Raw genomic sequence first — 57,671 nt, 5'->3', positions numbered from 1 at the left:
CCAGCAGCGCTGGTTTTTCCGCCAGGGTCAGCAGGACTGGACGCCCTACTCGGTGAAGGGACCGATCACCGGCAACCACGCCGACACACTCACACAGGCCGCCGAACAAGGCCTGGGCCTGGTGATGTTTCCGTCGTGGCTGATTGGTGAAGCGGTGCGCAACGGCACGCTGGTGCCGGTGCTCGGGGAATATCAGGTGTCCAACAGCCTTGAGCCGCAACAGATCGCCGTGCTCTGGCCCGGGAGCCGGCGGTTGTCGGTGAAGGTGCGCACGGTGATTGATTTCTATGTCGAATGCTTCGGGACCGTGCCGTATTGGGACAGACCCTAGGGACGATGCAAAATGCTTACTGTAGGAGCCAGGCTTGCCGGCGAAGGCGTCCTCAAATACGCCTTCGCCGGCAAGCCTGGCTCCTACAGTAGGTTCGGGGGTGTCAGATGCGGAACTGGCCGACCAGAGTGCCGAGGCGCTGGCCAAGATCAGCCAGGCTGCGGGACGTCTGGGCGCCGAGTTGGGTTTCGCCGGCCACGTTGTCCACGGCCACCGCGATCTGATGCACGCTGCGGTTGATCTCTTCGGCCACGGCGGTCTGCTCCTCGGCGGCGCTGGCGATCTGCGCGTTCATCGAGTTGATGGTGCCGATCAACTGGGCCATGGTGTCCAGCGAAGCACCCGCTTCATTGGCCTGCGCGGACGTACCGTCGCCGGCCTCGCTGGAACGGCGCATCGCTTCCACCGCCGACTGGGTGCCAGCCTGCAAGCGGTCGATCATGCCCTGGATTTCCTGGGTGCTGATTTGCGTGCGGCTGGCCAGCGCACGGACTTCGTCGGCCACTACCGCAAAACCACGACCGGCCTCACCGGCACGGGCCGCTTCAATGGCAGCGTTGAGCGCCAACAGGTTGGTCTGCTCGGCAATCGAGCGGATCACCCCGAGCACGCTGACAATCGATGACACGTCCTTTTGCAGGCTGTCGAGGGACACGCCACTGCTGCGAATGTCGTCGACCAATGCATGAATCTTGACGATGCTGCCGGCCACCACACGCTTGGCTGCCTGGCCTTCCTCGTCGGTCTGCTGCGCCGCCACTGCCGCGTTTTGTGCACTTTTCGCCACTTCCTGCGCGGCCGCCGACATTTCGTTGATCGCCGTGGCCACCTGATCGGTCTCGTGACGCTGACGCTCCATCGCCTGATCCGAACGCTGGGCCTGATCGGAGACCTGGTTCACCAGCCCGGTCAATTGCGAGGTCATTTCGGTGATCTGACGCACCAGGCCGTGGATCTTGTCGACAAAGCGGTTGAACGAGCCGGCGAGTTGGCCGAGTTCATCCTGGCTGGTAATAGTCAGGCGCCGGGTCAGGTCGCCCTCGCCCGCTGCGATGTCGTCGAGGTTTGCTTTCATCAGGTTCAGCGGACGCAGAATGGTGTTGGCCAGCAGCATGCCGGCAGCAGCAATCAGCAACAGCACGACAGCGGCGATGCCGATGATGCTCAACAACACGCCTTCCATGCGCTCCTGAACCTTGGCTTCGACCACGGCCACTTGCGCCTCGATACCGTCAAGGTTGACCGAGGTGCCGACGGCCATGTCCCACTTCGGCAGGTATTCGGTGTAGCCGAGTTTCGGCACCAGCACCTTGGTATTGCCAGGCAATGGCGAGCTGTATTGCAGGTAGTGAGTGCCGTCCTTGGCGACTTTCACCAGGTCGCGGTTGACGTAGACGCCGTTCGGATCGCGGTTGTCCTTGAAGCTCTGGCCCACGCCGTCGGGGCTGTTGGCCTTGAACAGGCGCACGGTGTTGGAGTCGTAGCCGAAGAAGTAACCTTCCTTGCCGTAGCTGATGCTCGACAGCGACTTGATCACTTGCGCTCGCGCCGCGTCATCGCCAGGGGCGGCGGCCTCGTAGAGCGGTTTGATCGCCGTCATGGCCACGGCCACATAACTTTGCAGGGTGGCCTTGGCGTCGCTGAGCAGGCGCTGGCGCGTCTCCTCGACTTCCTTGTGGGCCTGTTCCTGCAGAACGAACAACGTGGTCAGGCTGATGACCAGCGCAAAGAGCAACACCGGGAGGACGGCAAGGGACAGGACTTTAGCCTTCAGGCTCATGCGCATGACGGTTCGCTCTTTTGATTTTATTGGCGTGGTTAAAGGCTTTAACGGCACGCCAACGCAAAACTGTAGGAGTCCGGCTTGCCGGCGATGGCGTCGTTGAAATGGCCATCGCCGGCAAGCCGGCTCCTACAGGTCCGAGGTGTCGCCTGATTTAGCGTTGATCACGCAATCTGTAGGAGCCGGCTTGCTGACGATGCTATTTCACAGGCGCCGCCACAGGGCAGGTTAGAATCAGAGGACCATCGCGGCCACCCAGCCGAACGCCAGCAGCGGCAGGTTGTAATGCAGGAAGGTCGGGACCACGGTGTCCCAGATGTGGTGATGCTGACCGTCGATGTTCAGGCCGGAGGTCGGGCCGAGCGTCGAGTCGGAAGCAGGCGAACCGGCATCGCCCAGCGCGCCGGCGGTGCCGACGATGCAGACGATGGCAATCGGGCTGAACCCCAGTTGCACGCACAGCGGCACGAAAATCGCTGCCAGAATCGGCACGGTGGAAAACGACGAACCGATGCCCATGGTCACCAGCAGACCGACCAGCAACATCAGCAACGCACCGATGCCTTTGCTGTGGCCGATCCACGACGCCGACGCTTCAACCAGCGTCTGCACCTGACCGGTGGCTTTCATCACTTCAGCAAACCCCGAGGCGGCGATCATGATGAAACCGATCATCGCCATCATCTTCATGCCTTCGGTGAACAGGTCATCGGTGTCGCGCCACTTCACGATGCCCGACACCGAGAAGATCAAAAAGCCCGCCAGTGCACCGATAATCATCGAGTCCAGCAACAACTGAATAATGAACGCCGCCGCAATGGCCACACCCGCAACCATCAGGCTCAACGGGTTGTACTGCACCGCGACCTGCTCGACCTGTTCGATCTTTTCCAGGTCGTAGACGCGCTTCTTGCGGTAGCTGATAAAGGCTGCCGCAAGCCCCACCACCATGCCCAGCGCCGGAATACCCATGGCATGGGTGACGTTGATGCCGCTGATGTCCACGCCGCTACGGGCCACGTTGGCCAGCAGGATTTCATTGAGGAAGATGTTGCCGAAGCCCACTGGCAGGAACATGTACGGGGTGATCAGGCCGAAGGTCATGACGCAGGCGATCAACCGCCGATCCAGTTGCAGCTTGGTCAGCACATACAACAGCGGCGGCACCAGCAACGGAATGAAAGCGATATGTATCGGCAGAATATTCTGTGAGGCGATGGCCACCACCCACAGCAGGCCGATCAGCAGCCACTTCACCGAGCCGCCACCGTTGGCGTGCTGGCGGTCAACCATGGCCAGGGCTTTGTCCGCCAACGCATGGGCCAGGCCGGACTTGGCAATCGCCACCGCGAAGGCGCCGAGCAAGGCATAAGACAAGGCCACCGTCGCCCCGCCGCCGAGGCCGCTGTTGAAGGCTTTCAAGGTGGCGTCGATGCCCAGGCCACCGGTCAAACCACCCACCAGCGCACCGATAATCAGCGCGATCACCACGTGCACGCGGGACAGGCTGAGAATCAGCATGATGCCGACCGCGGCAATTACAGCATTAATCATCGTTACCTCAAGGCAAGCGAAATGAGCCCGGCCGGCAGTCTGCGAAGAGCCGCCAGCGGGATAAGGAATGGGTTTTATTAGAGGGCGCGCACTGTGCCGGACCATCACCGCCTTGTCAAAGCCAGCGACCCCTGATGCCGGAACGACACTGCCCCCTGTAGGAGCTGGCTTGCCAGCGATGGCGGCCCTAAACCCAGCACATCATCCGAGGGGTTCACTCTGTAGGAGCCGGCTTGCTGGCGATGGCGGTGGTTCAGTCCACCCGTTATTGACTGGACTTACGCCATCGCCAGCAAGCTGGCTCCTACAGGATTCGTGAGAGTGATTCCTTTTCGTCGGACGGCATAAAGAACGCGGATTTTCGGCCGTTACAGTGCAAAGTCTCAGATATTTATCGAATAAGGACGTCTCCATGTCACTCAGACAACTTTCCATTCAATGGAAAATCACCCTGCTGGCCGGGCTTTGCCTCGCTGGTATCGTGACCTTGCTGGTAGGTCTTTCGCTGTATCGCATGGAGCACAGTTCCGAGCTGGTGAAAGCCTCGAGCATGGAGATGCTCACTGAAGCCGCCCAGGCCCGGATCGAGTCCCAGGGCGAAAACCAGGCGCTGAACATTCGCCAGCAGTTCATGGATGCCTATCAATATGGCCACGGCTTTTCCCGTCAGGTGTTGTTCCTGCGCGATCAGGCCGAAAAGCGCTTTCTCGATGCCTTCGACCTGCGTGAAGACCTGACCCGTCAGGTCAAGTCTGCGTTGCAAGCCAACCCGGAATTACTCGGCCTGTCGCTGGTGTTCGAAGCCAATGCGCTGGACGGCAAGGACGAACTGTTCGCGGGCCAGGCCGAGTTGGGCAGTAACGAAAAAGGCCGTTTCGCGCTCTATTGGTCGCAACCGACGCCCGGCAAGGTGACGTCGATGGCGCTGCCCGAAACTGACATGGCCGACACCAGCACCGGCCCCAGCGGTGAACCCGCCAACGCCTGGTTCACCTGCCCGCGCACCTCGCTCAAGCCCTGCGTGATCGAACCCTACTTCTATGTGATCGACGGCCAGAACGTGCTGATGACCAGCATCGTGTTCCCGCTGATGGTCAATGGCAAAGTCATCGCCTCGCTGTCGGTGGACATCAACCTCAACAGCCTGCAAGCAGTCAGCCAGGGCGCGAGCAAAAAGCTCTATGACGGCCAGACCAACGTCAGCATCATCAGCCCGGCCGGTTTGCTCGCAGGCTATAGCCCGGACGCCAGCAAACTCGCCCAGCGCCTGGACGCTGTGGATAAAACCAACGGCGCCGAGCTGATCCGCCTGCTCGCCGCCAGCAGCAAAACCGCAAGCCTGCACAGCAACCAGCAGTTGAAAGTGCTGTCGCCGTTCCAGCCGATCCCCGGTGGCAAGTCGTGGGGCGTGTTGCTCGATGTGCCGGAAAAAGTCCTGGTCGGCCCCGCCGAAGCCCTGAAAAAACAACTCGATGAAAGCAATACCGCCGGCACCTTGGTCGAACTCGGCCTCGGCGTGCTGGCCGCGTTGATCGGCCTGTTGCTGGTATGGCTGATGGCGCGCAGCGTGACCAAACCGATCCTCGGCGTGGCGCACATGCTCGAAGACATCGCCAGCGGCGAAGGCGACCTGACCCGGCGTCTGGCCTATGACAAAAAGGATGAACTGGGCCAGTTGGCCGGCTGGTTCAACCGTTTCCTCGACAAGTTGCAGCCGATCATCGCCGAGGTGAAACGCTCGGTACAGGACGCGCGCAGCACGGCGGACCAGTCCTCTGCCATCGCCACGCAGACCAGCGCCGGCATGGAACAGCAATACCGCCAGGTCGATCAGGTGGCGACCGCTTCCCACGAAATGAGCGCCACCGCTCAGGACGTTGCCCGCAGCGCGGCACAAGCGGCACAGGCTGCCAAGGATGCGGATCAGGCCACCCGCCGTGGATTGACGGTGATCGACCAGACCACCACCAGCATCGACAACCTCGCCGCCGACATGAGCGCAGCGATGGTGCAGGTCGAAGGTTTGGCGGCCAACAGCGAGAAAATCGGCTCGGTACTGGAAGTGATCCGCGCCATCGCCGAGCAGACCAACCTGCTGGCCCTGAACGCCGCGATCGAAGCGGCCCGTGCCGGAGAGGCCGGACGCGGTTTTGCCGTGGTCGCCGACGAAGTGCGCAACCTGGCGCGGCGTACGCAGGAGTCGGTTGAAGAAACCCGTCTGGTGATCGAGCAGTTGCAGAACGGCACGCAGGATGTGGTGGGGTCGATGAACAACAGCCATCGCCAGGCTCAGGGCAGTGTCGAGCAGGTCAGCCAGGCCGTCACGGCGTTGCGCCAGATCGGCGACGCAGTGACGGTGATCAGCGACATGAACCTGCAGATTGCCTCAGCGGCGGAAGAACAAAGCGCCGTGGCGGAAGAGATCAACAACAACGTGGCGACGATCCGGGACGTGACCGAGTCGCTGTCGGGGCAGGCCAATGAGTCGGCGCGGGTGAGCCAGTCGCTCAACAGCCTGGCGAATCAGCAGCAGAGCCTGATGGATCAATTCCGCGTCTGATTCAACCGATTCTCGTTGACGACATAGACCCTGTAGGAGCCGGCTTGCCGGCGATGGCGATTTTGAGGACGCCATCGCCGGCAAGCCGGCTCCTACAGGTCATCGGTGTTTTTGGGAGCGGTGTCAGCGTTTTGGGAGTTCGATGACAACCGTCAACCCGCCCCACTCGCTCTCCTCCAGCCGCAACACCCCGCCCCACGTGTCGACGATGTCGCGCACGATTCCCAGCCCCAACCCATGCCCTTGCGCCTGCTCATCCAGCCGCGTACCCCGGCTGAACACCTGAGCACGCTGGTCTTCGGGAATCCCCGGCCCATCATCTTCCACGCTTAACTCAAACCCTGCAGCCGTCTCGACCACGCTCAACCGCACCTCGGCATCCGCCCATTTGCAGGCGTTGTCCAGCAGGTTGCCCAGCAGTTCCAGCAAGTCTTCGCGATCCCACGGCAACTGCAACCCGGCCGGCGCGCGATAGCTCAGCTCAAGGTGTTCGCCGTGGATCATGTTCAACGTGGCGAGCAATCCCGGCAGTTCCGCATCGCAATCAAACAACGCCCCCGGCAGCGCATCGCCGGACAATCGTGCGCGGTTAAGCTCGCGATTGAGTCGTTGCTGAACCTGTGCCAATTGGTCTTTGAGGATCTTGCGCAACTCGGGATGGGCGTCGAGTTTCTCGCTGGACGCCAGGCTCAACAACACCGCCAACGGGGTTTTCAAGGCATGCCCAAGGTTGCCCAGCGCATTGCGCGAACGCTTGAGGCTGTCTTCGGTGTGGGCGAGCAAATGGTTGATCTGCGCCACCAGCGGTTCAAGTTCCACGGGCACCCGGTCATCCAGTTGCGAACGCTGGCCCTGCTGCAACTGAGCAATCTGCTCACGGGCCTTTTCCAGTGGACGCAAGGCGCGGCGCACGGTGATCCGTTGCAACAGCAAAATCAGCAGTAACCCCGCCAGACCCAGCCCCAGCCCCACTTGCTGCATGCGCTTGAAACTCTCGCGCACCGGTGTGTAATCCTGGGCGACGCTGATGGAGATCGATTGTCCCAAACGGCGATAGTCCGAGCGCAAGACCAGCAATTGCTGGCCTTCCGGCCCCAGTTGCAGGTTGCTGTGCAGGCCGGGATGGTCGAGGCGCGGCAATTCCTGATCCCACAACGAACGCGAGCGCCAATGGCTGTCGGCAAAATCGATGCGAAAGTAATGCCCGGAAAACGGCCGCTGATAAGCCGGTGACAGATGTCGTTCATCCAGCTGCAAGCCCTGCGGCCCGCGCACCAGCGCCACCAGCAAACTTTCGCTGTCGTTGCGCAGCCCCGCTTCGAGATAGCGCTGCAACCCCACTTCGAACAACCACAGGCTGGTTTGCGCCAGCACCAGGCCGACGATCACCATCACGCTGATCAGCCCCAGACTCAAGCGGCGCTGGATCGACCTCACTGCGCTTGCCCGCCGAACAGGTAACCCTGGCCGCGACGGGTTTCGATCACGCTGCGCCCGAGCTTGCGCCGCAGGTGGTTGACGTGAACTTCCAGCACGTTGGAATCGCGCTCGGTTTCACCGTCGTAGAGGTGTTCGGCGAGGTGGCTTTTGGAGAGGATCTGCTCGGGGTGCAGCATGAAATAGCGCAGCAGGCGAAACTCCGCAGCGGTGAGCTGGATGTCTGCGCCGTCGCGGGTCACGCATTGGCGACCTTCGTCCAGGTGCAATCCGGCTGACTGCAGCGTCGGTTGATTGACCTGACCATGGGAACGGCGCAACAACGCCTGAATGCGCAAATGCAGCTCTTCAGGGTGGAAAGGTTTGCTCAGGTAATCGTCGGCGCCGGCCTTGAGGCCTTCGATCCGTTCGGCCCAGGAACCGCGCGCGGTGAGGATCAATACCGGCGTGGCCAGCCCACCGGCGCGCCATTGCGCCAACACATCGAGCCCCGGCAAACCCGGCAGACCGAGGTCGAGGATGATCAGGTCATACGGTTCGCTGCTGCCCTGATACACCGCGTCGCGACCGTCGGCCAGCCAATCCACGGCGTAGCCCTGGCGGTTGAGGCCGGCCATCAGTTCGTCGGCCAGGGGCACATGGTCTTCCACCAGCAGCAATCGCATCGGTCAATCTTCCTTGTCTTTCAGTAACTCGCCAGTGGCGGCGTCGAGGTCCAGTTCACGGACCACGCCCTCGATGGTCAGCAGCTCGACTTCATAAATGTAGACGTCGTGTTTCTCTTCGAGCTCGGCTTCCAGCAGTTTTGAGCCTGGATAACGCTCCAGCGCCTGCTTCACCACTTGCTCGAGCGGCAGAATCACGCCCTGCTGGCGCAGGCGCAGGGCTTCGTCCTGATCAAGGTCGCGGGCCATGACGATCGAGCAAAACGCCAGAAGCACCAGCGCCATGCGTGACAATGAACACACCTTCATTACGTATCCTGATGATCCTTGAGAAGCTGCCCGCTGACCGCGTCTAATTCCAGGTCCCACTCAAGGCCTTGAGGGTCGCGCAGCTCCACCTGATAGATGTACTTGCCGTACTCTTCTTCCAGCTCGGTTTCGGTGACCGTCGAGCCTGGGTGTTTGGCCAATGCCGTGGCGTTGAGCTTCTCGAAAGACACAATGGTACCAGCGTCGCGCAGCCGCAGGGCTTCGTCGGGGCCCAGGTCGCGGGCGTGGGCGATGCTGACGGTCATGGCGACGATGGAGGCGGTGAACAGGGCAGTCAGGGTTTTCATGGGGTGTCTCCGTATTCTTTTATGTGTTGCGTACGGACGGCACCTTAGCGATTCGAACTTAATTGAAACTGAATTGCCATCATCAAGAATGGCATCACGCTATCGTCGGCATACGCCAAACCTGTAGGAGCCGGCTTGCCGGCGATGGCGTCCTTGAAATTGCCATCGCCAGCAAGCCGGCTCCTACAGGTTCTGTGTTTGCAATACGTACAGCTGTTTATAATCCGCCCGCTTGCCTGACATCGAGACCGGTATGACCGCCATCCACATCAAGTTCCCTTCCCTGACCCTCAAGGCCGGCCCGCGTGCCTTGGCGCGCATCCGTGAGCACGGCTTGAACGCCGCCGATGTCGGTACGCTGCCGGGTGCTGCCGGCGGGCCGAAGGCGTTGGGGATTCAAGGTCTGGACTTGGCGCTGTTTGGCGAGTGGCTGCCCGCCGCGCCGCGTGAACGGTCGCTGATCGGTGCCTCGGTCGGCTCCTGGCGCTTCGCCAGTGCCTGCCTGCCGGACGCCGCCGAAGGCATTCGCCGCCTCGGTCACCTGTACACCGAGCAGAACTTCGCCAAGGGCGTGACCATGGCGCAGATCAGCCAGAGCTCGCAACGCATGCTCAATGACCTGCTCGACGGTCGCGATGCGGCGATTCTGAGCAACGCGAATTACCGGCTGAACATCATGGTGGTCAAAAGTCATGGCCTGCTTGCGGACGATCATCGCGGTCGTCTCGGGCTGGGCCTGTCGTCAGTGATCGCCGACAACCTGCGCGGGCGCGCGCGGCTGTCGCGGCATTTCGAGCGGCTGATCATCCACGACCCGCGCCTGGCACCGCCGGTCAACCCGCTGAACGATTTCCCCTCGCGCTTCGTCGCGCTGAATGCCGGCAACCTGCGTCAGGCCCTGCTCGCCTCGGGCTCGATCCCGATGGTCATGGAAGGCGTGCGCGACCTGCCGGGCGCTGGCGCCGGGACGTTCCGCGACGGCGGCCTGCTCGACTATCACCTCGACCTGCCCTACAGCGGCAACGACATCGTGCTCTATCCGCACTTCACCGACCGGGTGATTCCCGGCTGGTTCGACAAAACCCTGCCGTGGCGCCGTGCCTGCCCAACGCGCTTGCAGGATGTCCTGTTGCTGGCGCCGTCCAAGGAATACCTGGCGCGCCTGCCCTACGGCAAACTGCCGGACCGTAACGACTTCAAGCGCTTCATGGGCGATGCGCCGAGCCGGCAGAAATACTGGCGTGCGACGATGGAAGAAAGCCGCAGGCTGGGCGATGAGTTTCTCGAACTGGCCGCCAACGGTCGCCTTGGCGAACGCTTGCTGACCCTTTAGTCAGGACAAACTGTTAAACTCGCCGCCTGCCCACATCGCTGCGGCGATCGCCACCTGACAGAGCTGAAACCACTGTGGAAATCTTCAAAGAATTTACCTTCGAATCCGCCCACCGCCTGCCCCACGTCCCGGAAGGCCACAAGTGCGGCCGCCTGCACGGTCACTCGTTCAAAGTGGCGATTCATTTGAGTGGCGATCTTGATCCGCATACCGGCTGGATTCGTGACTTCTCCGAGATCAAGGCGATCTTCAAGCCGTTGTATGAGCGGTTGGATCACAACTATCTGAATGACATTCCGGGGTTGGAGAATCCGACCAGTGAAGTGTTGGCGAAGTGGATCTGGGTTGAGTTGAAGCCGTTGTTGCCGGAGCTTAGTGCGATTCGGATTCATGAGACTTGTACTAGCGGTTGCATCTATCGCGGCGAATAAGTCGATAGATCAAAAAAACCACCGAGATCGGTGGTTTTTTACCTAATTTATTAGGATTTAGCATCCTATCCACTCTCACAACCTGTTTGCACTTACAGATATGTGGGTCTTCACGTGCCTGTTGAGATGGTCCTTCCGTGCAAACGTCTGACCACATTCTTTGCATGAATGCGGTCGGTCAATAGAGTGAATTTTCATATGCCTGGTCAAGGCCCCCTTTAAAGCAAATTTCTCGTTACATGTACTGCATTCAAAAGACTTAACTGTACTATGTGTATTTATATGCGTTGCCAAGGTGTCACCCCTATTAAAATCTTCCCCACAGATAGTGCATACGAAAATCTTATTGTCAGAGTGCATTTTCTCATGCCTTGCCAAAGAGTCTTTAGAACTAAATTTTTTACTGCACGCAGTACAGCTGAATTGGCTACCAGAGGAATGTGATTTCTCGTGTCTCGTTAGTGCATCCTTTCGAGAAAAAAATTTGTTACATGTGATACATCTAAAATTTTTTTCGTCATGCGATCGGATATGTCGAGTGAGCAGGGAATTCAGAGAAAAAGTCTTACCACAGGTGGGACAGGAAAAACTTCTATCTGAAACTGGCAAAACCGCCGAGGAAGACATGAGATCGTGAGAACTAGTGGGCTCAGCCAACATAGGTGATGATGTGACGCCCAAAAATGAGTGAGCACGCTGTGCCTCTTCACCTTCTACTGGCGCTCTATACAGACCAGCCAACGAATCCTGCGAGTCTAAATCCTCCGGATTAACGATGATTTCACGCAAGTCGCCTGCACCAGCCATCGCCAACGCTATGAGCATGTGTGGCGGCGTTTCTGAAGACTCTTGAAGGTCCTCATCAAACAATGATTCATGTCCGCTCCACATCCGCCCATCCCGATCCACTCTCCCCACCGGCGAATTCCCCACAAAACAATACAAATTCAACCCATCCACCGCCCCCGCCGGGTCCGGGTTGATCCATCGGCACAACCACGGCGCAAAGTAGCGATAACCGTAGTAATACAACCCGGTCGCATCCCGTTCCTTGCCCGAATAGCGAATGGTTTTGTATGCACCGCTCTGATCGCTGTGGTTTTCACAAGCCGTGCCGCCAAACGGGTAAAACTCTTCCCGGCTCTGCACCCTGGCGTGTTCATCCAATTCCAGCGTCCCGGACCCGAGATGGTCGGTCAGGTGGTAACGCAACGAGTGGTCGGGCGCATCGGCGCCGTGCAGCCACTTCACCCGATTGCGTCCGGCCTCCAGGTCGAGCACTTCATGCTGCTTGCCGCCCGGACGATGATGGATCTCCAGCCCCGGCAGGTAGCGAACTTCGGCAATCACGGTGCGGGCGGCGGCCAGTGCGGTGCGGACTTTGCGCAGGCGTTTGCCCCCGCCACCGTAGAGGTAGCATTCGGTGTCGTCGTCTTCGTCTTCGCGCACCACCGGTGACACGCTGGACAACTGGTTGCGCACATCCCAGGTCATGGCTTGGCCAGGCTGCAAATATTGCAGGTTGCCGTTGGCGTCGAAATGGCGGGCGAAATCCGGCGGAGTGTCGTCCTTGAGCAGGCTGCGGTTGCTGTTCGGGTCAATGGCCCAACGCCGGGTAAACGGCTGGACGCCAAGGTGACGCAGTTCGGTCAGGTTGCCACCCGCGTCGTAGTCGTATTCTTCGCGATAGTTAACCACCGCGTTGGGATTTGCCGAGGCGCGATACGCAGTGTCGGGATACATCGATGGGCGCTCGGCTTCCCAGCCGCTGGCGTGGGTTAACTGACCCAGCGTGTCGTAGCCGTAGGTGCATTGGCCGTCGATGCGCTGGTTGTTGTGGTAACGGACCGGTAGGGCGTGATTGTCGATCTGGAGGATGTTGCCCAGCGGGTCGACGCTGTATCGCAGGTCTTGCAGCGGCGCGGTGTTCGGCAACCCGGCGCACAAGCGCAGCAGACGCCCGTCATCAAGCGCGTACTGCGCCTCGGTGACCACGCCATTGCCAGCGGTTTCCCGTTCGACTTTTCCGCCAGGGTTATAGCGGATGTCGTGCACCAGGCATTGTCCGGGCGCAGCGCTGTTCGCCGGTTGCAACCAGCCTTCCTTGAGCTGCCCGGCCACGGTGTAGGTGAAGTGACGACGGTGTTTTTTGGCGTCGGTGAGGCTGAGCAAATCGCCCGACGGGGTATAGGCCCAATGGCTTGCAAGCCCGGGATCAGCTTCCAGCAAGCAATCGCGTGCGGCGCAGTCCAGCGGCCAATCCGGCGGATCGAGGGTGGCCAGAAAGTGGCTGATTTCACTTTGCGCCAACCCCCGCAGATCGTACGCCGGCATGTGCCGCGTGCCCGTCGGATCGTCGTGGCGAATCACTCGGCCGCACTGATTGGCAGCATCAAAACCGGCCCCGGCACTGCCGTATTCAAAGCGCTCCACAACCCGTTCCAGCTCTCTTATGGCAACAGGACGCAGCGACGAATCGTACTGCGTATCCTGCCGAGCCCCCCGACTGTCCCATCCGCTCAAGACCTCATCCGCTTGCCCGAGCAACAACACCCGCCAACCGGCATCGACACTGTCCGTCGCCAACACCTTGCCGGTCAGGGTGAAACGATGACTCAACGCCGGCGCGGACAACCGCGCATCCCGTTGCTCAATCCCCCTTCCCGCCGTATCGAACACCTGCCGCGTCACCCGCACCTGCGGCGTTTGCCCACTCTCCCCACGCCAGTACGTCAAGCTGCGCACAGCCAGGCCGCGCGGGTCGATAACCGCCAGTGTGGGCGTTCCGTGATGCAGGCTGAGGTTGTCCATGGGCTCTGGATATCATCCGCCGTCAACAACCGTCTACTGTCACAAATCACAGGTATTCGTCCCGCTGATCCGACAGATCAAAAAAACTGCCGGGACGAGCGGTTTTTTTATGCCTATGCTTTTTCGCTTGCACCCGCCAAGAGGACGTCCCCATGACTGACTGGCCGCTGGCTCAAACCTATCGCTTCAACGGGCATTCCGTCCGTTACGCCGTGCGTGGCGACGGCCCGCCGTTGGTGTTCGTGCATGGCACGCCGTTCTCTTCTTATGTGTGGCACCGGATTGCGCCGCACTTCATCACGTCGCACCGGGTGCATTACTTCGACCTGCTGGGTTATGGGCTGTCCGAGAAGGTCGAGGGCGATGTGTCGCTGGGGGTGCAGAACGAGCTGTTGACGCAACTGCTGGAGCATTGGGGTCTGGATTGCCCGGATGTGGTGGCCCACGATTTCGGTGGCGCGACGGTGCTGCGCGCACATCTGCTGAACGGCAAGAACTACCGCAGCCTGACGCTGATCGATCCAGTGGCGTTGACGCCATGGGGCTCGCCGTTCGTGCAGCAGGTGCGTCAGCATGAAGCGGCGTTCAGCGGCGTGCCCGATTACATTCAGCGGGCGATTGTGTCGGCCTATGTTCGAGGGGCGATCAAGCGCGACATCCCCGACAATGAACTCGCGCCTTACGTGCAGCCGTGGCTGGGCGATCCGGGGCAAGCGGCGTTTTACCGGCAGATCGCGCAGATGGATCAGCGCTATACCCGTGAGGTCGAGGGGCTGTACCCGACGATTCGTTGCCCGGTGCAGATTCTGTGGGGCGAGGATGATCAGTGGATTCCCATCGAGCGTGGCCGCGCGCTGCAGCAGATGATTGCGGGGGCGCAGTTTCACCCAATCCCCAATGCCGGGCATCTGGTTCAGGAAGATGCACCCGAAGCCATCGTTGCCGCGCTGCTGCGTTTTCTCCCCAAATCCCCCTGAAAACACCCGATTCCTTGTAGGAGCCAGCTTGCTGGCGATGGCGGAGTGTCAGTCGGCACATATGTTGCCTGTCATACCGTGATCGCCGGCAAGCCGGCTCCTACAAAGGACTGTGTTTCTTCAGTTGGTCCCGATCAATGGCGGGCGTTTTTCTTTCGCTGCCGTGGTCAAAGTGCACATCTGTCCGATGCTCGATTTCCGTTGCCGCGCTAATGTCTATAACTGACGCGCCAACGCACTACTACAAGATCTCCAAAAGGATTCGCCTGATGCACATCATCAACGCCCGCCTGCGCAACCAAGAAGGCCTGCATGAGTTGCACCTGGAAAACGGCCTGATCAGCAATATTGCCCGTCAGACCGAAGCGCCGACCCTGGGCCCCGATGATCTGGACGCCGGCGGCAACCTGGTGGTGCCGCCCTTCGTCGAACCGCACATCCACCTCGACGCCACGCTCACCGCCGGCGAACCGCGCTGGAACATGAGCGGCACGCTGTTCGAAGGCATCGAATGCTGGGGCGAGCGCAAGGTGACGATCACCGAGGAAGACACCAAGACCCGCGCCAGGAAAACCATCCAGGCCCTCGCCGCCCACGGCATCCAGCATGTGCGCACCCATGTCGATGTCACCGACCCGCAGCTGACGGCGCTGAGGGCGATGCTCGAAGTGCGCGAGGAAAGCCGGCACCTGATCGACATGCAAATCGTCGCCTTCCCCCAGGAAGGCATCGAGTCGTACCGCAACGGTCGTGAACTGATGGAAGAAGCGATCCGCATGGGCGCGGACGTGGTCGGCGGGATTCCGCATTTCGAATACACCCGCGATCAGGGCGTGAGTTCAGTGAAGTTCCTGATGGACCTCGCCGAACGCACCGGTTGCCTGGTGGACGTGCATTGCGATGAAACCGATGACCCGCACTCGCGGTTTCTTGAAGTGCTCGCCGAAGAAGCCCGCAGCCGCGACATGGGCTCGCGGGTCACGGCCAGCCACACCACGGCCATGGGCTCCTACGACAACGCGTACTGCGCCAAACTGTTTCGCCTGCTCGGGCATTCGGGGATCAGTTTTGTCTCTTGCCCCACCGAAAGCATTCACCTGCAAGGGCGCTACGACAACTTTCCAAAACGTCGTGGCGTCACCCGAGTGAATGAATTGCTCGAAGCGGGGATGAACGTGTGCTTCGGCCAGGATTCGATCGTCGACCCGTGGTATCCGCTGGGTAACGGCAACATTTTGCGGGTACTCGAAGCGGGTCTGCACATCTGTCACATGCTCGGGTATCGCAACCTGCAAAGTGCGCTGGACCTGGTCACCGACAACAGCGCCAGGGCGATGAACCTGGGGGATCGGTATGGACTTGAGCGCGGGCGGCCGGCGAATTTGCTGATTCTGTCGGCGGACAGCGATTACGAGGTGATCCGCAGTCAGGGCTTGCCGCTGTATTCGGTTCGTGATGGGAAGGTGTTGATGAAGCGGGAGATGCCGGTGGTGGAGTTTCCGGGCTGAGCGGACTTATGTAGTGACGGGGCTGACGCCTTCGCGGGCAAGCCTCGCTCCTACAGGTTTGCGCCGACCTTGTAGGAGCGAGGCTTGCCCGCGAAGGCAATCTCAAACTCAACCCATCAACCGCGCCGTACCAAACAAACTGACCCGACTCAATTCCCCATCTGTTTCCTCCAACAAAATCGGCGCCGTCCCACCAGGCATCACCACCTTCACCTCACCCGCCACCACCCAACCCACTCGCCACGCCGCACACGCCACCGCACTCGCACTGGTACCGGACGACGCCGTCGGCCCTTCCCCACGTTCAAAAACCCGAGCAGCAATTCGCCCCTCTGTCTCGCGCATCGCCCATTGCAAATTAACCCCCGCCGGGCACGGTCGCCCTGCCCCGGTCGGCATCGCGTAGGCAATGCGCGTCAACCCTTCGGACAATCGCGCTTCGCGCATCCGCTCATTGGCCGGCAATGCCTCGGCATCGTCCACAAGCGTTACGCAATGCGGATTGCCGACCCGCACGAACTGGCTGCGCGACCAGGCGGGATCCAGCGCCGACAGCGGTTGAACGTGGCTGAGCTCACGACCGTTGAATGCCACATCGGTCACCCCTTGAGCACTGACCGCCTCGGGTCCGAACGCCGGTTTGCCCAGATCCAGCCAGAAACCCTGCACACCCTCGACCTGCGCGCAGGTCACCGATGTTTCACCGGGCGAAGGCGTGTCGGCCTTGTCGTGATGAACCCTGAGCACACACGCCGCGCTTTCCGGAAACAGCCCTTGGTCGCTGAGCGCCTGGGAGAAAATCGTCAGCCCGTTGCCACTGCGCTCGGCCAGGGTGCCGTCGGTGTTGACGATCAACAGATCGAACGGCGGCGACGTTTGAAACGGGCCGACCAGCAGACCGTCGCAGCGATGGTCCTTGCTGCCGGGCGGTTGCGTGCCCGGCGCCCAGGCACAGAACGCCTCGATGGCCGACAATGCCCAAGTCGTGCGGGTTTGCGCCGCCAGACTGGCCTGTTCAGCTAAATCGATCCCTTCGCGGCGCACTGCATCCGGCGCCACTACCGCGTAGATATTGCCTCGAGCATCGTAGAACGGCGTCATGGCGCCTCCCGTGTAAACATCGCAGGCGTGCAACATATCGCGAAACCGCGACGGGCTGTGCAAGGATGTCACCCTGCCTGACCGCGAAACCGTCCGGACGCTGATCGAACCTCATGGGTGAGTCACTGTCCCTTGGGGACGCGACGTTTTTTGCCAAGGATCGATATGACCAACCTCAACACGCCCACCACTTTCGTGCCCGGACGCCTGGAACAGATGTCCACGCGCATTGCCTTTTTCATCGCCGGTTTCGGGATTGCCGCGTGGGCGCCGTTGGTGCCTTACGCCAAGGCCCGGGCCGGGCTGGATGAAGGCACCCTCGGTTTGCTGCTGTTGTGCCTCGGGGTGGGCTCGATTCTGGCGATGCCGATGGCGGGCCTGCTGGCCACGCGTTTTGGCTGCCGACGCGTGTTGACGGGCGGTACGTTGTTGATCTGTCTGGCGCTGCCGCTGTTGGCGACGGTGTCCTCGGTCCCGGCGCTGATTGCGGCCTTGTTCATGTTCGGCGCGGGCCTCGGCACGGTGGATTCGACGGTGAACCTGCAAGCGGTGATCGTCGAGCGCGCCAGCGGCAAGACCATGATGTCGGGCTTCCACGGGCTGTTCAGCCTCGGCGGGATTGTCGGGGCGGCGGGCGTCAGTGCCCTGCTCGGTTTCGGGGTTTCTCCGTTGGGGGCGATGCTGGTGGTGATCGTGCTGCTGCTGATCGCACTGTGCAAAGCCGCGCCGCACTTGTTGCCTTACGGCAGCGAAAGTTCCGGGCCGGCCTTTGCCATTCCCCACGGCATCGTGCTGTTTATCGGCGGTATGTGCTTCATCGTGTTCCTTGCCGAGGGCGCGGCGCTGGACTGGAGCGCGGTATTCCTGGCGCAGGAGCGCGGGATCGACACGGCCTATGCGGGATTGGGTTATGCAGCGTTCGCGCTGACCATGACGGCCGGGCGGTTGACCGGTGACAAGATCGTCCGACGCCTCGGCGCGACACGGGTGATCGTGTTCGGTGGGCTGACGGCCGCTGCCGGTCTGTTTCTGGCGACGTTCGCACCGAGCTGGGAGATGGCGCTGGTGGGTTATGCGCTGCTGGGCGCGGGTTGCTCGAATATCGTGCCGGTGCTGTACACCGCAGTGGGCAAGCAGACGGTCATGCCCGAAAGCATTGCCGTGCCGGCGATTACGACGCTGGGTTACGCGGGGATTCTGGCGGGGCCGGCGGTGATCGGGTTCATCGCCCACGGCAGCAGTTTGAGTTTTGCCTTTGGGCTGATGGCGGTGTTGCTGGTGGCGGTTGCCATTGGCGGGAAGGTGTTGAAGGCCTGAAAAGCATCGCCGGCAAGCCAGCTCCTACAAGGATCTTCAGTGCACACACTATCTATGTGCGAAACAACTGTAGGAGCGAGGCTTGCCCGCGAAAGCGGTGGGTCAGGCGCCATTTCTATCGACTGGACAGCCATCTTCGCGGGCAAGCCTCGCTCCTACAGGGATCTCCAGCGAACACAGATTCTGTGCACGCCGGCGATCTTGTAGGAGCCGGCTTGCCGGCGATGCAGGCGACTCGGTCTATCAGAACCCGACGCTGGCCTGCACGAAGAACGTGCGCGGTGCGCCGACGTACATGCCCGAGTTGTTGTCGCTGGAGCGGGTGAAGTACTGCTTGTCGAAGATGTTTTTCACCCCGGCGCCGACTTTAAGGTTCGATAGCTGCGCGCCGAAGTCATAACCGCCCCGCACGTTCCAGGTGACGTAACCGGGAATGTCGCCGTACTGACCGTCGGCAGTGCCTTCGGTGATGTAGTTGTTGGTGAAGCTGCCGTTGGAATTCACGGCAACGCCCGGCGAACGTTGTTTGGACTGGGCAAACGCATCGACGTTGTAGGTCCAGCGGTCGATGTCATATCGCAAGCCGGCAGTCGCGACCTGGCGCGAATAGAACGGCAGGTCACGGCCCTTGAAGCCTGGAATCTCCCCTTCATACACGGCACGCGTGTAGGTAAAACCGGCGTTGGCGGTCAGACCGTCGAGCCGTGGGTCCAGTGCCGCCATGTCGTAGTGCACCGACGTCTCGATGCCCTGATGCGTGGTCGCGCCGAGGTTGGTCCAGCCCGCATCGTTGCTGATGTACTGCAACTCTTTATCGAAGTCGATGTAGAACAGCGTCACTTCGCCGCCCCAGACGTCATCGTTGTAGCGCGTGCCGACCTCGTAGGTCTTGGCTTTTTCCGGCTCCAGACCGTTGGCGGTGCTGTCACCCGTACCGCCCTGGCCGAGCTGGAAATACTGCAGGCTGCCGAACGAAGTCTCGTAGTTGGCGAACAGTTTCCAGGCATCGGAAATGTGATACATCACGCTCAGGGCCGGCAGCGGCTCGTTGCTTTCGATGCTGCGATTCTTCTCTGTCACACGCTTGCCATCGGCATCGCGTCCGGGGCGCTCATGCCAGTCGGTGCTGATGTGCTCGAAACGGATGCCAGGTGTAATCGTCCAGTTGCCGACGTCGATCTTGTCGTCGAGGTAAACGGAGTTGGCTTCCGTGCCGCCGGTGCGGTCCTGGTACACATGGCCGTCCGAGGCCTTGGTCACGACGGGCTCGTTGCTCTTGTTCAGCTCCAGACGGGTCGCCTGTTCGTGCATGCCTTCCTTGAGGTAGCGATAACCGACGCTGACTTCCTGGGTGGTTGGGCCGACGTCGAACACATGGGACACCCGCGGTTCGATGCCGAAGGTGTAATAGGTACGCGGGAACGAGCCGATAGTCTTCTGGTCGCGGGCGGCGATGTTGCTGCCACGGAAGCTGTCGGAGTAGTAGGTCAGCACTTCTGCCTGAGTACGGTCATCAATCTGCCGCGCCCACTTGAACGAAACGTCCTTGCGGCGTCCGCTGAAGTTGTCGTTGTTGCGGTCGGACTGAAACGGATCGGCGTCGTATTGCTTCTGGGTCAGGCCGCCGGGCATGTCCGCGCTGGCATCGTAGTAATGCAGGTTGAGGCTGAAATCGTCGACATCGGTCGGCGCCCAATGGGTCTTGAGCAGCACGTCGTCGATGTCGTTGCCGTTGTTGCGCTCACGGTAACCGTTGCCGTTCACGCCCGAGTACAACAGCGCCACGCCAATGCCGTTGTCCGCCGTACCACCGGCAAACGCCGTGTCGATGTGCTTCCAGCCACCGTGCTTGGAGGTTTCCAGGGTGGTGCCGATTTCGGCGGAGGCCTTTTCCGGGATTGCGCGGGTCACGAAGTTGATCACACCGCCGACGTTCTGCGGCCCGTAGCGCACGGAACCGGCACCGCGCACCACGTCGATGCTGTCGAGGTTGCCCGAGGAAATCGGAGCCATGGACAGCTGCGGCTGGCCATACGGTGCGAATGCGGCCGGCACGCCGTCGATCAGCACCGTGGAGCGTGGCGACAGGCGCGAAGTCAGGCCGCGCACGCCGACGTTCAGGGAGATATCGCTGCCGCCAGTGCCATTGGCCTCCTGCACTTGCACACCGGGCACGCGCTTCAACACGTCGCCGACGTTCATCGCGCCTTGCTCGACCATGGCTTCGCGGCGAATCACCGTGCGGGCGCCGGGGTGGTTCTGCACCACGGCGGCATCGGCGTCACCGAGCCAGTCACCAACGACCTTGATGTCGGTCACGCCCAATTCCAGCGGGCCATTGGCGGCGGAAGTCGGCGCCGGAGCCGGAGCCGGAGCCGGCGTCAGGGTCACCGAACCTTCGTCGATCTGATACTCGAGACCGCTGCCCTGCAGCAATTGGCGCAAGGCCTGTTCCGGCGAAAGGTTGCCATCCACCGCCGGGGCCTGCTTGCCGGCGACCAGTTCAGGACTGAAAAAAACCTGCAACGAGGTTTGCTGGCCGAGCTCGCTCAGCGCCTGACCCAAGGGTTGCGCCGGGATGTGAATGGCATCGGCGGCAAAGGCCTGGGGCAGCGCAGCGTTGACCGCCAGGGCAAGGGCCAGCGGCAACCAAAGGGAGTTGTTGTTTTTAGCGGTGGTTTTTTTCACGTCGAACGTAGTCCTGTGGATCGCAAGAGTGTGCGCCTGTTAATGCAAACCAGTTGCAGTTGGACTAGAAGACGATGAACTCGAAAAAAACCTGAATCTATTTTGAAATTATTTCCTGACTGCCGTCATCGAGGGTGCGCACGGCCACCGGCAAGATGGTCGGCAAGGCCTTGAGCAGCGCGTCGGTGTTGTCGGATTTGAACACGCTGGTCAGGCGCAGATTGCCCACTGTGTCGTTGCCGACGGTGAGTGGTTTGTCCCGATAACGCGACACTTCCTCGGCCACTTCGGCCAGGCTGGCGTTGTTGAACACCAGTTTGCCGTTGCGCCAGGCCGTCAATTCCGCAGGGTTGACCGCATAGGCCGCGGCCACTTTGCCCTGGGCATCAATGCGCGTGCCGAGGCCAGCGGTAAGGCTGACGAACTCATTGTCCGCCGCGCCGCGCCCCTGAACCCTGACCGTGCCCTGCTCCACCACGACCCGGGTGTCACGGGTGCCGCGACGCACATCGAAGCGCGTGCCGGTGACCGTGACCTTGCCGCTGCCCGCCTCGACCACGAATGGCCGATCGCTGTCGTGCGCAACGCTGAACATCGCCTCGCCTTGCGTCAACTCGATGCCGCGCTGGCCTTTTTCAAAGCGCACCTGAAGACGACTGCGGCTGTTCAGGTCGATCACCGAACCGTCCGGCAGCGCCACCTGGCGACGCTCGCCCAATGCTGTCGAATACTCGGCGGTGTAAGGCGACGGTTGATTCAAACCGCTGAACAGGCCCAGGCCCAGCGCCACGGCCACCACACTGGCCGCCACCGCATAACGCACCAGCGGCCGACGTTTGCTGCGTGCCGGCGGGGTTTCGCACAAGGCTTGCAGTCGCGCACGCGGCACCAGGTCGGCGGCTGTCCACAGGCCCTGAAGCAACTGAAATTCGTCGCGGTGCTGAGGGTGCTCGTTCAGCCAGCGCTCGAAACGCTGGCGCTCTTCGACGTCAATGGCCGGCTCCTGCAAACGCACAAACCACTGCGCCGCCTCATCGCGAACCGTCGTTTGCCCGCACGCGCAATCACGAGTATCCATCATGGAAGTTCCTGTTTGGCTGGGGAAGAGAGTGCACGGCCGATCATGGTTGCAAACCGTCAAGGCGGTCGCGCAGATGCCGCAGGGTGCGGATCATATACTTTTCCACCATGTTCTTGGACAGTCCCAGGCGTTCGGCGATTTCAGCCTGGGTCAGCCCTTCGATCTTCTGCCACACAAAAACCTTGCGACAGTTGACCGGCAACTCGGTAAGCGCCCGTTCAATGGAATCAGCCAACTGGATCGCATGCATGAAATGCTCCGGGTCGCCGGACGACGACACACTGTGATCAATCGCCTCCGACTCCATGGCGCCCCGCCGATTCTCACGCCGATAACCATCCACCGCGATGTTGCGCGCAGTCTGGTGCAAGTACGCCCGGGGTTGCTGCACCGCCGCCGAATCGGACTCAAGCACCCGCACGAAAGTGTCGTGGGCTAGATCCTCGGCCTGCTGACGATTTCTCAGGCGACGGGTCCAGGTGCCAACCAACTCTTCGTAATGCTCGAAAAAGCCGTGTCTGCGGGGCAACTTGGGGGTCATTGCGGTGTGCTGTGATGACGGGGCGTGAATAGTAATGCTTCCTATTAACTGGAAGCAATGGATTCCAGACAAGCGCCTCGCCGCCATTCGTCAACGAGAAAAGTTGATTTAGGCACACAGCCAAAGGATTCTGGCAGGCATCCAAAAGAAGCTAGCCACAAGCTGTAGCAAAGTGCAGTCATGCCAGTCACCGGCGTTCGTCCAGGAATTCAGACATGTTCACCTCCTTTGCCTCACTGAAAAGAAAACCCCTCGCCCGCCTCGCGCTGGCCATCAGCCTGGGCACGCTTGGCCTGCCTTACTGGGCGGGCACCGCTCAGGCCCATGGCGGGCACGCCGAGATGGTGCCGCTGCAAGCGGGCCTTGAGGAGTTTGGTGCCTCGGTGAAATGGGACGACTACGCCGACCTGTTCGTGATTGCCAAGGACGGCGTTTATCTCAAGGTCAAACCGGGCAGCAAGGTTGCCATGCTCAACGGCAAACGGATGGAGCTGAGCGTGCCGGTGGTGTTCAAGGGCAAGACTGCCTTCATGTCCAAGGACTTCATCAATCAGGTGTTCCAGTCCGGCCTGGACAAGACCTTTGTCGTCGAGACGCGCCCTAACCCGCTCAACCCGCTGAGCGCGGATGAGATCAAGACCGCTGTCGAGATCATCAAGCAATCGGAGCACTACAAACCCGGTTTCCGTTTCACCGAAGTCTCGGTCAACGAGCCACCGAAGGATCAGGTGTGGAATTTCGTCTACAGCGGGCAAAACGTCGCCCAACCACGTCAGGCCAACATCGTGGTGCTCGACGGCAAGCATGTGGTTGAAGGCCTGGTCGATCTCGACAGCAAGACGCTCAAATCGTGGAAGCCGATTGAAGGCGCCCACGGCATGGTCTTGCTGGATGACTTCGCGACGGTGCAATCGGCGATTGAAGCGAGCCCCGAGTATGCGCAGGCGCTGACCAAACGCGGTATCAGCGATGTGAAGAAGGTGGTGGCCACGCCGTTGACGGTCGGTTACTTCGACGGCAAGGACGGCTTGGCGCAGGATAAGCGCCTGCTGAAAATCGTCAGCTATCTGAATACCGGTGACGGCAACTATTGGGCGCACCCGATCGAGGGGCTGGTGGCGATTGTCGATCTGGAGCAGAAAAAACTGATCAAGATCGAAGACGACGCGGTCATTCCGGTGCCGATGAAATCGACGCCGTACGACGGACGCGGGCGTAAGGGCACGTCGGTCAAGCCGCTGGAGATTACCGAGCCCGAAGGCAAAAACTACACCATCACCGGCAACAGCATTCACTGGCAGAACTGGGACTTCCACGTTCGCCTCGACTCGCGGGTCGGCCCGATCCTGTCCACCGTCACCTATGACGACAAGGGCAAGAAACGCAAAATCATGTACGAAGGCTCGCTGGGCGGCATGATCGTGCCTTATGGCGATCCGGATGGCGGCTGGTACTTCAAGGCTTATCTCGACTCGGGCGATTACGGCATGGGCACGCTGACCTCGCCGATTGCACGCGGTAAAGATGCTCCGGAAAACGCCGTGCTGCTGGACGCCACCATTGCCGACTACACCGGCGCCCCGACTTCAATTCCCCGCGCCATGGCGGTGTTCGAGCGCTACGCCGGCCCGGAATACAAACACCAGGAAATGGGCCAGCCCAATCTCAGTACCGAGCGTCGCGAACTGGTGGTGCGCTGGATCAGCACCGTTGGTAACTACGACTACATTTTCGACTGGGTCTTCCAGCAAAACGGCACCATTGGCATCGACGCCGGCGCCACCGGTATCGAAGCGGTCAAGGGCGTCAAATCGAAAACCATGCACGAAGCCACCGCCAAGGAAGACACGCGCTACGGCACCCTGCTGGACCACAACATCGTCGGCACCACGCACCAGCACATCTACAACTTCCGCCTGGACATGGACGTCGACGGTGAGAACAACTCGCTGGTGGAAGTGAACCCGGTGGTTGCCCCGAACGACCGTGGCGGGCCGCGCACCAGCACGATGCAGACCGAAACCAAAGTCGTCGGCACCGAGCAGCAAGCCGCGCAGAAATTCGACCCGTCGACTGTTCGCCTGCTGACCAATACCAGCAAGGAAAACAAAGTCGGCAACCCGGTTTCCTATCAGTTGATTCCGTATGCCGGCGGCACGCACCCGGTGGCCAAGGGTGCCAATTTCGGCAAGGACGAATGGCTCTATCACCGCCTGAGTTTCATGGACAAACAGCTGTGGGTGACGCGCTACAACCCGGAAGAAAAGTACCCGGAAGGCAAATACCCGAACCGCTCGGACAAGGATGCGGGGCTTGGGCAGTTCACCCACGACAACCAGTCCATTGAAAACAGCGATGACGTGGTCTGGCTGACCACCGGCACCACGCACATCGCCCGTGCCGAAGAATGGCCGATCATGCCGACCGAGTGGGTGCATGTGCTGTTGAAGCCGTGGAACTTCTTCGATGAGACGCCGACGTTGAACCTCAACGCAAAGTAGGAGCCCGGCTTGCCGGCGATGGCGATCTCACGGCCGCCATCGCTGGCAAGCCAGCTCCTACAGATCGCGGGGACGCTCCGGATTGTGGGCTGACATAAACCTGTAGGAGCCCGGCTTGCCGGCGATGGCAATCTCATAGCCGCCATCGCCGGCAAGCCGGGCTCCTACAAAAGCAATTCAGTCAGGCGTGTTTTTTGCGGTACTCGCCGGGCGAAATGCCGAAGCGCGATTTGAACGCGGTGGAGAAGTAGCTCGAATCAGAAAAGCCCCACGAATACCCCAGCACCGACAACTTCTGCTCGGTACGCGTTTGGCGCAGGGACTCCGCGCACAAATCCAGGCGCCGATTCTTGATGTACCGCGCCACCACCAATCCCTTCTTGGCAAACATCCGGTACAAACCACGCGTCGACATTCCGACCTCGCGCGCCAGCCATTCGGGGCAGAGGTCTTCCGAGCGGATGTGCTCATCGATGAAGCCCAGGGTCTTGCGAAAGAGGCGCTCATGCACGTCCGCGCATGCTTCGCTGTGGCTGATGGCCGGGCGCAGCAGGCTGACAATCGCCTCCAGCGTCGCTTCGCTTTCTGCCCGGCTCAGGCATTGCTGGTGCGTGGCGTCCAGAATCAAACGGTGCGAAAGCATCGCGATGGGGGATGTCGCGGCGATCCGGTGACCGCACTGGACCTGATTGAAGCGCAGGGTTTGCTCGACCAGTTGCGACGGCAGAATCAATGACAGCTGCCGGGAGTTTTCACTGTAGGTAAAGTCGCTGGGGCGCGAGGCGTCGATCAGCGTGATATCCCCGGCCGACAGCAACACCTTGCTGTCGCCCTGAGCCATGCCGGCGGTGCCATCGAGCTGAAACACCGCAAAGTATTTACCGTCCTCGCCCGCCGCCACTTCGTGAGGCGTTCGGTACAGCCGTGCCTGGCGGGCATCGACAAAACTGAGCTTCAGCGCGCCGTCCTGGTGCTCGCGGATCTGTCCGGCAAACTCATCGCCCAGGGGTTGCGCATTGAAGGCGCCACAGATCTGGTTGATCTGATGAATCCACTGATCGAAGCCATCACGGCGCTGTGCAATTGAAGAAATCATGTCGGGCCTCACGCAGGCTTGTTTTTATTATCTACGCCAATCCACGGGTTCTCCTGAACAGTGCCGCTCCCTCGGAAACAGACGGGTTATTTAAGCCCGCCAAAGCGCCGATAAAAGCTTTCACCCACGTCCGGCAACGGACCATCGGCAGTTTCCAGTGCAGTGTTCAACCACTCTTCGGCCTTGGCGTAGATCAGCCGGTAAATGTTGCGGCACAACTGGCGGGCGGCGCGTCCTTCCCAATCGCCGGGCAACAGCTCGTCCGGCAATTGCGGGTCACGCAGCAGCAGTTTGCGGTACTCGTGAATAAGCAGGACCCGTGCCAGGAAGCAGTCCGACGGTTGCAGGTTTTCCTGCTCGCGAAGCGCTTGCCAGAGCGGTCGGAACAGCTGGATGAACTCGCTGTAATGGGCCGCCAGTTCCTCGATGTTCCAGCTCTCGCGCACCTGCAAACGCAGGGCCTTGGAGGCGAGCACGTCTTGTGCGGTGGTTTCGAAGACGATGGTGTCTTCCTGGGCACCCAGGTCGAGCAAGGTCGCGTTGACGTCGGCCCGATCACTGCGCGGGCAGGCCAGCACGGCGGGCGAGATCGCACCAAAACCTTGCCACTCCAGTTCTTCGCGCACTTGTTTGCGCTTGTCCTGGGTCAGTTGCGTGAGCATCACCAGGCACCACGAACCGTCCCAGGCCGGAACGGTGGAGCTGTAGACCCGCTTGAAGGCTTTGTCGAAACGCCGACGGCCGGCGCCGGTCAGGCTGTAGTAGCTGCGACGCCCGACTTTTTCGGCGGTCAGCCAGCCTTCCTTGGTCAGGCGAAAAATTGAGGTGCGGATCAGCCGTTCGTTGATGCCGATGGGCTCGAGCAACTGAATCAGGCTGCCCAGCCACACCGTGCCGCCGTGGGGTTCGATGGCATCCCCGTACAGCGTGATGATCAAGGAGCTGGCGCGGATCGGCGTCTGTTCCTGGAAACGGGTAATCAGATGGTTCAAGGGTGTCAGGGACGACATGGGCGTACCGAGCTGAAAAAAGAAAAGGAATATACCGAATGTCCGCCGGTTAATTGCAAATCCTGTAGGAGCGAAGCTTGCTCGCGAAGGTGTGTCAGCTAAAGGGCTGTCGACTGACACACCTTCGCGAGCAAGCTTCGCTCCTACAGGGGAACAACTTTCACAGAGAACTGCCTTTTGGCCGCAGGCCGCTGTCGCTGATACGTGGACGGTCGGGCTCTGGTTCGGTCAGCGGCTCGCAGACTTGCATCTGCTCCAGGCAGCGCTTGGCGAGTTGCTGATACTCGCGAGTGCCCGCCTGCTTCCACGACACCTCTTCATCGCTGAGGCTGCGCTTGACGCTGGCCGGCGCGCCCATGATCAGCGACTGCTCGGGGCCTTCGAAACCGGCCTTGACGAAGGCCGCCGCCGAGACGAATGAGCGAGCACCGATGCGCGCATTGTCCATCACCACCGCATTCATGCCCACCAACGCGTCGGCGCCAATCCGGCAGCCGTGCAACACCGCGCCATGGCCAATATGGCCGTTGCGCTCGACCACGGTGTCGCTGTCCGGAAAACCGTGCATCACGCAGGTGTCCTGCAGATTGGCGCCCTCCTCCAGCACGATCCGGCCGAAATCACCGCGCAGACTCGCCAGCGGACCGACGTAGCAATGGGGACCGATGATCACGTCGCCGATCAGCACGGCGGACGGGTGAACGTAAGCGCTGGGGTCAACCACCGGAGTCAGGCCATCGAGGCTGTAGCAGGTCATGGGGCGTTTCCTTATAGAGCGTTCACAAAGCGATGCCGATGCAGACTCATTTTGTATCACATCACTTTTGCATTAACAAAGAACAAAAACCGTATCACTTATAAAGCCAATGGCCCACCGCGCCTATTCAGACGACAAAACCCCGGCTAAAACCAATAAAACAGGCGTATCCAGCGCTTGATCAAAGCCATTCAAACCAAAGACATAAAACCACAAACCCGACCATAGGACACATTAAATCTATTTTTGTATTGCATTTACGTATCACGTTATAGGTATACTCCGGCAAAACCGGCCTAAGCGCCGATCCAATAATGAGCCGGCATTACAGCCGAGCGTGCACCGTGAGGGCATCCGCCATGCCTCTAACCCTTGCTGTCGAACTCTTCGAACCGGGCGTCCGCCTGATTACCTTGCAGCGTCCGCAAGCGTTGAATGCCCTGACCACCCAATTGCTGGGTGAACTGGCGGACGAACTGATGGCCGCGCAAGCCGATGACGAGACCCGTGTCGTGGTCCTGACCGGCAGCCGCAAAGCCTTCGCGGCCGGCGCCGACATCAAGGAAATGGCCGAACGTAATCTGGTCGGCATCCTCGACGACCCGCGCCAGGCGTCGTGGCAAACCATCACCCGCTTCAACAAACCGCTGATCGCCGCCGTCAACGGCTTCGCCCTCGGCGGTGGCTGCGAACTGGCGATGCACGCCGACATCATCATCGCCGGTGAAGACGCACGTTTCGGCCAGCCGGAAATCAACCTCGGGATCATGCCCGGCGCCGGCGGCACTCAACGTTTGCTGCGCGCCGTTGGCAAATCCATGGCCATGCAGATGGTCCTGACCGGCGAGCCGATCGACGCCCGCCAGGCCCAGCGCGCCGGGCTGGTCAGCGAAGTAACCCAACCGGAATTCACCGTCGAACGTGCGCTGCAGATCGCTCGCAGCATTGCCACTAAAGCACCGCTGGCGGTGCGCCTGGCCAAGGAAGCGCTGCTCAAGGCGATGGACACCGACCTCGCCAGCGGCCTGCGTTTCGAGCGCCACGCCTTCACCGTGCTGGCCGGCACCCGCGACCGCGACGAAGGCATCGCGGCCTTTCAGCAAAAGCGCACGCCGACCTTCACTGGCCAGTAATTCGGCCATCGATAACGAATTCGAACGACCTCCCAGAGAACGCCAAGACCATGAACTTCGAACACATCCTGTTTTCCATCGAGGCCGGCGTTGCCCTGCTGAGCCTCAATCGCCCGGACCAACTCAACAGCTTCAATACGCAGATGCACGGCGAAGTGAAGGAAGCGCTCAAGCAGGTTCGGCAGAACCCGGATGTGCGCGTACTGCTGCTGACCGGTGAAGGTCGCGGCTTCTGCGCCGGGCAAGACCTCAGCGACCGCAATGTCGCGCCGGGCAGCGCCGTGCCGGATCTGGGCGAGTCCATCGAGAAGTTCTACAACCCGCTGATCCGCCAATTGCGCGATCTGCCGCTGCCGGTGATCTGCGCGGTCAACGGCGTGGCGGCCGGCGCTGGCGCCAACATTCCACTGGCTTGCGATCTGGTCCTGGCAGCGCGTTCGGCGAGCTTCATCCAGGCCTTCTGCAAGATCGGTTTGATCCCGGATTCCGGCGGCACCTGGACCTTGCCGCGCCTGGTCGGCATGGCCCGCGCCAAGGCGCTCGCCTTGCTCGGCAATCGCCTGAGCGCCGAGCAAGCCGAGCAATGGGGGTTGATCTACCGCGTTGTGGATGACGCGGAATTGCGCAATGAAGCCCTGACCCTCGCCCGCCATCTGGCCACGCAACCGACGTACGGCCTGGCGCTGATCAAGCGCAGCCTCAACGCCAGCCTGAGCAACACCTTCGACGAACAGCTGGAGCTGGAAAAAGACCTGCAACGCCTGGCCGGGCGCAGCGAGGATTACCGTGAAGGCGTCAGCGCTTTCATGGAAAAACGCAGCCCAAGTTTCAAGGGGCGCTGAGTCATGACCGCACTGAACACTAATGCGCGTATCGCGGTGATCGGCGCCGGGGCCATGGGCGCAGGCATTGCCCAGGTCGCGGCGCAGGCCGGTCATCCGGTATTGCTGCTGGACAATCGCCCCGACGCTGCGGCCCAGGCCATTGAAGGCATTGATCGACAACTGGGCAAACGGGTCGAGAACGGCAAACTGTCCGCCGAGTCGCGCAGCGCAACGATTGCGCGCCTGCAGGCCGTGGAAGCCATCGAAGCGCTGGCCGAGTGCGAGTTGATCATCGAAGCCATCGTCGAAAACCTTGAGGTCAAACGCGCGCTCTTTCGCCAACTGGAAGGCATCTGCGGTGAGCGCTGCATTCTGGCGAGCAACACCTCGTCGCTGTCGATCACCAGCATCGCCGCGCAGTTGAACCATCCGCAACGTTTGCTCGGTTTGCACTTCTTCAACCCGGCGCCGGTCATGGCGCTGGTGGAAATCGTTTCCGGGCTGGCCAGCGATCCGGCGTTGGCCGAGTGCCTGTACGACACCGCCAAAGCCTGGGGCAAAAAACCCGTACACACTCGCTCGACACCGGGCTTTATCGTCAACCGCGTCGCCCGCCCGTTCTACGCCGAAAGCCTGCGCCTGCTGCAGGAAGGCGCGGCGGATTGCCCGACGCTGGATGCGCTGATGCGCGAGGCCGGTGGTTTTGCGATGGGGGCCTTCGAGCTGACCGACCTGATCGGTCATGACGTCAACTATGCCGTGACCTGTTCGGTGTTTGACGCCTATTACGGTGACACACGTTTCCTGCCTTCGCTGATTCAGAAGGAATTGGTCGACGCCGGACGCCTGGGTCGCAAAAGCGGCCATGGCTTCTACCGTTATGCCGAAGGCGCCGAGCGGCCGCAGCCAACGTCTATCAGCAGCGATCACCCGGTTGAAACCTGCGTCGTGGAAGGTGATCTCGGCATCGCCAACGCGTTGATTGCGCGCCTGCGCGAACATCAGATCAACGTCATTCAGCGCGATGGCCAAGGCCTGTTGAAAGTCGGCGATGCCGTGCTGGCGCTTAGCGACGGACGCATGGCCTGTCAGCGGGCGAAAGAAGACGGGCTGCGCAATCTGATCCTGCTGGACCTGGCCTTCGACTACGGCAAGGCCAGCCGCATCGCCATCAGTTGCTCGGCAGACACCACCCCTTCGGCACTCGAACACGGCGTCGCACTGCTGCAACGCGCTGGATTCACCGTCAGCCAACTCACCGACAGCCCGGCGCTCGCGGTGTTGCGCACGGTGGCGATGCTCGCCAACGAAGCCGCCGACGCCGTGCTGCAGGGCGTGGCCTCGGCCGCCGACATCGATCTGGCGATGCGCGCCGGCGTCAATTACCCGCAAGGCCCGCTGGCCTGGGCCGACGCCATTGGCCTCGCGCACATCTTCAACGTGCTGGAAAACCTGCAAACGAGCTACGGCGAACAACGCTATCGACCGTCGCTGCTGTTGCGCCGCCGCGTCGCTGAAGGGAGGACGTTCCATGACTAATCACGAAGCAATGAACCTGGCCAGCAACTGCGCGCAAACGATGTTCAAGCGCGACGCCGCGAGCCAGGCGATGGGCATGCGTCTGCTCTCGGCGGCACCGGGCTGCGCCCGCGTCGGCATGAGCGTGCGCGCCGACATGATTCAGGGCCACGGCACCTGCCACGGCGGTTACCTGTTCGCCCTCGCCGACTCGGCGTTTGCCTTTGCCTGCAACAGCTACAACGAAGCCACCGTGGCCATCGGTTGCAGCATCGACTACATCGCCCCGGCACGCCTGGGCGACACCTTGACCGCCGATTGCACCGAGCAGAGCCGCTCCGGTCGCACCGGCAACTACGACGTGCGCATTGAAAACCAACTGGGCCAGCTGATCGCGCTGTTCCATGGCAAATCCTACAAAGTGCGCGGCGCTGTGCTCGCGCAGGAGACCCCGAATGAATGACGCCTTGATCATCGACGCCGTGCGGACCCCGATCGGCCGCTACGCTGGTGCCTTGAGCAGCGTACGCGCCGACGACCTCGGTGCAGTGCCGTTGCGCGAACTGCTGCGCCGCCACCCGCAGGTCAACTGGAATGCCGTGGATGATGTGATCTACGGCTGCGCCAACCAGGCCGGCGAAGACAACCGCAACGTCGCGCGCATGTCGGCGCTTTTGGCCGGGTTGCCGGTCAGCGTGCCGGGCACCACGCTCAACCGTTTGTGCGGTTCCGGGCTGGATGCGATCGGCACCGCAGCGCGGGCAATTCGTTGCGGCGAAGCCGGGCTGATGCTGGTCGGCGGCGTCGAATCGATGTCCCGCGCGCCGCTGGTCATGGGCAAGGCCGAACAGGCCTTCTCCCGGGATGCGCAGGTCTACGACACCACCATCGGCTGGCGCTTCGTCAATCCGCTGATGAAAAAAACCTACGGCATCGACTCGATGCCGGAAACCGCCGAGAACGTCGCCGAGCAGTTCAACATCTCCCGCGCCGACCAGGACGCCTTCGCCCTGCGCAGCCAGCAACGTGCCGGCGCGGCTCAGGTCAGCGGACGTTTGGCCAAGGAAATCGTCGCGGTGGAAATCCCGCAGCGCAAAGGCCCGGCCAAAGTCGTCGAGCATGACGAACACCCACGCGGCGACACCACGCTTGAGCAGTTGCAGAAACTCGGCACGCCGTTTCGCGAAGGTGGCAGCGTCACCGCCGGCAATGCCTCCGGGGTCAATGACGGCGCTTGCGCGCTGTTGCTGGCCAGCCCGGCAGTCGCCAAACGCCACGGCCTGAAAGCTCGCGGACGGGTTGTGGCCATGGCCACTGCCGGCGTCGAGCCGCGCATCATGGGCATCGGCCCGGTGCCAGCGACGCGCAAAGTGCTGGAACTGGCCAACCTGAGCCTCGCCGACATGGACGTGATCGAACTCAACGAAGCCTTCGCCGCGCAAGGCCTGGCGGTGTTGCGTGAACTGGGTTTGAGCGACACCGACCCGCGGGTCAACCCGAATGGCGGCGCCATCGCCCTCGGCCACCCATTGGGTATGAGCGGCGCGCGGCTGGTGACCACCGCCCTGCACGAACTGGAAGAACGTCAGGGCCGCTACGCCTTGTGCACCATGTGCATCGGCGTCGGCCAGGGCATTGCGCTGATCATCGAGCGCTTGTCCGACTAAAGAATCGCGATTCCCGGGGAGCCTAGAGGTATCCTTGGGGCATGCACTCAAAGCCCGGCTGCGGCCGGGCTGAAACACAAAAATAATTCGAGTGAAGTTATGAACATGCCAATTGCCAAAGCCGTGCTTGATCCTGTGCTGGACCCGCTGGAAACCGCCAGCATTGACGAACTCCGTCAGCACCAGCTGGAACGCCTGCGCTGGAGCCTCAACCACGCCTACAAAAACGTGCCGCTGTACCGTCAGCGCTTCGATGCGCTGGGCGTGCACCCGGATGACATCAAATCCCTGGAAGACCTGGCGAAGTTTCCGTTCACCACCAAATCCGACCTGCGCGACAACTATCCCTACGGCATGTTTGCCGTGCCGATGCAGGACGTGGTGCGCCTGCACGCGTCCAGCGGCACCACCGGCAAACCGACCGTCGTCGGTTACACGCAGAACGACATCGACACCTGGGCCAACGTGGTCGCGCGCTCGATCCGCGCAGCCGGTGGCCGACGTGGCGACAAAGTGCACATTTCCTATGGCTACGGCCTGTTCACCGGCGGTCTCGGCGCGCACTACGGCGCCGAACGCCTGGGTTGCACGGTGATTCCGATGTCCGGCGGGCAGACTGAAAAGCAAGTGCAACTGATCAAGGATTTCCAGCCGGACATCATCATGGTCACGCCGTCGTACATGCTCAACATCGCCGATGAAATCGAGCGTCAGGGCATCGACCCGCACAAACTGGCCCTGCGCCTGGGCATCTTCGGTGCCGAGCCGTGGACCGGCGAACTGCGCAGCGCCATCGAGAACCGTTTGGGCATCACCGCGCTGGACATCTACGGCCTCTCGGAAATCATGGGGCCGGGCGTCGCCATGGAATGCGCCGAAACCAAGGACGGCCCGACGATCTGGGAAGACCATTTCTACCCGGAAATCATCGACCCGGTCACCGGTGAAGTGCTGCCGGACGGGCAGATGGGCGAACTGGTGTTCACGTCCCTGAGCAAGGAAGCCTTGCCGATGATCCGCTACCGCTCCCGCGACCTGACGCGTTTGCTGCCGGGGACTGCGCGGCCGATGCGGCGGATCGACAAGATCACCGGGCGTAGCGATGACATGCTGATCATTCGCGGAGTTAACGTGTTTCCGACGCAGATCGAGGAGCAGGTGCTGAAAATCAAACAGCTTTCAGAGTGTTATGAGATTCATCTGTATCGCAACGGGAACCTGGACAGCGTGGATGTGCATGTCGAGTTGAAGGCTGAACACCAGCACTTGAGCGATGAGCAGCAGAAGGCTGTTTGTGGTGAGTTGAGCAAGCACATCAAGACGTATATCGGGATCAGTTCGCGAATTGTTTTGCAGCCTCTGCATTCGATCAAGCGCTCTGAGGGCAAGGCTTGTCACGTGATGGACAAACGCCCGAAAGCATGACTGCTGCACCCTTTAAGCCCCGCTTTTGCGGGGCTTTTTTTGGGGTGTGCGCGCACGAATTCTGTGGGAGCGGGCCTGCTCGCGAAGGCTTTACAGGCAACCCGATTCTCGCGGATGTACACGGTCCTTGTAGGAGCCGGCTTGCTGGCGATGGCTGTATGAGGGTGTACATATCCATTCCTGCGGTAACGGCGGCTATTGGTTTCGCCCTTACGGCGAGTCACTTGGAGAAGCGCCAAGTAACCAAGCGCTCTTGCCCCTTTCGTTCGGTGCCTCGCCATGGCTCGGCATGCCCTCGCTCCGGTCCTGCTCCGTGGGCCCGCCGCCATCGGCCATCCATGGCCGGGGGCGGCTAACCCGGCATCCATGCCGGGTTGCCCACTGCGCAGAACCTGCGCTCGGCCTCTCGAGGGGGCGTGTACCTCAAGATCAAAAGCTGAAGGCGAGCTAACGCTCGGCCTGATGAGTGGTGGAAATCAAAAGCGTATGGAATTCCCTGTAGGAGCCGGCTTGCCGGCGAAAAGCGTCTGGACGGCGCGTTCATTCAGACAGCACGCGTTATCGTTGACGACCATCGCTGCGATGCGGCGACCCGACAAGCCAGCTCCTACAGGGTCATGTGAACCACAACGAACGAGTCAGAGATTACGCGAGAGCGCTCTTGTGACGACGCGTCTGGCAGTGGCGCGCCTGTCCAGCATGTAGATGTGGTTATCCAGCTCAGGCACCAGTCGTGCTTTGCGCTTGTCGTCGAGCGTTCCCACTGTCATTAAATAGATCATCGGCAGCACGATCCCTCCCCACCACTGGCCGGACAGCAAAAAGATGAAAGGCCACGGGATCAACAGAACCGCCAAAATCCACCCGTTGGCGCGCATAGTCGGGATCAATTCCTGGTAGAGAAAATCACTCGATTCCAAGTCGAAACTGAGGGAAAGATTGTGATTGCGCAGAAGCACGGGGTACATGTCTTCCTTGTGTGAACTTCCGGCGTAGATCACGTAAACCTCATGACCTTTGCGTAAATGGAAATCTTCAAAAGCATATTCCAGACGGAGCTCATCGCCTCCCTTCGTTCTGATCCATACCACACGACGGCTCGGCGTATTGCTGATCACCACCCCATGCTCGATTTGAAAATGAATCCTGACCTTGCCGAAGGTGAAATCCTGCATGCCCACTCCTTGAAATTCCGTCACCAACGACGAGTCGCCCAGCCGGTAAGCGGCGGATGCTACTAAGACGCCATCAGGCTGTCCAGAAACCGGACTTGCCCCGTACGTCGAAAGCGATACAAAAAAACATACGACACGATATTTTGTGTTTGATATTAAATTCTGTATCGCTTATAAAGTTCTCCATGCCCTCGATCAGATTCAAGGCGGGAGACCCCCAATGTACGCACAGCTCGTAGAAACCGGCGTTAAGCGCATCAAGGACCTGTCGGAAATGTCCGAACAGGAACGCGCCTTCCAGGAAAAAATCGATTCAGAAATCAAGATCGAAGCGAAAAACTGGATGCCTGATGCCTATCGCCAGACCCTGATCCGGCAGATCTCGCAGCACGCCCACTCGGAAATCGTCGGCATGCTGCCCGAAGGCAACTGGGTCACCCGCGCGCCATCGCTCAAACGCAAACTGCAATTGATGGCCAAGATTCAGGACGAAGCCGGCCACGGCCTGTATCTGTACAGCGCCATGGAAACCCTCGGCGCCGACCGCGACGAAGAAATCGCCAAGCTGCACAGCGGCAAGGCCAAGTACTCGAGCATCTTCAACTACCCGACCCTGAACTGGGCCGACATGGGCGCCGTGGGCTGGCTGGTGGACGGCGCCGCGATCGTCAATCAGGTGGTGTTGCAGCGCACCTCATACGGCCCCTACTCCCGGGCCATGGTGCGCATCTGCAAGGAAGAAAGTTTCCACCAGCGCCAAGGCTACGAAATCCTTCTGACCATGATGCGCCACGGCAATCAGGCGCAAAAAGACATGGTCCAGGACGCGATCAACCGCCTGTGGTGGCCGTCCCTGATGATGTTCGGCCCGAGCGACGAGCACTCGCCGAACAGCGCCCAGTCCATGGCCTGGAAAATCAAGCGCCAGAGCAACGACGAACTGCGCCAGCGCTTCATCGACCAGACCATCCCGCAACTCGAATTGCTCGGTTGCACCTGCCCCGATCCGGACTTGAAGTGGAACGCCGAACGCGGCCATTACGACTTCGGTGAAATCCAGTGGAGCGAGTTCTACGAGGTGCTCAAGGGCAACGGCCCGTGCAACCAGGAACGCGTCGCCACCCGCCGCAAAGCCATTGAAGACGGCGCCTGGGTCCGCGAAGCCGCGGTTGCCCACGCCCGCAAAAAACAAAACAAGAACGCCGCCTGATTCGGCCACCTGATCTGGAGACACCGCCATGTCCGAATGGACCCTTTTCGAAGTCTTCGTGCGCAGCAAGCACGGCCTCAACCACAAACACGTCGGCAGCGTGCATGCCGCCGATACCACCATGGCCATCGAGAACGCGCGTGAGTTGTACACCCGTCGCAGCGAAGGCGTGAGCCTGTGGGTCGTGCCGTCGGCGCTGATCACCGCCTCGTCGCCGGATGAAAAAGACCCGCTGTTCGACCCGTCGGACGACAAGGTTTATCGCCATGCCAGCTTCTACGAGCTGCCGGCCGAAGTCGGGCACATGTGAGGTCGACCATGAATAACAACACCGATCTGATCGAATACCTGCTGCGCCTCGGCGACAGCGCCCTGATCCAGGGCCAGCGCCTGTGCCAATGGTGCGGCAAGGCGCCGGCGCTGGAAGAAGAACTGGCGCTGATGAACGTCGGCCTCGACCTCGTCGGCCAGGCGCGCAACTGGCTGGAATACGCCGCTGAACTGCTGGGCGACGAGCGCGATGCCGATCACCTGGCGTTCCGTCGCGACGAGCGCGCCTACCGCAACTTGCTGCTGGTGGAACAACCCAACGGCGATTACGCGGTGACCATCCTCAAGCAGTTCCTGTATGACGCTTGGCACCTGGAAGTGCTTAAAGGTTTGAGCCAGTCCAGCGATGAGCGCATCGCCGGGATCGCTGCCAAAGCCGTAAAGGAAGTCACCTATCACCTGCGCCGCTCCGGCGAGTGGGTCGAGCGTCTGGGCGACGGCACAGAGGAAAGCCACAAACGCATGCTCGCCGCGATCCCTGAGGTCTGGCGCTTTACCGTGGAACTGATCGCCGCCGATGACAGCGAACAGCGTCTGTGCGAAGCCGGCATCACCCCGGACATCGCCACCGTCGCCGCCGCATGGCAAGCCACAGTCAACGAGATTTTCGCCAGCGCCACCCTGCCGGTGCCTGCTGCGCCGAGCTATTTCTACCTGAATGCGCGCAAGGGTCTGCACACCGAACACCTCGGCATTCTGTTGGCCGAGATGCAATTCCTGCCTCGAGCGTACCCCGATGCAACCTGGTGAGCTGATCGCCAGCGACCTCGGCGCCCGGCCGGCCCAACCGACCGACCTGGCCGCCGCGTGGGCGACCCTGGCGCAGGTCATGGACCCGGAAGTGCCGGTGGTCAGCGTGGTCGACCTCGGCATCGTGCGCGATCTCGACTGGCAAGCCGGCCACTTGCACGTGGTGGTCACGCCGACCTACTCCGGCTGCCCCGCCACCGAGGTGATTGAAAGCGACATCCGCGATGCGCTGGAGCTTGCCGGCTTCAGGGCACCGCAACTGGAACGCAAATTGACCCCGGCGTGGACCACCGACTGGATCACCGACATCGGCCGCGAACGCCTGCGCGCTTACGGCATCGCGCCGCCCGACGGCAGCACCAGCAAACGCAGCCTGCTCGGCGAAAGCCCGGTGATCGTCTGCCCGCAATGCGGCAGTGCGCACACCGAAGTGCTCAGCGAGTTCGGTTCCACCGCGTGTAAGGCGCTGTACCGCTGCGTCGATTGCCGCGAGCCGTTCGACTATTTCAAGTGCATCTGAGCGGCGATCGGCCGTCCCAGCTGGAGAACAATAATGAGCAAATTTCACAGCCTGACCATCAAGGACGTGCGCGCCGAAACCCGTGACGCGGTGTCCATCGCTTTCGATATTCCGCAGCACCTGCAAGACAGTTTTCACTTCACCCAGGGCCAGCACCTGGTGATGCGCACGCAGATGGATGGCGAAGAAGTGCGTCGTTCGTATTCGATCTGCACCGGCGTCAATGACGGCGAACTGCGCGTCGCGATCAAGCGTGTGGCCGGCGGGCGTTTCTCCGCATTCGCCAATGAGCAGCTCAAGGCCGGGCACAGCCTGGAAGTGATGCCGCCGGCCGGGCACTTCTGCGTCGAGCTCGACCCACAACGCCACGGTAATTACCTGGCCGTGGCGGCGGGCAGCGGCATCACGCCGATTCTGTCGATCATCAAGACCACCCTGCAAACCGAACCGCACAGCCGCGTCACGCTGCTGTATGGCAACCGTTCAAGTTCCGGCGCGCTGTTCCGTGAACAGCTCGAAGATCTGAAAAACCGCTACTTGCAGCGTCTGAACCTGATCTTCGTGTTCAGTCGCGAGCAGCAGGATGTCGACCTGTACAACGGCCGGATCAACGCCGAGAAATGCGAGCAACTGTTCTCCCGCTGGCTCGATGTCAAAGCCCTCGACGCCGCATTCATTTGTGGCCCGCAGGAGATGACCGAAACCGTGTGCGACAGCCTCAAGGCCAAGGGCATGGCATCGGAGCGCATCCATTTCGAACTGTTCGCCGCCGCTGGCAGCCAGCAGAAACGCGAGGCTCGTGAGGCTGCACGGCAAGTTGATGCGGCGGTCAGCCAGATCACCGTTATCAGCGACGGCCGAGCGCTGGCATTCGACCTGCCGCGCAACAGCCAGAGCATCCTCGATGCCGGCAACGCCCAGGGCGCCGAGCTGCCTTACTCGTGCAAGGCCGGCGTGTGTTCGACGTGCAAATGCAAGGTCATCGAAGGCGAAGTGGAAATGGACAGCAACCACGCCCTGGAAGACTACGAAGTGGCTGCCGGTTACGTGTTGTCGTGCCAGGCATATCCGGTCAGCGACAAAGTCATCCTGGATTTCGACCAACTCTGAAGATCACCACAACCCTTGTAGGAGCCGGCTTGCCGGCGATGAGGTCCGTTAAATCACCGCGAACTTCAGACCGTCATCGCTGGCAAGCCAGCTCCTACAGGTTTCGTGTACTGCCTGCCGGAATCCGGTTTCTGTAGGAGCCGGCTTGCTGGCGATGGCGGTCTGATATTCACCGGTGATCTCAAGCGACTCATCGCCAGCAAGCCGGCTCCTACAGAAAACCGGTTCCAGCAGGCATTACGCCGAAACACCACGTTTCACCCCACAACAAAAACAACAGAGAGCGTGCCATGACACCCACAGACGTAGAACTCATCCGCCAGCACCCCGATTTCATCCAGCTGGTTCGTCGCAAACAAAACCTGTACTGGCCTCTGTCGCTGATCATGCTGGTGATCTATTTCGGCTTCGTGTTGCTGGTGGCGTTCTCTCCCGCCACCCTCGGCCAGTCCTTGAGCGGCGGCGTGACCTCGGTGGGCATGCTGGTAGGTGTGGTGATCGTGGTGTTGGCCTTCGCGCTGACCGGTTTCTACGTCTATCGCGCCAACAACGTGATTGATCCGCTCAACGAAAAGCTGAAACAGGAGTGCGCCCGATGAGCCGGCTCCTGGCGTTGTTCCTGTTGCCGCTGGCAGCGGTCACCGACTTCGCGGTCGCCGCCGACGGCGCGTCCCGCCCACTGAACTGGAACGCCATCGGCATGTTCCTGGTGTTCGTGCTGTTCACCCTCGGCGTCACGCGTTGGGCCGCATTGCGCACCCGCTCCGCCAGCGATTTCTACACCGCCGGCGGTGGCATGACCGGCTTCCAGAACGGCCTGGCGATTGCCGGCGACATGATCTCGGCGGCGTCCTTCCTCGGCATCTCGGCGATGATGTTTCTCAATGGCTACGACGGCTTGCTCTACGCGCTGGGCGTGTTGGCGGGCTGGCCGATCATCCTGTTCCTGATCGCTGAGCGCCTGCGCAACCTCGGCAAATACACGTTCGCCGACGTGGTCTCTTATCGCCTGGAACAAACCCCGGTGCGCCTGACCTCGGCGTTCGGCACCCTGACCGTCGCGTTGATGTACCTGGTGGCGCAGATGGTCGGTGCCGGCAAGCTGATCGAGTTGCTGTTCGGCATCGACTACCTCTACGCGGTGATGCTGGTCGGTGTGTTGATGGTGTTCTACGTGACCTTCGGCGGCATGCTCGCCACCACGTGGGTGCAGATCATCAAAGCGGTGATGCTGCTATTCGGCACCACGTTCATGGCGTTCATGGTGCTCAAGCATTTCGGTTTCAGCACCGAAGCGATGTTCGCCGGCGCCACGGCCGTGCACGCCAAGGGCAGCGCGATCATGGCGCCCGGTGGCTTGCTGTCGAACCCGATCGATGCGATCTCGCTGGGGCTGGGCATGATGTTCGGCACCGCCGGCCTGCCGCATATCCTGATGCGTTTCTTCACCGTCAGCGATGCCAAGGAAGCGCGTAAAAGCGTGTTCTACGCCACCGGTTTCATCGGCTACTTCTACTTGCTGCTGATCATCGTCGGCTTCGGCGCCATCGTCATGGTCGGCACCGATCCTGCGTTCCGCGATGCCAACGGCGCGATCATCGGCGGCGGCAACATGATCGCCGTGCACCTGGCGCAAGCCGTGGGCGGCAACCTGTTCCTCGGCTTCATCTCGGCAGTCGCGTTCGCCACCATTCTGGCGGTGGTCGCAGGTTTGGCGTTGTCCGGCGCCTCGGCGGTGTCCCACGATCTGTATGCCTGCGTGATGCGCAAAGGACAGGCCACCGAGCAGCAGGAAATCCGCGTCTCGCGCATTGCCACGCTGTGCATCGGCGTGCTGGCGATCATCCTCGGCCTGCTGTTCGAATCGCAGAACATTGCGTTCCTTTCCGGCCTGGTGCTGGCCATCGCTGCGTCGGTGAATTTCCCGGTGCTGTTCCTTTCGATGTACTGGAAAGGCCTGACCACTCGCGGCGCGGTCACCGGCAGCCTGACGGGGCTGGTCTCGGCGATTGTCCTGCTAGTGCTGAGCCCGGCGGTGTGGGTCAACGTGTTGCATCACGACAAGGCGCTGTTCCCGTACTCCAACCCGGCGCTGTTTTCCATGAGCCTCGCGTTTTTCAGTGCCTGGCTGTTTTCGGTCACCGACACCTCGCCGCGAGCGGCCCTTGAGCGCGGCCGCTACCTGGCGCAGTTCATCCGTTCGATGACCGGCATCGGTGCCTCCGGCGCCAGCAAGCACTAATCACGACCGACTGATGGCAGGGAATAAAAACAATGAAGCCCGCACGTTCTGCACCTTACGAATCACTGTTTTCGCTGGCCGCCGCATTGAGCCTGCCCATGGTCGCCCCCAGCGCCATGGCCGACTTTATCGATGACAGCAAGGCCCGCATTGAAATGCGCAATCACTACATCAATCGCGATTTCCGCCAGGACAACGCGGCGCAATCCAAGGCTGAAGAATGGGCGCAGGGTTTCACCGCGCGCATCGAGTCCGGGTTCACCGACGGCACTTTAGGCTTCGGTCTCGATGCGTTGGGGGAGCTGGGATTGAAACTCGACTCCAGCCCGGATCGCCGTGGCACCGGGCTGCTGCCCTTCGGTCCGAAAAGCCATGAACCGGCGGACGAGTTCAGCGAGCTGGGGTTGACCGGCAAGCTGCGGGTGTCGAAAAGCGTGTTGAAGCTCGGCACCCTGCAACCCCTGCTGCCGGTGGCGACTTACAACGACACCCGCCTGCTCGGTTCGACCTTTGAAGGCGGCTTGCTGACCAGCCAGGAAATCAGTGGCCTGACGCTGAATACCGGGCGCCTGACCAAGGCCAACCTGCGGGATTCCTCCAGCAACGATGACATCGGTTACGGCGCTGCCAGCAGTGATCACTTCGACTTTGCCGGTGGCAGCTACGCGTTCAGTCCGCAACTGAACCTGAGCTACTACTACGGCAAGCTCGATCAGATTTATCGCCAGCAATTTGTCGGGTTGGTGCATACCCAGCCCCTGGGCAACGGTTTCAATCTGCGCAGCGACTTGCGCTATTTCGACAGCCGGGGCGACGGCGCCGAGCGCGCCGGACGGATCGACAACCGCAACTTCAACAGCATGTTCACCGTGTCCCACGGTGCCCATAAAGTCAGTGCCACGTACCAGCAGTTGTCCGGCGACAGTGCCTTTCCGTTCCTCAACGGCGGCGATCCGTACGTGGTCAACCTGGTGACCTTCAACACCTACACCCGCGCCGACGAAGACTCCTGGCAGTTGCGTTACGACTACGACTTCGCGGCGCAAGGCATTCCCGGCCTGACCTTCATGACCCGCTACACCGACGGTCGCCACGTCAAGGCCGGCACCGTCGACAACGGCCGTGAGCGCGAGCGCGACACCGACATCAGTTACGTCATCCAGAGCGGCGTGTTCAAGGACGTCAGCCTGCGCTGGCGCAACGTGACCTTCCGCTCCGGCAATGGCCTGAACACCGCCCTCGATGAAAACCGGCTGATCGTCGGTTACACCGTGGCGCTTTGGTAATCCCTGAAGGGCGCGGTTGCCGCCGCGCCAACACCTTTCACAACCTGGAGGAATCGTGATGTCTCACGCCCCTACCCTGCAAAGTTTCATCGCCGGTCGCTGGATCGGCCAACACGGTGCCCAGGTGCTGCGCAGCGCCATCGACGGCCACGAGATTGCACGCACCCACGAGGAACGCCCGGACTTCGCCGAAGCCGTCGAGCACGGTCGTCGCCAAGGCATCAGCGGCTTGATGGCGCTGGACTTCCAGCAACGAGCGCAACGTCTCAAGGCATTGGCCTTGTACCTGAGCGAGCGCAAGGAGCAGCTCTACGCGATCTCCCACCACAGCGGCGCCACCCGCGCCGACAGCTGGATCGATATCGAGGGCGGCAACAGCACGCTGTTCACCTACGCCAGCCTCGGTTCGCGGGAACTGCCGTCGGGCAACATCGTCCACGAAGGCCCGGCGATGCAGCTGAGCAAGCTCGGCACCTTCGCCGGCACGCACATTCTGGTGCCGCGCGGTGGTCTGGCGGTGCACATCAATGCGTTCAACTTTCCGATCTGGGGCATGCTGGAAAAATTCGCGCCGAGCTTTCTCGCTGGCATGCCGTGCATTGTCAAACCGGCCAGCGCCACCAGCTACCTGACCGAAGCCGTGGTGCGGCTGATGGACGAATCCGGCTTGCTGCCGGCGGGCAGCCTGCAACTGATCATCGGCAGCACCGGTGACTTGCTCGACCGTCTGCAAGGCCAGGACGTGGTGACGTTCACCGGTTCCGCCGACACCGCAGCCAAGCTGCGGGTCAATCCGAACCTGATCCGCAACTCGGTGCCGTTCAACGCCGAAGCCGACTCGCTGAACTGCGCGATCCTCGCCCCGGACGTGACCCCGGACGACGAAGAGTTCGAGCTGTTCATCAAGGAAGTCGCACGGGAAATGACCACCAAGGCCGGGCAGAAATGCACCGCCATCCGCCGGGCGATTGTGCCGGCCAAACACATCGATGCTGTCGCGACCCGTTTGCGCGACCGCCTGAAGAAAGTCGTGGTCGGCGACCCGTCGGTGGAAGGCGTGCGCATGGGGGCACTGGCCTCTCACGATCAGCAAAAAGACGTCGCCGAGCGCCTGGAAAGCCTGCTGCAAAGCAGCGACATGCTGTTTGGCGCTCGCGACGGTTTTGAACCGCGTGGCGAAAACGTCAGCCAGGGGGCGTTCTTCGCGCCGACCCTGTTGCAGGCCCGCGACCCGCACGCTGACGGCGGCGCGCACGACATCGAAGCGTTCGGCCCGGTCAGCACGCTGATGGCCTACGACGACCTCGACGAAGCACTGGCCCTGGCCGCACGCGGCAAAGGCAGCCTGGTGGCGAGTCTGATCACCAAGGATCCGCAGATCGCCGCCAAAGCCATCCCCGTCGCGGCGGCCTGGCACGGTCGCTTGCTGGTGCTGGACCGCGAATCCGCCGCCGAATCCACCGGCCACGGCTCGCCGCTGCCACAACTCAAGCATGGCGGGCCGGGTCGTGCCGGCGGCGGTGAAGAGCTCGGTGGTCTGCGCGCGGTGAAACACTACCTGCAACGCGCCGCCGTGCAAGGCTCGCCGACCATGCTCGCCGCCGTCACCGGTGAATACGTGCGCGGTGCCAAGGTCATCGAGACCGACGTGCATCCGTTCCGCCGGTTCTTCCAGGATCTGCAGATCGGCGAGTCGCTGCTGACCCACCGTCGCACCGTGACCGAGGCCGATCTGGTGAACTTCGGTTGCCTGTCCGGCGATCACTTCTACATGCACTTCGACGAGATCGCCGCCAAGGAATCGCAATTCGGCAAACGCATCGCCCATGGTTACTTCGTGCTGTCGGCGGCGGCCGGTCTGTTCGTCTCCCCGGCACCGGGCCCGGTGCTGGCCAACTACGGCCTGGATACGTTGCGCTTCATCAACCCGGTGGGCATCGGCGACACCATCCAGGCGCGCCTGACCTGCAAACGCAAAATCGATCAGGGCAAAAAGAGCCCGCAGGGCATTCCGCAGGGCGTGGTGGCGTGGGACGTGGAAGTCACCAACCAGCTGGGTGAACTGGTCGCCAGTTACGACATCCTCACCTTGGTCGTCAAACGCGAGGATTAACACAGTCTTGTAGGAGCTGGCTTGCCGGCTCCTATAAGGGCTTTGCGTGAACGCCCGTCTCAACGTTCACACCGATCCACTGTAGGAGCCGGCTTGCCGGCGATGACATCCGCATGATCGATACACATCCCAAGGCCCCATCGCCAGCAAGCCGGCTCCTACAAGGGTTTTGTGTGAACGCCAGTTTCAGCGTTCACACCGACCCACTGTAGGAGCTGGCTTGCCGGCGATGACGGCCGCATGATCGATGCAAATCCAAGGGCCTCATCGCCGGCAAGCCGGCTCCTACAAGGGTTTTGTGTGAACGCCAGTCTCAATGTCCACACCGACCCACTGTAGGAGCCGGCTTGCCGGCGATGGCGTCCGCATGATCGATACACATCCCAAGGCCTCATCGCCGGCAAGCCGGCTCCTACAAGGGCTTTGCGTGAACGCCCGTCTCAACGTTCACACCGACCCACTGTAGGAGCTGGCTTGCCGGCGATGGCGTCCGCATGATCGATACAAATCCAAAGGCCCCATCGCCAGCAAGCCGGCTCCTACAAGGGTTTTGTGTGAACGCCAGTCTCAATGTCCACACCGACCCACTGTAGGAGCTGGCTTGCTGGCGATGACGGCCACATGATCGATACACATCCCAAGGCCCCATCGCCAGCAAGCCGGCTCCTACAAGGGTTTTGTGTGAACGCCAGATTCAACGTTCACACCGATCCACTGTAGGAGCCGGCTTGCTGGCGATGGCGTCCGCATGATCGATGCACATCCCAAGGCCTCATCGCCGGCAAGCCGGCTCCTACAAGGGTTTTGCCAGTGACAGTGCGTTTATTGCCTTCTTCAAGGACATGACCGGCATCACCCCTGGCCACTGGCGAAAATGAGCACCTGACGATCGGCAGCAGAAATTAATTGCGACCAAATATTACATGCGTCATATTACGCACGTAATTAAACGCCGATTCCCACAGGTAATCCTCCATGACCAGCATGCCCAGCCTTGAACCCGACGTTGCCGTTGCGGTGAGCACACCCAAGTCTCCCCTGCTCAAGCGCCTGATCCTGCTGACGCTGGCCATTGCTGCCCTGGTATTTGCAGGCCTTTACGCCGCCCATTGGTGGACCGCCGGGCGTTTCATCGAAGAAACCGACGACGCCTACATTGGCGGCGACGTGACGGTGATCGGGCCGAAAGTCGCGGGTTACATCGAAGAAGTGCTGGTCAGCGACAACCAGAAAGTGAAGGCCGGCGATGTGTTGATCCGCCTCGACTCCCGTGACTACCGCGCCAACCTGGCCAAGGCCGAAGGCGCGGTGGCCGCGCAAGAAGCCTTGTTGGCCAACCTCGACGCCACCGAACAACTGCAACACGCGGTGATCGGTCAGGCCCGCGCAGGAATCGATGCCACCGGCGCTGAAACGGCCCGCTCGCGGGACGACAATGCACGCTACAAACGCCTGGTGGGCAGCAACGCCGTCTCCGTGGAAAGTGCGCAACGGGCCGACGCCACCTTCAAGACCGCCCAGGCGTTGAGCGCTCGAGCCCAGGCTGAATTGCTGGCCGCGCAACGCCAATTGAACGTGATCGACACTCAGAAACAGCAAGCACGTGCCGCGCTGATGCAATCCAGGGCCGAACGAGACCTGGCGCAATTGAACGTCGGTTACACCGAGTTGCGCGCGCCGATGGATGGCGTGATCGGCAATCGCCGGGCGCGGGTCGGTGCCTATGCGCAGGCCGGTTCGCAGCAGTTGTCGGTGGTGCCGGCCAGCGGGCTGTGGGTCGATGCCAACTTCAAGGAAGACCAACTGGCGCACATGACACCGGGCCAACCGGTGATCATTCACGCCGACGTGCTCTCGGGGCAGGTATTCCACGGTCACCTCGACAGCCTCGCGCCGGCCAGTGGTTCTCAGTTCAGCGTGTTGCCACCGGAAAACGCCACCGGCAACTTCACCAAAATCGTGCAGCGAGTGCCGGTGCGGATCGTGCTCGATCCTGCCGACGGCGTACTCGGGCATCTGCGTCCGGGCCTGTCGGTGACCGCTGAAGTCGATACGCGCAAGGAGCCTGAAACGCCTGCCGTGGCCAGCGCACCATGAGCCGCGCCCTCGCCGTCCCCGCGCAGCCGTTCAACGCCGCCAGCATGGCGACGGCGACCAAGGTGTTCGCCTTCGCCACTATGTGCATCGGCATGTTCATCGCCCTGCTGGATATCCAGATCGTCTCGGCCTCGTTGCGCGATATCGGCGGTGGGTTGTCGGCGGGCACTGACGAAACGGCGTGGGTGCAGACCAGCTACCTGATCGCCGAGATCATCGTGATTCCGCTGTCCGGCTGGCTCTCCCGCGTGTTCTCGACCCGCTGGCTGTTCTGCGCATCCGCAGTGGGTTTCACCCTGGCCAGCCTGCTCTGCGGCGCGGCCTGGAACATTCAGAGCATGATCGCCTTCCGCGCCCTGCAAGGCTTTCTTGGCGGCTCGATGATCCCGCTGGTGTTCACCACGGCGTTCTTTTTCTTCACCGGCAAACAACGGGTGATCGCCGCCGCGACCATCGGTGCAGTGGCGTCATTGGCGCCGACGTTGGGGCCGGTGATCGGTGGTTTCATTACCGACGTTTCCTCCTGGCACTGGCTGTTCTACATCAACCTGGTGCCAGGGATTTTCGTCGCGGTGGCGGTGCCGATGCTGGTGAAAATCGATCAGCCGGAACTGTCGCTGCTCAAGGGCGCCGACTACCTGAGCATGGTGTTTCTGGCGCTGTTTCTCGGCTGCCTGGAATACACCCTCGAAGAAGGCCCGCGCTGGAACTGGTTCAGTGACCGCACGATTCTGACCACCGCATGGATCAGCGGCCTGGCGGGCCTGGCGTTCATCGGCCGGACCTTGCACGTGGCCAACCCGATCGTCGATTTGCGCGCCCTCAAAGACCGCAACTTCGCCCTCGGCTGCTTCTTCTCGTTTGTCACCGGGATCGGCCTGTTTGCCACGATTTACCTGACGCCGCTGTTTCTCGGCCGGGTGCGGGGTTATGGCGCGCTGGACATTGGTCTGGCGGTTTTCTCCACCGGGGTGTTCCAGATCATGGCGATTCCGCTGTATGCCTTTCTGGCCAACCGCATCGATCTGCGCTGGATCATGATGACCGGCCTCGGGTTGTTCGCTTTGTCGATGTGGGATTTCAGCCCGATCACCCATGACTGGGGAGGCAAGGAGTTGATGCTGCCGCAAGCGCTGCGCGGGATTGCCCAGCAATTGGCGGTGCCACCGGCGGTCACCTTGACCCTCGGCGGTCTGGCGCCGGCGCGACTCAAACACGCTTCCGGGCTGTTCAACCTGATGCGCAACCTGGGCGGAGCCATTGGCATCGCGGCCTGCGCGACCATCCTCAATGACCGCACCAACCTGCACTTCACACGATTGGCGGAGAACCTCAACAGCACCAACGAAGCCCTGAATCAATGGTTGTCACAAGTCGGCAACAACTTTGCCACGCTCGGCCAAAGCGGTGACGCGGGTGTCACCGCCAGCCTGCACCAGTTATGGCTGCTGACCTACCGCGAAGCGCAGACGCAAACCTACGGCGATGCGTTTCTGATGATCATGGTCTGCTTCATCATCGCCACGGCGATGGTGCCCTTGATGCGCAAGGTGCAACCACCGGCCGCGCCGAGTGCGGATGCTCATTGAGCAAAACCGGTTAAAACGCCAAAGGCCAACGTTTGGCGCACGCGATGGCAATGGTCATGACGAACGGGACCATGAAGAAACCTTTGACTGAATCGGGAAGTTGCCGTCCAGACACTTTTTTAATCACATACAGGACGAAAAATGTGATCGCCCCCACGGTGAGGGACCAGGCAAATATCGAGAGTCCTTCAATCCATTGAGAAAGCTGAGAAAGCTCCATTTTCATTCCATTCTTGAGACTTGATCAGCGCCTAGTATCCCAGACGGCACAGGTTTGTGGTCAAGCCCTGATGCTGCGCCGCGGGGTTGACGTCCTTGATGCGCAAGGCACAACCACCGACCGCGGCGTATTCAGCCAAGGCTTCAGGCTTGAGGCGTTTTACGGAAACCTACGGCCAGACGGTTCCAGCTGTTGATGGTGGAAATTGCCACGCTCAGGTCGACCATTTCCTTGGGGCTGAACTGCGCAGCGACCACTTCGTAGTCTTCGTCCGGTGCGTGGGTCAGGCTCAGTTGAGTCAGGGACTCGGTCCAGAGCAACGCAGCTCGTTCGCGCTCGGTGAAGAGCGGCGCCTCGCGCCAGGCGGTCACGGCAAACAGGCGACGCGGGGTTTCGCCGCCCTTGATCGCATCGGCGGTGTGCATGTCGATGCAGAAGGCGCAGCCGTTGATTTGCGATGCACGCAGCTTGACCAGTTCGATCAGGGTCTTTTCCAGCGGCAGCTTCGAAACGGCGGTTTCCAGGGCGATCATGGCTTTCAGGGCATCAGGGGACGCGGTATAGAAATCGATACGGGCTTTCATGGCAGGCTCCAGGAGCAAGTGGGGGTGGAGCTAAGTTAGTCCCGCAGGCCGACTGCTGGAATATCCAATTTCTCAGAAGTCGAGGAGACCACCGCCCCCCTTGTAGGAGCCGGCTTGCTGGCGATGCGGGCAACTCGGAGCAAATTGATGAGCGAGGTGATGCTATCGCCAGCAAGCCGGCTCCCACAAAGAGCGAAAAAATAGTCTGTCGGGCTGATTGCCAGCACTCGGTCCTCGCCACTAGAATGCGATCAATTCTTAATTGCAATCAGGCCAGGACGCCCGAAACGAGTATCTGTCCCCCATGTCGTCAGCCGACCAGCCTTTGAACCAGCAAATCCATACCCTCTACAGCGAACACCACGGTTGGCTTCAGGGATGGCTGCAGCGAAAACTCGGCAATCGCTGCGACGCGGCGGACCTGGCCCACGATACGTTCCTGCGTTTGTTGACCCGGCAAGTCGTCAAGCCCTGGGGCAGCGAGCCCCGGGCACTGCTGACGCACATCGCCAAGGGTCTGGTGATTGATCGCTGGCGTCGACAGGACATCGAACGCGCTTATCTGGAGACCATTGCCCACCTGCCAGCCGCCGAGGTGCCGTCACCGGAAACCCGCCTGCTGATTCTCGAAACCCTGATGCGCATCGAAGCGCTGCTGCGCGAATTGCCGGCCATCACTCGCGAAACCTTTCTGCTGTCACAGATCGAAGGGCTGACCTACAACCAGATCGCCGCACGCCTGAATGTGTCGCTGATCACCGTCAAACGGCACATGCGCACTGCGTTCATTGCCTGCCTGAGTGTCGCCTGATGAATTCGTCGATGATCAACCCGCACATTCTCGGCGAAGCCGCCGACTGGCTGGTGCAGTTGCATTCAGGCAGCGCGACGCCATCCGACCATCACGCCATTGCCCAATGGCGCAATCGCAGTGCCGAGCATGCGCTGGCCTGGCAACGGGCCGAAGCGCTGCTCGGAGAATTTCGCAGCGTGCCGGCCAACCTGGCCATCCAGACCCTGCAGCGAGCGGCACGCAAGGATGGTCTGAGCCGCCGCCAGACCCTCACGCGTATTGGCTTGCTGCTGATGGCCGGCCCCTTGGGCATCGCCTCGCAACACGTGTCCTGGCAACAATGGACCGCCGATCAGCGCACGGCAGTGGGCGAACAGAAAAACCTGCAACTGCCCGATGGCAGTCAGGTGCTGCTCAACACCGAAAGTGCGGTGGACATTGCCTTTACCCCGCGCGAACGCCGAGTGGTGTTGCTGGATGGCGAAGTGTTGATCAGCACCGCCAAGGACCCCGGCGCCCGGCCCTTTATCGTCGAAACCCCGCAAGGCATCGCACGTGCACTGGGTACGCGGTTTTGCGTGCGCATCACTGGCTCGCGAAGCCAGGTGTCGGTGCTCGAAGGGCTGGTGGAGGTCACGCCGCAGTTGCTCCAGCAGAGCACGACCCTCAAGGCCGGTGAGCGCCAGAGCTTCAAGCTCAATCGCCTCGACCCGCTCGAACCTTTCGACACCAGCGCCCTGGCCTGGGACAAGGGCATGTTGCTGGCGAGCAATATGCGCCTGGACGAACTGCTCGGCGAATTGAGCCGCTATCGCCCCGGCGTGTTGCGTTGTCATGCGGATGTCGCGGGGTTGAGGGTGTCGGGGGCGTTTTCCCTGCGTGACACCGATGCCAGCCTGCGTCTGCTCAGCGATACGCTGCCGCTGAAAATCAGCAGCCTGACCCGCTACTGGCTGTCGGTCGAGCCGCGGGCCTGAGTGCGCTGAAAACTATTTCACAATCCCCTGATACCTTTCCGCGTTTCGTTCGGTGTGTGGATAGACCTCTTCAATTCCACGCGCTCGACAGGAACGCCGAATGACTTCAACACCGCTGCACCGCCCCGCCGATTTTCCGCTCAAGGCCCTGAGCCTGAGCATTGCCCTGGTCTTTATCGCGTTGCTGCCGATCAACAGCCATGCCGCTGACACCGTCAGCGAAAGTGCCAGCCGCAACGTCGACATCGGGCCTGGATTGCTCAGCCATACCCTGGCGCAATTCGCCGTGGCGGTCGGCGTACCGTTGTCGTTCGATCCGGCGCAACTGGGCAATCGCCAGAGTCCGGGATTGCAAGGCAACTACAGCGTGCAATCGGGCTTCGCGCAATTGCTTGAGGGCAGCGGTTTCGAGTTGATCAGCACGGGCGGAAACGGTTACACCGTGGCGCCGCGAGTCGCCGCCAACGGTGCGCTGGAGCTGGGCGCCACCAGCGTCAGCGCCCTGCGCGACGACAACGCGGACACCTACGGTGGCGGTCAGGTCGCCAAGGTTGCGCAGATCGGCATGCTCGGTAACCAGGCCTTGAAAGACCTGCCCTTCAGCGTCACCAGTTACACCGCCAAAACCATCGCCGACCAGCAAGCGCAGACCGTGGGCGATGTGTTGCTCAACGACGCTTCGGTGCGGCAGTCCGCCGGCTTTGGCAACTTCTCCCAAGTGTTCATGATCCGCGGTTTGCCGCTGCTGTCCGATGACATTTCCTATAACGGTCTTTACGGCATCCTGCCCCGACAGATCATCGCCACCGAAGCGCTGGAACGGGTCGAGTTGTTCAAGGGACCGAATGCATTTGTGAATGGTGTTACGCCCAGCGGCAGCGGGATTGGCGGTGGCGTCAACCTGCAACCCAAGCGCGCCGGCGATGTGCCGACCCGCAGCGTCACCCTCGATTACAGCGCCGATGGCCGGGTCGGCGGGCATCTGGACCTGGGCCAGCGCTTTGGCGAAGACAACCGCTTCGGCGCCCGGGTCAACCTGATGCAACGCGAAGGCGACACCGCCGTCGACGATGAAGACCAGCGCTCGTCGCTGATCAGCGTGGGCCTGGACTATCGCGGCGATCGTCTGCGCGTGTCGACGGACCTGGGTTACCAAAAACAGGTGATCAACCAGGGCCGCTCGGTGGTCTACGTGGATTCGGCATTGCAGAAAGTACCCAAGGTGCCGGACGCCAACGCCGGTTACGCGCAGAGCTGGAGCTACTCGCAGCTGGAAGACACCTTCGGCATGGCCCGCGCCGAATATGACCTCAGCGACAACTGGACCGCCTATGTCTCCGGCGGTGCCAAACACACCCGGGAAAACGGCGTGTATTCGTCGCTGACCGTCACCGACCTCAACGGCAACGCCCGGGGCGGCATGCTTTACCCGCCTCACGATGAGGACAACAAAAGCCTGATGGCCGGCCTCAATGGCCACTTGAACACCGGGCCAATCAGCCATCAGCTCAACCTCGGTCTGGCGGGCATCTGGGGCCAGCAGCGCTCGGCATTCGAAACCATTGCCACCGCCGGACGCTACAGCACCAACCTCTATGACGTCACCGATAAACCGCGTCCACGGGCCACTTCCTTCGGCAGCGACATTCACGATCCGCGCATCGTTGGCAAGAACACCCTGCGCAGCGCGGCGGTGTCCGACACCCTGGGCTTCATTGATGATCGCGTCTTGCTCACCCTTGGCGTACGGCGCCAGACGCTCAACGTCGACGGCTGGAGCACCACCACCGGCGCGCGCACTTCAAGCTATGAAGAGTCGATCACGACACCGGTCTATGGCCTGGTGATCAAACCGTGGGAACACGTTTCGTTCTACGCCAACCGCATCGAAGGCCTGGCCAAGGGCCCGACGCCGCCGACCAGCGCGATCAACCGCGACGAAACCTTCGCCCCGGTGCGCAGCAAGCAAATCGAAGCCGGTGTGCGCCTGGACATGGACACCTATGGCGCAAGCCTGGGCGTGTACCGCATCGAACAACCGTCGAGCTACACGCAGAACGGGATCTTCCGGGTCGATGGCGAGCAGCAAAACAAAGGCGTGGAGTTGAACGTCTATGGCGAGCCGCTTGATGGCCTGCGCCTGCTGAGCGGCGCGACGCTGATGAAGACCGAAATCGAAGGCAGCACCAATGGGGTCAACGACGGCAACCGCGCTGTCGGTGTACCGCGTTTTCAACTCAACGTCGGGGCGGATTGGGACGTGCCAGGAATTGAAGGCGCGGCGCTCAGTGCGCGGATGTTGCGCACTGGCGGGCAATACCTGAACGCCTCCAACACCCAGAGCATTCCGGCGTGGAACCGCTTTGATGTGGGGTCGCGGTATGCCTTCAAGATGGACGATAAGGAAATCACCTTGCGCGCCAATCTGGAGAACGTGGCGAACAAGGCGTATTGGGCCTCGGCGAATGGCGGGTACCTGACGCAGGGGACACCGCGGACGTTGAAGGTGTCGGCGACGCTGGATTTCTGATTTTTTGTGGCGAATGGCCGCTTCGCGGTTCGCGGGCAAGCCTCGCTCCTACAGGTACGACTCAATCCCCTGTAGGAGCGAGGCTTGCCCGCGAACCGCAAAGCGGCCATCCAACACCAACCGCTAAGCCCGACTGCGTAACCACTGCAAAAACCCCTTCTTCTCCACCACTTTCGGCGTTTCCTGGGTCAACGTCTTTGCCTTGTGCAAACGGAAATCCAGCAACGCCTTCATCGCTTCGCCGATGTCATGCCGCGCATCCAGACACGGTTTGAGGTAATCCTTTTCGATCCGGTACAGGCTGCAAGCGGTCTTGGCGGTGAAGTCCGCCGGAAGCGCCGTGTCCGACAAGATCCCGCCCTCGCCGATCACCTCGCCCGGCCCCATGCGCCCGGACTCGAACTTGCCCCCGGCGCGGCTCAGCGCCACCGAGACCACGCCGGATTCGATGATGAACAGATGATCGCTGACCTCCCCCGCCGGCAGGATCATTTCCCCGGCACGGAAGTTTTGCAGGGTCATGTGCTGGCTGAAGGTTTCCTTCTCTTCCTGACGCAAAGTCGAGAAGATCGCCGAGCTTTCCAGCAACGCCCGTGGCCGCGACAGGTTCACCGGTGCATTCGATTCGACGCTGGACAACAGGCTCACGCCCGACGCTTGCAAGTGCCGGAACGCCAGATCGAACAGCAGATTGCGCACCATGCGTTTCTGGTCCATCGAAACCACGAAGCCGCTGATTTCGTATTCCACGCCGGTGGCGCTCGAACCTTTGAGCGCGACACACGGTGCCGGCTTGGCCAGCAGGTATCGGCACCCCTCCATCGCCCGTTCCAGCGCATCGATCACCGTTTGCGGACGTGCGTGCGGGCTCAACTGCAAGCTGATCGAAACGCCGAAAATGTCGCTCGGCCGGCTGAAGTTGATGATCTTGGCCTTGGCCGCCAGCGAGTTGGGGATCACCGCCATGCTGCCCTGGGACGTTTGCAGGCGCGTGGCGCGCCAATCGATGTCGATGACCCGACCTTCGGTGCCGTCGATGGAGATCCAGTCATCCAGTTGATAGGGTTTGGTGGTGTTGAGGACGATCCCAGAGAACACGTCGCTGAGGGTGCTTTGCAACGCCAGGCCGACGATGATCGCCAACGCGCCGGACGTCGCCAGCACGCCTTTGACCGGCAGGTCGAGCACGTACGCCAGGGCCGCGATGACCGCGATCAGGAAAATCACCGCGCCCAGCAAATCCTGGAGCAGACGACCGGTGTGCCCGACCCGTTGCATCATCCCTGCGCCGATCAACACCGTCAGGGTGCGCGCGCCGAACAGCCACCAGCCAATCTGCAAACCGGTCGCCGCCAGGTGCAACGGCACGTTGTCCGCCCAGGGCGCGGGCTCCAGAGGGTTCAGGCCTTCGTTGAACAACAGGATGCTGAACAACGTGAAAATCAGCAGCCGCACCAACAGTTTCCAGTTGCTGCCACTGGCACTGATCAAGCGCCACAGTCCCAGATCGATGATGATCAGGATCAGGGCACAGACCAGCGGATGATTGGTAAGCAGTGACAGCATCAAGCAACTCCAGCCATGTACGGATTGGCACAGTGTAGGAGCAAACGCAGGCTTGAGAACAACACAAAACACTGTAGGAGCCGGCTTGCCGGCGATGGCGGTTTCAAGATCGCCATCGCCGGCAAGCCGGCTCCTACAGAGAACGTGTGATGTTATTTGCTATTGGTCAGCGTGTTGTAGCTGGTCATCAGGTTGCGGTAGTCCGGGATGTGGTTGGAGAACAGGGTCGCCAGGCCTTCCACATCGTTGCGCCAGTCGCGATGCAGCTCGCAGGCCAGGCCAAACCAGGTCATCAATTGCGCGCCGGAGGACGACATGCGGTCCCAGGCCGATTGGCGGGTCAGCTCGTTGAACGTGCCGGAAGCGTCCGTCACCACAAACACTTCAAAACCTTCCGCCAGTGCCGACAACGCCGGGAAAGCCACGCAGACCTCGGTCACCACACCGGCGATGATCAGTTGCTTCTTGCCGGTGGCCTTGATCGCCTTGACGAAGTCTTCGTTGTCCCAGGCATTGATCTGACCAGGACGGGCGATGTACGGCGCATCCGGAAACAGCGCTTTGAGCTCGGGCACCAACGGGCCGTTGGGGCCGGTTTCAAAACTGGTGGTGAGGATGGTCGGCAATTTGAAGTACTTGGCCAGGTCGGCCAGGGCCAGCACATTGTTCTTGAAACGGTCCGGTTCGATGTCCCGCACCAGAGACAGCAGGCCCGCCTGATGATCCACCAACAGAACGGCGGCGTTATCCTTGTCGAGACGTTTGTAAGAAGTAGTCATTGCAGTAGTCCTCGCGTGTTATCGATGCCGAGTGGAAATCGGCGTGGGGGTACCCGGTTAGCGCTGGGAATCCAGCACTTCGTGTTCGTTCGCCACTTGCTGGGCCTTGAGGTAACTCTCGATCAGCAATTGATAATGCGGCATGGCCTGGGCGTAGACAGCCGCCCACTGCTCGGCGTCCGGACGGTTCCACGAGCCTTGCAGCTCAGAGAGCGTAGCCATGATGTCGATCGGCACCACCCCGGCTTGTGCCAAACGGGCAATCGTCAGATCAGTGGCCAGTTTCGAGTGGTTGCCGGAAGCATCGACCACGGCAAACACTTTGTAGCCTTCATGCACCGCCGCAATGGACGGGAACGCCAGGCATACGCTGGTCAGGGTGCCGGCGATCACCAGGGTCTTCTTGCCGGTGGCTTTGACTGCCGCGTGAAACTCGGCATTGTCCCAGGCGTTGATTTCACCTTTGCGCGCCACGTACTGAGCATGCGGCGCGGCTTCGTGGATTTCCGGAATCAACGGTCCGTTCGGTCCTTGCGGCACGGAGGCGGTGGTGATCACCGGCATCTTCAGCAGTGTCGCGGCTTTGGCCAGGGCAATGGCGTTGGCGCGCAGTTGCGGTACGTCCATGTCCTTGACGATCTGGAACAATCCGCTCTGGTGGTCGATCAACAGCATCGCGCTGTCGTTGGGATCGATGGTCGGTTTTTGGCCATTGAAGTTGGCCGCGTTGACGGTACTCATGTGCGTCTCCTCTTTATTTCAGGCAACAGCCATCCCTGGCCCTGGAACCGGCCTACGCATCCTGTGTAGAGCGGGTTGTTGAACCTGTAGGGTTAACCGTGCATCCGGCCGAACCGACCGGACTGGAAGTCAGCAAAGGCCTGGTGAATCTCTTGCTCGCTGTTCATCACGAACGGGCCGTGGCCGACAATCGGTTCGTCGATCGGCTCGCCGCTGAGCAGCAACACGACGGCGTCGTTATTGGCTTCCAGACTGATCTGATGGCCATTGCGTTCGAACAACGCCAACTGCCCTTCGCGCACCATCTCCAGGCCGTTGACCTGAACCGTGCCACGCAGCACCACCAGTGCAGTGTTGCGACCTTCATGCAGATCGAGGGTCAGCAACTTGCCG

At 61.2% G+C, this 57,671-nt stretch carries 49 protein-coding genes and 1 pseudogene (2 of these 50 cut by a window edge); 29 read left to right on the top strand and 21 right to left on the bottom strand.

What is annotated here, in order from left to right:
* A protein-coding gene (locus tag ACYZUC_RS29595) for a LysR family transcriptional regulator (protein WP_461992183.1) crosses the window boundary here: on the top strand, positions 1-331 show its final stretch. 605 nt of this gene lie to the left of the window's left edge; only the last 331 of its 936 coding nucleotides appear in the window; the start codon falls outside the window, past its left edge; it ends in the stop codon at positions 329-331.
* Positions 332-434: 103 nt separating this feature from the next.
* Here ACYZUC_RS29595 and ACYZUC_RS29590 read toward each other — a convergent pair whose 3' ends face one another.
* On the bottom strand, positions 435-2,117 hold the full coding sequence (locus tag ACYZUC_RS29590; RefSeq protein WP_461992182.1) for a methyl-accepting chemotaxis protein: 1,683 nt from the start codon (positions 2,115-2,117) through the stop codon (positions 435-437).
* A 231-nt stretch (positions 2,118-2,348) separates the two neighbouring features.
* Entirely contained in the window at positions 2,349-3,665 is a 1,317-nt protein-coding gene (locus ACYZUC_RS29585) for a Na+/H+ antiporter family protein (RefSeq protein ID WP_162130708.1), read from the bottom strand.
* Between the two features lie 415 nt (positions 3,666-4,080).
* On the opposite strand from ACYZUC_RS29585, the pseudogene ACYZUC_RS29580 reads away from it, so the two are divergent.
* A pseudogene (locus tag ACYZUC_RS29580) lies at positions 4,081-5,370 on the top strand (methyl-accepting chemotaxis protein); the annotation flags it as partial.
* A gap of 102 nt (positions 5,371-5,472) precedes the next feature.
* Positions 5,473-6,228, top strand: a complete 756-nt coding sequence (locus ACYZUC_RS29575) for a methyl-accepting chemotaxis protein (RefSeq protein ID WP_461996784.1) — start codon at positions 5,473-5,475, stop codon at positions 6,226-6,228.
* A gap of 123 nt (positions 6,229-6,351) precedes the next feature.
* Here the strand turns inward: ACYZUC_RS29575 and ACYZUC_RS29570 are convergent, their stop codons facing one another.
* Genes ACYZUC_RS29570 through ACYZUC_RS29555 form a run of 4 tightly spaced genes read right to left on the bottom strand, consistent with a single transcriptional unit; the run spans position 6,352 to position 8,947 of the window.
* On the bottom strand, positions 6,352-7,665 hold the full coding sequence (locus tag ACYZUC_RS29570; protein ID WP_461992180.1) for a sensor histidine kinase: 1,314 nt from the start codon (positions 7,663-7,665) through the stop codon (positions 6,352-6,354).
* The gene (locus ACYZUC_RS29565) at positions 7,662-8,330 is read right to left on the bottom strand and encodes a response regulator transcription factor (protein ID WP_008025306.1); all 669 of its coding nucleotides are present in this window, start codon (positions 8,328-8,330) and stop codon (positions 7,662-7,664) included. Before ACYZUC_RS29565 ends, ACYZUC_RS29570 begins: the two co-directional genes overlap by 4 nt.
* Positions 8,331-8,333: 3 nt before the next feature.
* Positions 8,334-8,639, bottom strand: coding sequence for a PepSY domain-containing protein (locus tag ACYZUC_RS29560; RefSeq protein ID WP_461992178.1), 306 nt, complete (start codon positions 8,637-8,639; stop codon positions 8,334-8,336).
* Complete coding sequence (locus ACYZUC_RS29555) at positions 8,639-8,947, bottom strand: PepSY domain-containing protein (RefSeq protein ID WP_008025303.1); 309 nt, start codon at positions 8,945-8,947, stop codon at positions 8,639-8,641. Before ACYZUC_RS29555 ends, ACYZUC_RS29560 begins: the two co-directional genes overlap by 1 nt.
* Positions 8,948-9,200: 253 nt before the next feature.
* On the opposite strand from ACYZUC_RS29555, the gene ACYZUC_RS29550 reads away from it, so the two are divergent.
* Together ACYZUC_RS29550 and queD are read left to right on the top strand one after the other, a co-directional pair.
* On the top strand, positions 9,201-10,280 hold the full coding sequence (locus ACYZUC_RS29550; RefSeq protein ID WP_461992176.1) for a patatin-like phospholipase family protein: 1,080 nt from the start codon (positions 9,201-9,203) through the stop codon (positions 10,278-10,280).
* Between the two features lie 74 nt (positions 10,281-10,354).
* Complete coding sequence (gene queD / locus ACYZUC_RS29545) at positions 10,355-10,711, top strand: 6-carboxytetrahydropterin synthase QueD (protein WP_008025299.1); 357 nt, start codon at positions 10,355-10,357, stop codon at positions 10,709-10,711.
* Positions 10,712-10,786: 75 nt separating this feature from the next.
* Here queD and ACYZUC_RS29540 read toward each other — a convergent pair whose 3' ends face one another.
* On the bottom strand, positions 10,787-13,522 hold the full coding sequence (locus tag ACYZUC_RS29540; protein WP_461992174.1) for a C2H2-type zinc finger protein: 2,736 nt from the start codon (positions 13,520-13,522) through the stop codon (positions 10,787-10,789).
* 152 nt (positions 13,523-13,674) lie between these two features.
* Here ACYZUC_RS29540 and ACYZUC_RS29535 point away from each other — a divergent pair, with 152 nt between their 5' ends.
* On the top strand, positions 13,675-14,499 hold the full coding sequence (locus ACYZUC_RS29535) for an alpha/beta fold hydrolase (RefSeq protein WP_461992172.1): 825 nt from the start codon (positions 13,675-13,677) through the stop codon (positions 14,497-14,499).
* A 269-nt stretch (positions 14,500-14,768) separates the two neighbouring features.
* A complete protein-coding gene (gene codA, locus ACYZUC_RS29530; protein WP_461992171.1) occupies positions 14,769-16,007 on the top strand; it encodes a cytosine deaminase in 1,239 nt (412 codons plus the stop codon).
* Positions 16,008-16,115: 108 nt separating this feature from the next.
* Here codA and ACYZUC_RS29525 read toward each other — a convergent pair whose 3' ends face one another.
* Complete coding sequence (locus ACYZUC_RS29525; protein ID WP_461992169.1) at positions 16,116-17,108, bottom strand: diaminopimelate epimerase; 993 nt, start codon at positions 17,106-17,108, stop codon at positions 16,116-16,118.
* A 165-nt stretch (positions 17,109-17,273) separates the two neighbouring features.
* On the opposite strand from ACYZUC_RS29525, the gene ACYZUC_RS29520 reads away from it, so the two are divergent.
* Positions 17,274-18,425, top strand: a complete 1,152-nt coding sequence (locus tag ACYZUC_RS29520; RefSeq protein WP_461992167.1) for an MFS transporter — start codon at positions 17,274-17,276, stop codon at positions 18,423-18,425.
* 243 nt (positions 18,426-18,668) lie between these two features.
* Here the strand turns inward: ACYZUC_RS29520 and ACYZUC_RS29515 are convergent, their stop codons facing one another.
* The 3 genes from ACYZUC_RS29515 to ACYZUC_RS29505 form a co-directional block, all read right to left on the bottom strand.
* On the bottom strand, positions 18,669-21,113 hold the full coding sequence (locus tag ACYZUC_RS29515) for a TonB-dependent siderophore receptor (protein WP_461992165.1): 2,445 nt from the start codon (positions 21,111-21,113) through the stop codon (positions 18,669-18,671).
* 97 nt (positions 21,114-21,210) lie between these two features.
* The gene (locus ACYZUC_RS29510; RefSeq protein WP_461992163.1) at positions 21,211-22,194 is read right to left on the bottom strand and encodes a FecR family protein; all 984 of its coding nucleotides are present in this window, start codon (positions 22,192-22,194) and stop codon (positions 21,211-21,213) included.
* A gap of 40 nt (positions 22,195-22,234) precedes the next feature.
* The gene (locus tag ACYZUC_RS29505; protein ID WP_461992161.1) at positions 22,235-22,735 is read right to left on the bottom strand and encodes a sigma-70 family RNA polymerase sigma factor; all 501 of its coding nucleotides are present in this window, start codon (positions 22,733-22,735) and stop codon (positions 22,235-22,237) included.
* Positions 22,736-22,950: 215 nt separating this feature from the next.
* On the opposite strand from ACYZUC_RS29505, the gene tynA reads away from it, so the two are divergent.
* Positions 22,951-25,236 carry a primary-amine oxidase gene (gene tynA, locus ACYZUC_RS29500; RefSeq protein ID WP_461992159.1) on the top strand — a complete coding sequence of 762 codons (2,286 nt, stop codon included), beginning with the start codon at positions 22,951-22,953 and terminating at the stop codon, positions 25,234-25,236.
* A 181-nt stretch (positions 25,237-25,417) separates the two neighbouring features.
* Here tynA and feaR read toward each other — a convergent pair whose 3' ends face one another.
* The 3 genes from feaR to paaY form a co-directional block, all read right to left on the bottom strand.
* Positions 25,418-26,332: a transcriptional regulator FeaR gene (feaR, locus tag ACYZUC_RS29495; protein ID WP_461992157.1), complete on the bottom strand. Its 915-nt coding sequence runs from the start codon at positions 26,330-26,332 to the stop codon at positions 25,418-25,420.
* A gap of 86 nt (positions 26,333-26,418) precedes the next feature.
* Positions 26,419-27,342 (bottom strand): phenylacetic acid degradation operon negative regulatory protein PaaX, encoded by a 924-nt coding sequence (gene paaX / locus ACYZUC_RS29490; RefSeq protein ID WP_008025283.1) that lies wholly within the window; start codon positions 27,340-27,342, stop codon positions 26,419-26,421.
* A 160-nt stretch (positions 27,343-27,502) separates the two neighbouring features.
* On the bottom strand, positions 27,503-28,099 hold the full coding sequence (paaY, locus tag ACYZUC_RS29485) for a phenylacetic acid degradation protein PaaY (RefSeq protein ID WP_008038299.1): 597 nt from the start codon (positions 28,097-28,099) through the stop codon (positions 27,503-27,505).
* A 359-nt stretch (positions 28,100-28,458) separates the two neighbouring features.
* On the opposite strand from paaY, the gene paaF reads away from it, so the two are divergent.
* The 6 genes from paaF to paaK all read left to right on the top strand — a co-directional run bounded on the left by paaF (position 28,459) and on the right by paaK (position 34,666).
* Complete coding sequence (paaF, locus tag ACYZUC_RS29480; RefSeq protein ID WP_461992155.1) at positions 28,459-29,232, top strand: 2,3-dehydroadipyl-CoA hydratase PaaF; 774 nt, start codon at positions 28,459-28,461, stop codon at positions 29,230-29,232.
* 50 nt (positions 29,233-29,282) lie between these two features.
* A complete protein-coding gene (gene paaG, locus ACYZUC_RS29475; protein WP_008038297.1) occupies positions 29,283-30,074 on the top strand; it encodes a 2-(1,2-epoxy-1,2-dihydrophenyl)acetyl-CoA isomerase PaaG in 792 nt (263 codons plus the stop codon).
* Between the two features lie 3 nt (positions 30,075-30,077).
* Positions 30,078-31,595 carry a 3-hydroxyacyl-CoA dehydrogenase PaaH gene (gene paaH, locus ACYZUC_RS29470; RefSeq protein ID WP_461992153.1) on the top strand — a complete coding sequence of 506 codons (1,518 nt, stop codon included), beginning with the start codon at positions 30,078-30,080 and terminating at the stop codon, positions 31,593-31,595.
* A complete protein-coding gene (paaI, locus tag ACYZUC_RS29465; RefSeq protein ID WP_008025274.1) occupies positions 31,588-32,037 on the top strand; it encodes a hydroxyphenylacetyl-CoA thioesterase PaaI in 450 nt (149 codons plus the stop codon). Before paaH ends, paaI begins: the two co-directional genes overlap by 8 nt.
* Entirely contained in the window at positions 32,030-33,241 is a 1,212-nt protein-coding gene (gene pcaF, locus ACYZUC_RS29460) for a 3-oxoadipyl-CoA thiolase (RefSeq protein ID WP_461992151.1), read from the top strand. Before paaI ends, pcaF begins: the two co-directional genes overlap by 8 nt.
* Before the next feature lie 99 nt (positions 33,242-33,340).
* Complete coding sequence (gene paaK, locus ACYZUC_RS29455) at positions 33,341-34,666, top strand: phenylacetate--CoA ligase PaaK (RefSeq protein ID WP_461992149.1); 1,326 nt, start codon at positions 33,341-33,343, stop codon at positions 34,664-34,666.
* Positions 34,667-35,304: 638 nt separating this feature from the next.
* Here paaK and ACYZUC_RS29450 read toward each other — a convergent pair.
* Positions 35,305-35,841, bottom strand: a complete 537-nt coding sequence (locus tag ACYZUC_RS29450; protein ID WP_461992147.1) for a hypothetical protein — start codon at positions 35,839-35,841, stop codon at positions 35,305-35,307.
* 220 nt (positions 35,842-36,061) lie between these two features.
* Here ACYZUC_RS29450 and paaA point away from each other — a divergent pair, with 220 nt between their 5' ends.
* The 11 genes from paaA to ACYZUC_RS29395 all read left to right on the top strand — a co-directional run bounded on the left by paaA (position 36,062) and on the right by ACYZUC_RS29395 (position 49,088).
* The gene (paaA, locus tag ACYZUC_RS29445) at positions 36,062-37,051 is read left to right on the top strand and encodes a 1,2-phenylacetyl-CoA epoxidase subunit PaaA (protein WP_008032385.1); all 990 of its coding nucleotides are present in this window, start codon (positions 36,062-36,064) and stop codon (positions 37,049-37,051) included.
* Positions 37,052-37,079: 28 nt separating this feature from the next.
* On the top strand, positions 37,080-37,361 hold the full coding sequence (paaB, locus tag ACYZUC_RS29440; RefSeq protein WP_007943393.1) for a 1,2-phenylacetyl-CoA epoxidase subunit PaaB: 282 nt from the start codon (positions 37,080-37,082) through the stop codon (positions 37,359-37,361).
* A gap of 8 nt (positions 37,362-37,369) precedes the next feature.
* Positions 37,370-38,131 (top strand): 1,2-phenylacetyl-CoA epoxidase subunit PaaC, encoded by a 762-nt coding sequence (gene paaC, locus ACYZUC_RS29435; RefSeq protein ID WP_461992144.1) that lies wholly within the window; start codon positions 37,370-37,372, stop codon positions 38,129-38,131.
* Positions 38,118-38,651 carry a 1,2-phenylacetyl-CoA epoxidase subunit PaaD gene (gene paaD / locus ACYZUC_RS29430; RefSeq protein ID WP_008032381.1) on the top strand — a complete coding sequence of 178 codons (534 nt, stop codon included), beginning with the start codon at positions 38,118-38,120 and terminating at the stop codon, positions 38,649-38,651. The genes paaC and paaD overlap by 14 nt, the downstream gene beginning before the upstream one ends.
* A gap of 33 nt (positions 38,652-38,684) precedes the next feature.
* Entirely contained in the window at positions 38,685-39,761 is a 1,077-nt protein-coding gene (gene paaE, locus ACYZUC_RS29425; protein ID WP_461992142.1) for a 1,2-phenylacetyl-CoA epoxidase subunit PaaE, read from the top strand.
* Between the two features lie 290 nt (positions 39,762-40,051).
* Positions 40,052-40,360, top strand: coding sequence for a DUF485 domain-containing protein (locus ACYZUC_RS29420; RefSeq protein ID WP_461992141.1), 309 nt, complete (start codon positions 40,052-40,054; stop codon positions 40,358-40,360).
* On the top strand, positions 40,357-42,003 hold the full coding sequence (locus tag ACYZUC_RS29415) for a cation acetate symporter (protein WP_461992140.1): 1,647 nt from the start codon (positions 40,357-40,359) through the stop codon (positions 42,001-42,003). Before ACYZUC_RS29420 ends, ACYZUC_RS29415 begins: the two co-directional genes overlap by 4 nt.
* Before the next feature lie 32 nt (positions 42,004-42,035).
* Positions 42,036-43,289: an OprD family porin gene (locus ACYZUC_RS29410; protein WP_461992139.1), complete on the top strand. Its 1,254-nt coding sequence runs from the start codon at positions 42,036-42,038 to the stop codon at positions 43,287-43,289.
* 58 nt (positions 43,290-43,347) lie between these two features.
* Positions 43,348-45,402 carry a phenylacetic acid degradation bifunctional protein PaaZ gene (gene paaZ, locus ACYZUC_RS29405; protein ID WP_461992137.1) on the top strand — a complete coding sequence of 685 codons (2,055 nt, stop codon included), beginning with the start codon at positions 43,348-43,350 and terminating at the stop codon, positions 45,400-45,402.
* A 975-nt stretch (positions 45,403-46,377) separates the two neighbouring features.
* Positions 46,378-47,499, top strand: a complete 1,122-nt coding sequence (locus ACYZUC_RS29400) for an HlyD family secretion protein (RefSeq protein ID WP_461992135.1) — start codon at positions 46,378-46,380, stop codon at positions 47,497-47,499.
* Positions 47,496-49,088 (top strand): DHA2 family efflux MFS transporter permease subunit, encoded by a 1,593-nt coding sequence (locus ACYZUC_RS29395; protein WP_461992133.1) that lies wholly within the window; start codon positions 47,496-47,498, stop codon positions 49,086-49,088. The genes ACYZUC_RS29400 and ACYZUC_RS29395 overlap by 4 nt, the downstream gene beginning before the upstream one ends.
* Positions 49,089-49,098: 10 nt before the next feature.
* On the opposite strand, the gene ACYZUC_RS29390 is transcribed toward ACYZUC_RS29395, so the two are convergent.
* A complete protein-coding gene (locus ACYZUC_RS29390) occupies positions 49,099-49,308 on the bottom strand; it encodes a hypothetical protein (protein ID WP_461992131.1) in 210 nt (69 codons plus the stop codon).
* A gap of 143 nt (positions 49,309-49,451) precedes the next feature.
* The gene (locus tag ACYZUC_RS29385; RefSeq protein ID WP_461992130.1) at positions 49,452-49,892 is read right to left on the bottom strand and encodes a carboxymuconolactone decarboxylase family protein; all 441 of its coding nucleotides are present in this window, start codon (positions 49,890-49,892) and stop codon (positions 49,452-49,454) included.
* A gap of 304 nt (positions 49,893-50,196) precedes the next feature.
* Between ACYZUC_RS29385 and ACYZUC_RS29380 the strand changes: the two genes are divergently transcribed.
* The 3 genes from ACYZUC_RS29380 to ACYZUC_RS29370 all read left to right on the top strand — a co-directional run bounded on the left by ACYZUC_RS29380 (position 50,197) and on the right by ACYZUC_RS29370 (position 54,192).
* Positions 50,197-50,703 (top strand): sigma-70 family RNA polymerase sigma factor, encoded by a 507-nt coding sequence (locus ACYZUC_RS29380; RefSeq protein ID WP_008040017.1) that lies wholly within the window; start codon positions 50,197-50,199, stop codon positions 50,701-50,703.
* A complete protein-coding gene (locus tag ACYZUC_RS29375) occupies positions 50,703-51,662 on the top strand; it encodes a FecR domain-containing protein (protein ID WP_192228890.1) in 960 nt (319 codons plus the stop codon). The genes ACYZUC_RS29380 and ACYZUC_RS29375 overlap by 1 nt, the downstream gene beginning before the upstream one ends.
* Before the next feature lie 100 nt (positions 51,663-51,762).
* Positions 51,763-54,192, top strand: a complete 2,430-nt coding sequence (locus ACYZUC_RS29370) for a TonB-dependent siderophore receptor (RefSeq protein WP_461992127.1) — start codon at positions 51,763-51,765, stop codon at positions 54,190-54,192.
* 123 nt (positions 54,193-54,315) lie between these two features.
* Here the strand turns inward: ACYZUC_RS29370 and ACYZUC_RS29365 are convergent, their stop codons facing one another.
* The 4 genes from ACYZUC_RS29365 to ACYZUC_RS29350 all read right to left on the bottom strand — a co-directional run.
* Complete coding sequence (locus ACYZUC_RS29365) at positions 54,316-55,758, bottom strand: mechanosensitive ion channel domain-containing protein (protein ID WP_461992125.1); 1,443 nt, start codon at positions 55,756-55,758, stop codon at positions 54,316-54,318.
* A 152-nt stretch (positions 55,759-55,910) separates the two neighbouring features.
* Positions 55,911-56,537, bottom strand: coding sequence for an isochorismate family cysteine hydrolase YcaC (gene ycaC, locus ACYZUC_RS29360; RefSeq protein WP_150634089.1), 627 nt, complete (start codon positions 56,535-56,537; stop codon positions 55,911-55,913).
* Between the two features lie 57 nt (positions 56,538-56,594).
* On the bottom strand, positions 56,595-57,278 hold the full coding sequence (locus ACYZUC_RS29355) for an isochorismatase family protein (protein ID WP_008032355.1): 684 nt from the start codon (positions 57,276-57,278) through the stop codon (positions 56,595-56,597).
* A gap of 92 nt (positions 57,279-57,370) precedes the next feature.
* A protein-coding gene (locus ACYZUC_RS29350) for a pirin family protein (RefSeq protein ID WP_461992123.1) crosses the window boundary here: on the bottom strand, positions 57,371-57,671 show its end. Its footprint extends 566 nt past the window's final position; the window shows 301 of its 867 coding nt (coding positions 567-867); its start codon lies off the right edge, out of view — the gene reads right to left on this strand; its stop codon occupies positions 57,371-57,373.

Source organism: Pseudomonas sp. GT1P32, assembly GCF_054897805.1.
Note: the sequence above shows the minus strand (reverse complement) of the source record. Positions and strands in the feature narration are given on the sequence as shown.

Excerpts from the sequence above, each read along its gene's own strand:
- paaB (WP_007943393.1), top strand. The coding sequence starts at position 37,080 with ATGTCCGAATGGACCCTTTTCGAAGTCTTCGTGCGCAGCAAGCACGGC.
- paaC (WP_461992144.1), top strand. The coding sequence starts at position 37,370 with ATGAATAACAACACCGATCTGATCGAATACCTGCTGCGCCTCGGCGAC.
- ACYZUC_RS29560 (WP_461992178.1), bottom strand. The coding sequence starts at position 8,639 with ATGAAGGTGTGTTCATTGTCACGCATGGCGCTGGTGCTTCTGGCGTTT.
- ACYZUC_RS29410 (WP_461992139.1), top strand. The coding sequence starts at position 42,036 with ATGAAGCCCGCACGTTCTGCACCTTACGAATCACTGTTTTCGCTGGCC.
- ACYZUC_RS29420 (WP_461992141.1), top strand. The coding sequence starts at position 40,052 with ATGACACCCACAGACGTAGAACTCATCCGCCAGCACCCCGATTTCATC.
- feaR (WP_461992157.1), bottom strand. The coding sequence starts at position 26,332 with ATGATTTCTTCAATTGCACAGCGCCGTGATGGCTTCGATCAGTGGATT.
- paaG (WP_008038297.1), top strand. The coding sequence starts at position 29,283 with ATGAACTTCGAACACATCCTGTTTTCCATCGAGGCCGGCGTTGCCCTG.
- ACYZUC_RS29355 (WP_008032355.1), bottom strand. The coding sequence starts at position 57,278 with ATGAGTACCGTCAACGCGGCCAACTTCAATGGCCAAAAACCGACCATC.
- ACYZUC_RS29385 (WP_461992130.1), bottom strand. The coding sequence starts at position 49,892 with ATGAAAGCCCGTATCGATTTCTATACCGCGTCCCCTGATGCCCTGAAA.
- ACYZUC_RS29395 (WP_461992133.1), top strand. The coding sequence starts at position 47,496 with ATGAGCCGCGCCCTCGCCGTCCCCGCGCAGCCGTTCAACGCCGCCAGC.
- ACYZUC_RS29590 (WP_461992182.1), bottom strand. The coding sequence starts at position 2,117 with ATGCGCATGAGCCTGAAGGCTAAAGTCCTGTCCCTTGCCGTCCTCCCG.
- paaE (WP_461992142.1), top strand. The coding sequence starts at position 38,685 with ATGAGCAAATTTCACAGCCTGACCATCAAGGACGTGCGCGCCGAAACC.
- ACYZUC_RS29370 (WP_461992127.1), top strand. The coding sequence starts at position 51,763 with ATGACTTCAACACCGCTGCACCGCCCCGCCGATTTTCCGCTCAAGGCC.
- ACYZUC_RS29555 (WP_008025303.1), bottom strand. The coding sequence starts at position 8,947 with ATGAAAACCCTGACTGCCCTGTTCACCGCCTCCATCGTCGCCATGACC.
- paaF (WP_461992155.1), top strand. The coding sequence starts at position 28,459 with ATGCCTCTAACCCTTGCTGTCGAACTCTTCGAACCGGGCGTCCGCCTG.
- paaI (WP_008025274.1), top strand. The coding sequence starts at position 31,588 with ATGACTAATCACGAAGCAATGAACCTGGCCAGCAACTGCGCGCAAACG.
- ACYZUC_RS29525 (WP_461992169.1), bottom strand. The coding sequence starts at position 17,108 with ATGACGCCGTTCTACGATGCTCGAGGCAATATCTACGCGGTAGTGGCG.
- ACYZUC_RS29400 (WP_461992135.1), top strand. The coding sequence starts at position 46,378 with ATGACCAGCATGCCCAGCCTTGAACCCGACGTTGCCGTTGCGGTGAGC.
- ACYZUC_RS29380 (WP_008040017.1), top strand. The coding sequence starts at position 50,197 with ATGTCGTCAGCCGACCAGCCTTTGAACCAGCAAATCCATACCCTCTAC.
- ACYZUC_RS29450 (WP_461992147.1), bottom strand. The coding sequence starts at position 35,841 with ATGCAGGATTTCACCTTCGGCAAGGTCAGGATTCATTTTCAAATCGAG.
- paaD (WP_008032381.1), top strand. The coding sequence starts at position 38,118 with ATGCAACCTGGTGAGCTGATCGCCAGCGACCTCGGCGCCCGGCCGGCC.
- ycaC (WP_150634089.1), bottom strand. The coding sequence starts at position 56,537 with ATGACTACTTCTTACAAACGTCTCGACAAGGATAACGCCGCCGTTCTG.
- codA (WP_461992171.1), top strand. The coding sequence starts at position 14,769 with ATGCACATCATCAACGCCCGCCTGCGCAACCAAGAAGGCCTGCATGAG.
- pcaF (WP_461992151.1), top strand. The coding sequence starts at position 32,030 with ATGAATGACGCCTTGATCATCGACGCCGTGCGGACCCCGATCGGCCGC.
- ACYZUC_RS29365 (WP_461992125.1), bottom strand. The coding sequence starts at position 55,758 with ATGCTGTCACTGCTTACCAATCATCCGCTGGTCTGTGCCCTGATCCTG.
- ACYZUC_RS29520 (WP_461992167.1), top strand. The coding sequence starts at position 17,274 with ATGACCAACCTCAACACGCCCACCACTTTCGTGCCCGGACGCCTGGAA.
- tynA (WP_461992159.1), top strand. The coding sequence starts at position 22,951 with ATGTTCACCTCCTTTGCCTCACTGAAAAGAAAACCCCTCGCCCGCCTC.
- paaK (WP_461992149.1), top strand. The coding sequence starts at position 33,341 with ATGAACATGCCAATTGCCAAAGCCGTGCTTGATCCTGTGCTGGACCCG.
- ACYZUC_RS29510 (WP_461992163.1), bottom strand. The coding sequence starts at position 22,194 with ATGATGGATACTCGTGATTGCGCGTGCGGGCAAACGACGGTTCGCGAT.
- paaZ (WP_461992137.1), top strand. The coding sequence starts at position 43,348 with ATGTCTCACGCCCCTACCCTGCAAAGTTTCATCGCCGGTCGCTGGATC.
- ACYZUC_RS29505 (WP_461992161.1), bottom strand. The coding sequence starts at position 22,735 with ATGACCCCCAAGTTGCCCCGCAGACACGGCTTTTTCGAGCATTACGAA.
- ACYZUC_RS29390 (WP_461992131.1), bottom strand. The coding sequence starts at position 49,308 with ATGGAGCTTTCTCAGCTTTCTCAATGGATTGAAGGACTCTCGATATTT.
- ACYZUC_RS29550 (WP_461992176.1), top strand. The coding sequence starts at position 9,201 with ATGACCGCCATCCACATCAAGTTCCCTTCCCTGACCCTCAAGGCCGGC.
- ACYZUC_RS29565 (WP_008025306.1), bottom strand. The coding sequence starts at position 8,330 with ATGCGATTGCTGCTGGTGGAAGACCATGTGCCCCTGGCCGACGAACTG.
- ACYZUC_RS29540 (WP_461992174.1), bottom strand. The coding sequence starts at position 13,522 with ATGGACAACCTCAGCCTGCATCACGGAACGCCCACACTGGCGGTTATC.
- ACYZUC_RS29575 (WP_461996784.1), top strand. The coding sequence starts at position 5,473 with ATGGAACAGCAATACCGCCAGGTCGATCAGGTGGCGACCGCTTCCCAC.
- paaA (WP_008032385.1), top strand. The coding sequence starts at position 36,062 with ATGTACGCACAGCTCGTAGAAACCGGCGTTAAGCGCATCAAGGACCTG.
- ACYZUC_RS29415 (WP_461992140.1), top strand. The coding sequence starts at position 40,357 with ATGAGCCGGCTCCTGGCGTTGTTCCTGTTGCCGCTGGCAGCGGTCACC.
- paaX (WP_008025283.1), bottom strand. The coding sequence starts at position 27,342 with ATGTCGTCCCTGACACCCTTGAACCATCTGATTACCCGTTTCCAGGAA.
- ACYZUC_RS29375 (WP_192228890.1), top strand. The coding sequence starts at position 50,703 with ATGAATTCGTCGATGATCAACCCGCACATTCTCGGCGAAGCCGCCGAC.
- paaH (WP_461992153.1), top strand. The coding sequence starts at position 30,078 with ATGACCGCACTGAACACTAATGCGCGTATCGCGGTGATCGGCGCCGGG.
- ACYZUC_RS29535 (WP_461992172.1), top strand. The coding sequence starts at position 13,675 with ATGACTGACTGGCCGCTGGCTCAAACCTATCGCTTCAACGGGCATTCC.
- paaY (WP_008038299.1), bottom strand. The coding sequence starts at position 28,099 with ATGACCTGCTACAGCCTCGATGGCCTGACTCCGGTGGTTGACCCCAGC.